Consider the following 56020-nt stretch of genomic DNA (forward strand, 5'->3'; position numbering starts at 1 on the left):
TCGGCCGATCTGCGCCAGGCGCGCCAGACCTCGATCATCGACAACATCGTCCTGTGGACCGACCGCAACGGTGCCAATCCGGCGGTCGACCTGCGCAATCTGCTCAACGAGCTTGACCTGCTCGGCGCCCGCATCGGTGTCGAATACGACACCCACGGCCTGACCGCCTTCAATGGCCGCCGGCTTGACGAACAGTTGCAGACCTTCGGCCAGATCGCCGATGCGTCCGGCATTGTCGGCCGGCTGCGCCTGTTCAAGAGCCCTGCCGAAATCGTCAAGGCCGAGAAGGCCGCCAATCTCTCCGACGATGCGCTCGATGCGGCCCTGCCGCTGATCAAGCAGGGCGGCGACGAAGCGCTGATCCTGGCCGCCATGCAAGGTGCGGTCTTTGCCGGCGGCGGCGACTATCCGGCCAACGAGTTCATCATCGGCTCCGGCGTTGACGCGCTGCTATGCCGCTACAAGGCCGGCCGCCGCAAGCTCACCAAGAACGACCAGCTGACGCTCGAATGGGCAGGCGTCTTCAACCACTACCACGCACCGATGATGCGCACGGTGCTGACCGGCAAGGTGTCGAAGCGCCATCAGGAGCTGTTCGACGCGGCGCGCGCAGCGCTTCTGGCCGTCGAAAAGGCAATGGCGCCGGGCAACAGCTTCGGCGACGTATTCGATGCGCATGCCCGCACCATGGAGGCGCACGGCCTGACCAAGCACCGGCTGAACGCCTGCGGCTACTCGGTCGGCGCCCGCTTCACACCGTCCTGGATGGACATGCCGATGTTCTACCAGGGCAACCCCGAACCGATCGCGCCCAACATGACGCTGTTCGCCCACATGATCATCATGGATTCCGACACCGAGACGGCGATGACGCTTGGCCGCACCTACCTGACCACCGAATCCCAGCCCAAGCCGCTGTCCCGCCATGATCTCGACTTGATCGTACAGTGAATCCATAATGGGAGGCGTTCTTCGCCAAGGAGTTAGAAGGCAAATGAGACGATCGCATGTGACGACCGTGTCATTGCTTGTGGCATTGGCTCTTGCCGCCTGCACCAACGCAAAGGACGTTCTCGAACCTTCCGCCATCACCCCGCCGGCGACGTCGGCACCGACGCAGCCCGCCACGTCAGGCAACACGGCAGCCACGGTTCCGGCGCCGGCCGGCACCACTGCGGGCGCTCTTGCAACCGCCGCCACACCGCTCACATCTGCCCAAAGCGCTGCGATCCTGTCGAAGACCCGCCTGCAGATCGCGCCGATCGTCGGCGCTTCGGTGGAAGCCGCGACACCGCTGACAGCGGAGCTGCAGACGCGCGCCAGGCAGCGCGGCATCACGCTCGCCGGCAGCGCCGATCAGACCGCGACCCATGTGCTGAAGGGCTATTTCTCGACGATGTCGGAAGGCACGGACACCACCGTCATCTATGTCTGGGACGTCTACGACCCCGCCGGCAACCGCCTGCACCGCATCAACGGCCAGCAGAAGGCGCCATCGGTCAAATCCGGCGACAGCGGGGGCGGCGACAGCTGGAAGGGGGTCTCGCCGGCAACCATGCAGGCGATCGCCGACCAGACCATCGACCAATTCGCGGCCTGGCTTGGCGGCAAGGCGGGCTGAAATGTTGCCTGCCGGTGATGGCGCGGAGCTTTCTTGAGTTTAGCCGGCGGATTCCCGATCTCGGCGCTTGCAATACCGGCGCGGGCCGCTAAAAGCCCGGTTAAAGGGCGCAGGCGAGTCCGTCAGGTCTTTCCATCCTCCACCAGGAACCGTGCATGAAACTCTTCGCGGGCAATTCCAACAGGGTGCTGGCCGAAGCGGTCGCCCGGTACCTCAACGTCCCGCTGGGCAAGGCCAGTGTCAGGCGCTTCGCCGATCAGGAAATCTTCGTCGAAATCCAGGAAAACGTGCGCGGCGAGGATGTCTTCATCCTGCAGTCGACCTCGTTCCCGACCAACGATCACCTGATGGAACTGCTCATCATGATCGATGCCTTCATGCGCTCGTCGGCCAAGCGCATCACGGCGGTGATTCCCTATTTCGGCTACGCCAGGCAGGACCGCCGCGCCTCCGGCCGCACACCGATCTCGGCCAAGCTGGTCGCCAACATGATCACCCGCGCCGGCGTCGACCGCGTTCTGACGCTCGACCTGCATGCCGGCCAGATCCAGGGCTTTTTCGACATCCCGACCGACAATCTGTTCTCGGTGCCGGTCATGGCCCGCGACGTGAAGGCCAAATACAAACAGCTCGGCAATGTCGTGGTGGTGTCGCCCGACATCGGCGGCGTGGTCCGCGCCCGTGCGCTGGCCAAACGCTTCGACGCGCAACTCGCCATTGTCGACAAGCGCCGTGAGCGTCCCGGTGAATCGGAAGTCATGAACATCATCGGCGCGGTCGCCGGCAAGGATTGCCTGCTGATCGACGACATCGTCGATTCCGGCGGCACGCTATGCAATGCCGCCGATGCGCTGCTGGCCAACGGCGCCACCAGCGTCACCGCCTACATCACCCACGGCGTGCTATCGGGCGGTGCGGTTGCCCGCATCAGCGGCTCGAAGTTGCAGGAGCTGGTGATCACCGATTCCATCCAGCCGACCCAGGGCGTGCTCGACGCGCCGAACATCCGCGTCATCTCGATCGCCGACCTGATGGGCGAAGCCATCTCACGCACGGCGACCGAAGAATCGGTGTCCAGTCTCTTCGACTAATGCATGTCGCCCAAAAGTGACCTCGGTTTTGGGAGAACGACATGCATCAAAACAAAGACCTAAAGCGGGTCGTCCGAATCCATTCAGACGCGACACGCTTTAGACTGGCCTGCCGTTACGGCGCAGGGCTTTCCAACCGAATCGGACCGATCAGGCGACGGGCGACTTCGACGCTTTCGCGTGCGCCGCGCATATAGCCACGCGGCGACGCGCCCAGCATGCGCTTGAACATGGTGATGAAGGCCGGCACGCTGTCATAGCCGAGATCGAGCGCCACCCTGGTGATCGGCTCGCCGTCGGCGAGCCTGGGCAGCGCCGCGAACAGGCAGGCCTGCTGGCGCCATGTCGACAGCGACAGGCCGGTCTGGCGCTGGAAGGCGCGGGTGAAGGAGCGGCGGCTCATGCCGGCGGCATCGGCCCACTCGTCGATCGTCGCGTGCGGCGACGGTGCGGCGACAAAACGCCGGCACAGCGCCGACAGCCTGGGATCGGACGGGAACGGCAGCCCGAGCGGCCGTTCCGGCAGGGTCGGGATTTCATGCAGCAGCAGGTTCATGATCAGCCCGCCGCGCCCTTCCAGTTCGCCGCCTTGCGGCAGCTTCTCCGATTCCACGATCAGGCTGTGCATCAGGTCGGTGACGCCGACGACGCGCAAGCCTTCGGGCAGCCCGGGGATCGCCTGCGGCATGACATAGACCGAGCGCATCGACACATCGCCCAGCATTTCGACTGAATGCTCGGTGCCGGCTGGAATCCACATCGCATGGTCGGGCGGCACCATCCAGCGGCCGTAGCGCGTCGTCACCAGCACAACCCCGACCAGCGCATGCAGCAACTGGCTGCGGCTGTGGCGGTGTTGCGGTACACGGTAGCCATCTGGATATTCCGTCGGCAGCGCCACCGCCGGCCCGGCCACTTGCTCCAGCCACTGCCAGCGGCGCTCGTGCAACTGCTCGAAATCGGCATTGCCGGCGTGAAAGACTTCTCTGCCGTGCGGCATCTTGTATGGCCCACTTGCGAAACTATTGGACCAAACCACGAAAGAAGTCACCCCGCAAGCAGCTTATAAGGCAACCGTCCCTTAGGCGGCCTTCAGCAGCGCCCGCCAGTTAGTCCTGCGGGCCTGCCCGCCAAAAAGACCACGGAGCGTTACCTTGACCGATACGACAGCCGCCAGCGTCGCCCCACCGGCGAGCGCCAGTCACGCTTCAGCCCAGGCGACGGCCTTCACCGTCATCCTGGCGGTGAGCTTCTGCCACGGCATCAACGACATCATGCAGTCGCTGCTATCGGCCATCTATCCCTTGCTGAAAGAGAATTACGGCCTCGATTTCTGGCAGATCGGCCTTCTGACCTTCACCTTCCAGGTGACCGCATCGCTGCTGCAGCCGGTGATCGGCATGATCACCGACAAGCGGCCGATGCCTTACTCGCTGCCCTACGGCATGGCGTCGTCGCTGATAGGCCTGGTCGTGCTCGCCTATGCCGGGCATTATTCGCTGCTCTTGATCGGCGCCTCGCTGATCGGCATCGGCTCGGCGATCTTCCACCCGGAATCCTCGCGCATCGCCCGCTTCGCCTCTGGCGGCCGCTTCGGCCTGGCGCAATCGCTGTTCCAGGTCGGCGGCAATTTCGGCCAGTCCATGGGGCCGCTGCTGGCGGCCTTCATCGTCGTGCCTTTCGGCCAGACCAGCATCTCATGGTTCGCCATCGGCTCGCTGATCGGCATCATCGTTTTGTGGCAGGTCGGCGGCTGGTACAGCCGGCTGCGCGCCGCACAGGGCAACCGCAAGACGGTAAGCTTCGTCTCGCCCTTCCCGCGCCGCAAGGTGATGTGGGCATTGGCGGTGCTGACGCTGCTGGTGTTGACCAAGAACGCCTATATCGCCAGCCTTGCCAGCTACTACACCTTCTACTCCATGCATAAGTTCGGGGTTTCGGTTCAGATGAGCCAAGTCATGCTGTTCCTGTTCCTCGGCGCCTCGGCGCTGGGCATCCTGCTCGGCGGCCCGTTCGGCGACCGCTATGGACAGAAGGCGATGATCTGGTTCTCCATCGTCGGCGTGCTTCCCTTCACGCTGGCCCTGCCCTACGCCAATATGGAATGGACGATGATCCTGACGGTGCTGATCGGCCTGATCCTGTCGTCGGCCTTCTCCAACATCGTCGTCTTCGCGCAGGAATTGGTGCCGGGACGCGTCGGCATGATCGCCGGGATCTTCTTCGGCTTCGCCTTCGGCGTGGGCGGCATCGCCGCCGCCGTGCTCGGCGTCGTCGCCGACATCAAGGGCATCGACTATGTCTTCCAGATCTGCTCGTATCTGCCGCTGCTCGGCCTGCTCACCGTGTTTCTGCCGAACATGAAGGAAGCCAGGAAGGCACAGGCCGCGACCGGTTAAAAATCAGCCGATCTTCGCGATTTGACATGAGGGCGTGGCGGCCGCCACGCCCTCAGTGATTCTTCACCACACGCCGGGTGAAAAGCTTTTTAGTGTTTGAAACACGCGCGAGAAATGGCTCAGACCGCAGAGCCGGATCAGCGAACGCCCTCAAGTTGAACATAAGCTACCGGGCTCAGTGCGACCGATTGATACGCAGAGTTCCGACTGAGAAAGGCAATCCGTCATGTCCAGACTTAAAGGTAAGGTCGCGTTGATCACCGGCGGCACCAGCGGCATCGGCTTGGTGACTGCGCGTCGTTTCATCGAGGAAGGCGCCCGCGTCGCCATCACCGGCACCAATGCGAGCCGTCTCGAGGAGGCGCGCACCATGCTCGGCAGCGACGTGCTCGTCATCGCCGCTGATGCCGGAGATGCAGCAGCCCAGACCGGCATCGCACGGCGGATCGGGGAAACTTTCGGCAAGCTCGACGCTCTCTTCCTCAATGCCGGCATCGCCGATCTGCGTCCGCTTGGCGACTGGACCGAGGCGGCGTTCGACAGGAGCATCGATGTCGACCTCAAAGGTCCGTACTTCCTGGTCAAGGCGCTCGTTCCACTGTTTTCGAACCCGTCGTCGATCATCCTCAGCGGCTCGGTCAACGCGCATATGGGAATGGCAGGAACGCACGTCTATTCGCTGGCCAAGGCCGGCATGATTTCCCTGGCGCGAACGCTCTCGGGCGAGCTTATAGGGCGCGGCATCCGCGCCAATGTGATCAGCCCAGGCCCGATCGACACGCCACTCAACGACAAACTTGGGCTGGATCCGGCAGCGGCGAAGGCCCGCGCGAAAGCGGTGGTCGGCCTGGTGCCTGCAGGCCGTTTCGGAACCGCCGAGGAAATTGCCAATGCGGTGGTGTTTCTGGCCTCGGACGAATGCCCTTTCATGGTCGGTGCGGAAATGCTGATCGACGGCGGCATGAGCATCGCCTGAAATCGGCACAGCATGACACAAAAACACCCGCCAGATGGCGGGTGCTTTGTGTATCTGACTGACAGCCTTACGCCTTGAAGAAGGCCAGCAGGTCGACATTGATGACGTTGGCATGGGTCGTCGCCATGCCATGCGGGAAACCCTTGTAGACCTTGAGTTCGCCCTTCTTGAGCAGCTTGACCGACAGTAGCGCCGAGTCGGCGATCGGAACGATCTGGTCGTCGTCGCCATGCATGACCAGCACCGGCACGTCGATCGCCTTCAGATCCTCGGTGAAGTCGGTTTCCGAGAAGGCCTTGATACAGTCATAATGCGCCTTGGTGCCGCCCATCATGCCCTGGCGCCACCAATTGTCGATGACGCCTTCCGACACTGCAGCGCCGGGACGATTGAACCCGTAGAACGGGCCGGCAGGGACATCCCTGTAAAGCTGGGCACGGTTGGCCGCCACGCCAGAGCGGAAGCCATCGAAAACCTCGATCGGCAAGCCGCCGGGATTGGCCGCGGTCCTGAGCATGATCGGCGGCACCGCGCCGATCAGCACCGCCTTGGCAACACGGCCACCTGAGCCGTATTGGGCGACATAGCGCGCCACCTCACCGCCGCCGGTCGAATGACCGACATGGATGGCGTTCCTGAGGTCCAGATGGGCGGCGAGTTCCGCGACATCGGCGGCGTAGGTGTCCATCTCGTTGCCGATATCGGTCTGGGTCGAGCGGCCGTGTCCGCGCCGATCATGGGCAATGACGCGGTAGCCTTGTGACAGGAAAAACAGCATCTGCGCGTCCCAGTCGTCGCTGCTCAATGGCCAGCCATGATGGAAGACAACAGGCTGCCCGGTCCCCCAGTCCTTGTAGAAAATCTCGGTGCCGTCCTTGGTGGTGATCGTGCTGCTTCCGAGCTTGGTCATCTCAAATCTCCATTATTGTTCTCGCGACAATCAATATCGCGATAACAATAAACTTAGCGCAGTTCAAACCCTCTGTCTACAAAAAATATATATCGCGATATCATTTTTCGTGGTACATAATCCGCTATTAATCGGCAAAGGAATGCGTCGTGCCTCTCCCGTTGGACAATCAGCTCTGTTTCACGCTCTACGCCACCAGCATGGCGATCAACCGCACCTACAAGCCGATGCTGGACGAGATGGGGATTACCTATCCGCAGTATCTCGTGCTGAACGCGCTTGCAGAGGCCGACGGCATGTCGGTCGGCACCATCGCCCACAGGCTCGCGCTGGAATCGAGCACCGTCACGCCGCTGGTGAAGCGCATGGAGCAGGCTGGGCTGGTGACCCGCCGGCGCAGCCAGACCGACGAACGCCAGGTGCAGGTCGACCTGACCCCCGCCGGGCGCGCGCTGCTTGTCCAGTGCAACTGTCTGAACGAGACCCTGATCGAGCGCTCAGGCATGACGCTGGCTGAGCTTGATGCCTTGAACAGGCAGATCCAGGCGCTACGCGACGCGTTGACCCGCGACCGGTAGCCGCACAGCCCCTGCGTAGCCGCTCGGCCCTCTCATGGGTTGATTGCCATCAGCATGGCTTCTGACGGCGCTGAGCCAAAACGTCGAAAAGAGGCCGCTATCATGCCGACTTAAGCACGGCAAATGACCGTTTGCGCATGGTCCGCTTTGCCTGGAAACTAGCGGCGGGAGCGGGACGGCCGACATGAAAGCCCTGGACCTTGTCTATGCCGAATTCGCGCATGAGGGCCATCTGTTCGTCGGTTTCCACTCCTTCGACCAGGATTTTGTGGCCGCGATTTCGAACCAGCGTAATGATGTCCTGGAGCATTGCCTTGCCATTCGGGGCGCTGCAGTCGTGCAGGAACGATCGGTCGATCTTCACCGTATCGAAATCGATCAGACGAAGCCACGAAAGGCCAGCGAAGCCCGTCCCGAAGTCATCAAGCCATATCTTGATCCCCAGCAGCTTCAGGTCGCTGATGCAGCGAAGGATGTCCGAATGCATCTCCATCTCCAGCCCTTCGGTGATTTCGAAGGCCAGCCTGTTGCCGGCGACGCCGGTCTCGCCCAGAATGGTCGCGACGGACGTTGCAAAGCCAGGTGTCTTGAGCTGGATTGGAGAGACGTTGACACTGACGACACGGACGTGATCGTCCGCCAGAAGCTCGGCGCACACTGTTCTTATGGCCCAGCGCCCGAGTTCCAGGATAGCGCCGGTCCGTTCCGCGACGGGAATGAACAGGCTCGGCGGAACCGATGTGCCGTCCAGCATTTTGAGGCGCATCAGAGCCTCTACGGCTTCAACCCGGTCCGATGCGACATCCTGGATAGGTTGATAAACGAGTGAAACGAGATTCTGGCCGATCGCGATCTTCAGCAAAGCCGCGATGTTCTCGCTCTCATCGCTGCTTTGCGGATCGGTTGGATCGAACAGCCGGGCACAGTTTCGACCACCGGCTTTTGCCAGATAGAGCGCGCGATCGGCCTCGTGGATGATCTTCTCCAGCTTGGCGCCGGTTTGCGTCCTGGTGAATGCAGCGCCAACGCTCACCGTCACGATCGAGACCCCGTCGCGCCGCAGCTCATGGGTAAGCGCAAGGTTCTCCACCGCGCTGCAAATGGCTTCCGCGATCTCCAGGATCTGCTCTTTTTTCTCCATGCGGGCCAGGACAATGAACTCTTCACCGCCGTAGCGACCGATGGAGCCATTGTACTGCTTGATCATGTCGCTAAGGGCATTGGCGACATGAATCAGGCAACGGTCGCCTTCCTGATGGCCGTAGCAGTCGTTGAACTTTTTGAAGAAGTCCACGTCGATGAGGATCGCGCCGAAACTGGTGCCAACCTTTTGCCAGTCACTCCAGTAATCCCGCAGCTTCTCGTCGATCGCCCGCCGGTTCTCCAGACCGGTTAGCGGATCGGTCCGCGACAGTCTCAGCAGGGCCTTGCCCCGTTCGGTCGCCTCACTGTGCTGAATCCTGGCTTCCAAGGCGTTCAGGAAGACATTGTAGCGCTCCTCATTCAGTTTCCAGTTCACATATGACGTGAATGTGAAACAAGAAACGTAGAAAGTTCCAAAAACCATTTTGTACGTTAGCGTAGAAGGTACAAAGTAGTTTACAATGTATAGTATAAACAAGATTATTGCGGAGGTTATGATAGAAACTTTAAAATTGAACGTGAAGAAGAGATTGGCACTCATCATGAAGATGGTGCCGAAAACCATATAGTAAGAGACACTTTCCTTGTCCGCCCCCATAACCGCAGGGCACAACCAACCAACATAACCAAAGATGATGGCCCCGGCGCAAGTCATGTCAAGCCATTCCGTTGCAACCCCTCGGCGAAGCTGTACTTCCAGGGTCAAAAGCGCGGTCAGTCCGACCGCAAAGCGCGCCGTGATCGTATAGACGGCCACATCTGGAATCAGCAGCAGATCCGTTACCGAAAACAACAGATAGATGAGAACGGCGATCCAAAGCCCTGGCCTGGCTTCCCCTCTTCGCGTCGCCTGGGCTTCCGTCCGGTAAAGGGTGCGAAGCTCGTCGGTCCCTGGTTCGTCGCGCGGTTCATACGGTTCCGCATGAGCCGTATCAGCCAATGCGGATGACAGGTGTTCGTTCATCACAGACCCCGTTTGAAAGGGATTTTGTATTCTGAACCCATTTCCAGCTTCTGCCCCCACGCGGGCCGGCTCCTTGAGACGCGACGGCGATTGCGACGCCGGGCACACAAATGCAATCGCGCAAGACAAGTTTCCGTTAACTCGAACCCGGAATCGGGCTCGGAAGCTGTCTGACGAACGAACATGGTTTGCGGGAAATTAATCATACCGATAAAATGCCACCGGATCGACATTGGCAAAGGGAGCATTCTACGCAATAAGTTAACTCACTGTTAACTATGGAGTGATGGCGTGCAAACCGTTCTTGATGGCAAAAGCTTGATTACTGCCGAGATGCTCGCCAGCGGTCTCCCTCGAGGAAAGCTCGAGCATCATGGCGAAGCGTTCGAAACTGCTCGCGCGGAGCTGGCGCTCATTCTCCACGCGACACATCAGCAGGTCGAACAAAGCAAGGACCCCGCCGAAATCGTTCGTCGCCTTCTGTCGTACCTCAACGCTCTGCGTTCCAAGGTTCACCCCGACGTTTGGCATGCATTGATACCGGTGGCGCAGAACCACCCGATCCTGAAGTATTTTCTCGAAGATCCACTGACGCACTGGTCCTTCACCAAGCCCAGGGGCTATTCCGGCGACGCGCAATTGCTCGACTACATCTATTGCGATCCGCATGTGGCAGAAAGCGTGGCAAACGCCTCGGAGGTCGGCAAGGCACTCTATAGCCATACCCAGAACGTCCCGTCGTGCGTCGCGGCACGGGAACGACGCGATCTCTTGACCCGATATGTCGATGAGATTGCGGCCAGGAACGGACCACAAACCGAGGTCCTGGCGATCGCGGCCGGCCATTTGCGGGAGGCCAACCGTTCAGTCGCCTTGGCGGAAGGTCGCCTCAAGCGTTGGGTTGCACTCGATCAGGATCCCCAGAGCGTTGGATTGATTGCGCGCGACTTCCAGGGCACGGCGATCGAGGCCATCGACGGCTCGGTGCGAACCGTGCTCACGAGAGGCCACAAACTGGGCAAGTTCGACTTCATCTACGCCTCCGGCCTTTACGACTACCTCCAGCACAACGTCGCCGTGAAACTTACCAAAACCTGCCTGCAGATGTTGAAGCCGAACGGAACATTCCTGTTTGCGAACTACGCCGAGGGCACCCCCGACGCCGGGTACCGGGAGACGTTCATGGACTGGGTGTTGCTGCTGCGATCGGAGGTCGACATGTGGAACATCGTCAATGCCAGCGTCGACCGCAACACCGTCGAGGCGCAGGTGTTCTTTGGCGAGAACCGCAACGTGCTCTATGCCGTCATCGAAAAGCGCGGATAACACCCGCCTGGGCTGCGCGCCGGCGGACATGCCTTTGGCTTGCACCTCCGGCCGCCTTCCGCTATAGAGCCGCCACCCGCGTAGACACCCTTGGAGGCAACGCGGCGGAAGGCCGCCTCACCCGGCGGCTTTCGACGTTTACGGTCCAGGCACGTTGCCAGCCGCGAACGCTCCAGAACAAACCGAAAGGAAATGCCATGAGCCACGACACTTACGAGCTCAAGGCCGAAGCACGCGAACAGGTCGGTAAGGGGTCCGCCCGTGCAGTTCGCCGCAACGGTAAAGTGCCTGCAGTAATCTATGGTGACAAGCAGCCTCCCCTGGCTATCGCGCTCACCTACAAGGACATCTACTACAAGATCCACGGCGGCGGGTTTCTGACCACGATCGCCACGATCGATGTCGACGGCAAGAAGATCCAGGTCCTGCCGAAGGACTTCCAGCTCGACCCGGTCAAGGATTTCCCTGTCCATGTCGACTTCCTGCGCATCGGCAAGGACACCCAGGTCAATGTCGACGTGCCTGTCCACTTCATCAACGAGGACAAGTCGCCCGGCATCAAGCGCGGCGGCGTGCTCAACATCGTGCGTCACGAAGTCGAGTTCCACTGCCCGGCCAATGCGATCCCGGAATTCATCACCGTCGATCTCACCGGCGCCAACATTGGCGACTCGATCCACATCTCGGCGGTTACGCTGCCGGCTGGTGTGAAGCCTGTGATCTCCGACCGCGACTTCACCATCGCGACCATTGCCGGTTCGTCGGCGATGAAGCCGGAGACGGAAGAGACGGCTGAAGTGGCTGCACCTGAAGCGGCTCCTGCCGCCGAAGAGAAGTAACTCTTTCCCGCCCGGAGCAGACGATGCTTGTCTTTGCAGGCCTCGGCAATCCGGGCGCGAAATATGCCAATAACAGGCACAATGTCGGTTTCATGGCGGCGGACGCAATTGCCCGCCGCCATTCCTTTTCGCCCTGGTCCAAGAAATTCCAGGGCCTGATTTCAGAAGGCACGCTTGGCGGCGAAAAAATCGTCCTGATCAAGCCGCAGACCTTCATGAACCTGTCCGGCCAATCGGTCGGCGAAGCGCTGCGCTTCTACAAGCTCGAGCTTTCCGCGCTCACCGTCTTCTATGACGAGATCGACCTCGCCGAAGGCAAGCTGCGCATCAAGACCGGCGGCGGCGCTGGCGGCCACAACGGCATCCGCTCGATCGACGGCCATGTCGGCAACGCCTATCGCCGCGTGCGCATCGGCGTCGGCCATCCCGGCGTCAAGGAAATGGTCCAGCATCATGTGCTCGGCGATTTCGACAAGGCCGACCGCGAATGGCTCGAACCGCTGCTCGACGCGATCGCCGACAATGCCGCCATGATCGCCAAGGACGACGAATCCGGCTTCATGAACAAGGCCAGCCTCGCCGTTCAGGGCAAGGCCGGCGCGGAACCGGAAAAGCCGGCGCCAAAGCAGCAGGGCTCAAAGCAGCAGAGCCACATCCGCCAGGCCCGGCCGCAACAGATGCCCGCCAAGCTGCCGGAATCCGGCCCGATGGCCGCCATGCTGAAGAAGCTGTTCGGCGGCAAGGACTGAGCGGGATCGGCGCCACGGGGCTTGACGTTGATCACCCCTATCGCCCATAGCCCTGATCAAATTTCTATTTTCCCGATAGGACCGGACAAAAATGGGTTTCAAATGCGGCATCGTTGGCTTGCCCAACGTCGGCAAGTCGACGCTTTTCAACGCGTTGACCAGGACGGCTGCGGCGCAGGCCGCCAACTATCCGTTCTGCACCATCGAACCGAACACCGGCGAGGTCGCGGTGCCCGATCCGCGCCTGCAGAAGATCGCGGCGATCGGCAAGTCGAAGGAGATCATCCCAACCCGCATCTCCTTCGTCGACATTGCCGGCCTGGTGCGCGGCGCCTCGAAGGGCGAAGGGCTGGGCAACCAGTTCCTCGCCAACATTCGCGAGGTCGACGCCATCGTGCATGTGCTGCGCTGCTTCGAGGATGACGACATCACCCATGTCGAGGGCCGCATCGACCCTGTTGCCGACGCCGAGACGGTCGAAACCGAGCTGATGCTCGCCGACCTCGACAGCCTCGAGCGCCGCATCGTGCAATTCCGCAAGCGCGCCGGCAGCAAGGACAAGGAAGCGACCACCGTGCTGCCGATGATGGAGGCAGCGCTCGAACTGCTGCAAGCCGGCAAGCCGACCCGCGTCCTGCTCAAGGGCATTTCGGCGGAAGACCTGCGCATCCTGCAGGGGCTCAACCTTTTGACCTCGCACCCGGTCCTCTACGTCTGCAACGTCGCCGAAGCCGACGCCGCCACCGGCAACGAGCACACCAAGGCCGTGGAGAAGATGGCTGCGGCGCAAGGCGCCAGCACCGTCGTCATCTCGGCCGCGATCGAGGCCGAAGTCGCCCAGCTCTCGGACGAGGAAGAGATGGAATTCCTGTCCTCGCTCGGCCTCGACGAGCCCGGCCTGAACAAGGTGATCCGCGCCGGCTACGAGCTGTTGCACCTCATCACCTATTTCACCGTCGGGCCGAAGGAGACGCGCGCCTGGACCATCCACAAGGGCGACAAGGCACCGCAGGCGGCCGGCGTCATCCACACCGATTTCGAGCGCGGCTTCATCCGCGCCCAGACCATCGCCTACAACGACTTTGTCACGCTGGGCGGCGAAGTGGCGGCCAAGGAAGCCGGCAAGGCGCGCGACGAGGGCAAGGAATATGTCGTCCAGGACGGCGACATCCTGCTGTTCAAGTTCAACACTTGACGCCTCGGCGGCCGGGTATCCGAAACATCCCGGCGAGCTGTCTGCGAAGCTTTCTCGACGAGTTTTCTGAGCGGCCGGCGGCCATCCGCCGGACCGCCCCTTGTCTTGATTTTGTCACGTCACAGGTCTAAGCGGCAGGCGCACGGTCGGCGCTTTCGGCGAAAGTGCCCGTCTCGCGCAATCCGAAACAGCGCGTCAATCTGAACGCACCCTTTGGCCCCAGCAAGGGAGACCCGGCGATGATCAAGGCCTTCGTCGTGGACAATGACCGCCTGCGCGCCGTCGATGATCTCTTGCAAGACGGCGACAATGTCGTCTGGGCCGACCTGCTCAACCCGACAAAGGAAGAGGAAGCGACGATCGAGACCTGGCTCGGCGTTGCCATTCCGACACGCGAGGAGATGGAGGAGATCGAGATTTCGAGCCGCCTCTATGTCGAGGACGGCGCCTATTTCATGACCGCCACCCTGCCCGCCCAGACCGAGGTCGACGATCCGCTGATGTCGCCGGTCACCTTCGTGCTCGCCGGCACCAGGCTGATCACCGTGCGCTATCACGAACCGAAGGCCTTCAAGACCTTTCCGCAGCGCGCCGAGAAGGTGGCGACCGGCTGCACCAGCGGCGACACCATCCTGATCGGGCTGCTGGAGGCAATCGTCGACCGTCTCGCCGACATCCTTGAGCGCGCTGGCCGCGACATCGAGGCGATCTCGCGCGATATCTTCGAGGCGAGATCGACCAAGGTTTCCAAGCGCAACCGCGACTTCCAGGAACTCCTGAAGGCGATCGGCCGCAAGGAGGACATCGCCTCCTCGATCCGCGACAGCCTGATCTCGCTGCAACGCCTGGCCGGCTTTTTCGCTCATGCCTCGACCCGCACCAAGATGAGCAAGGACACCAAGGCGCGCATCAAGACGCTGTCGCGTGACGTGCTGTCGCTCGCCGACCACGCCACCTTCCTGTCGCAGAAGATTTCCTTCCTGCTCGACGCTACGCTTGGCATGATCTCGATCGAGCAGAACGCCATCATCAAGATCTTCTCGGTTGCCGCCGTTATCTTCCTGCCGCCGACGCTGGTCGCCTCGATCTACGGCATGAATTTCGACGTCATCCCCGAGCTCAAATGGGAGTGGGGCTATCCCTTCGCCATCGCCATGATGGTGCTGTCGGCGATCCTGCCCTTCTGGTACTTCCGCCGCCGCGGCTGGCTCTGATCCGCCCGCCAGAGGCCATGCAGCCACGACGTGGCGCTATAGAAATCTCTTGACCAAATGCGCTGCGGCCTGCATCCGGAAACCCAGATCCACAGGGATCGCGGGTTCGTGAGCCGGATTTCAGACCATGACTGCAAAGATGAAAACATGGGCTTATGAGGATTTCGTCGAGGGCGCGTCGCTCGACCTCGGCTCGAAGCTGGTCAGCGCCGCCGAGATCGTCGAATTCGCCACGGAATTCGACCCGCAGCCGATGCATCTCGACGAAGAAGCCGGCAGGGCCAGCATCCTTGGCGGGCTGGCGGCGTCGGGCTGGCACACCTGCTCCATGTTCATGCGCATGCTGTGCGATGCGTTCCTGCTGGACTCGACCTGCCAGGGCGCGCCCGGCGTCGATCAGGTCAAATGGAAGAAGCCGGTCCTGGCCGGCGACAAGCTCACCGGCACCCTGCTGGTTGTTGCCAAGCGCCTGTCGAAATCGAAGCCGCAGCTCGGCTTGGTGACCATGCGCAGCGAGCTGTTCAACCAGCGTGGCGAAAGCGTCTTCGAGCTTGAGAACTCGGTCATGTTCCTCACGCGGGATGCCGCGGGGAGGTCCGCATGACACTGGACGAGTTCTTCCGCATCGGCGCCACCGTCACGCTCGGTTCGCACACATTCGAGCCCGAAGCGATCAAGGCATTCGCTCGCAAATACGATCCGCAAATCTTCCATATCGACGAGGAGGCCGCGAAGAAAAGCGTGCTCGGCGGCCTCTGCGCGTCTGGCTGGCACACGGCAGCGACCTGGATGAAACTCAATCTGGAAAACCGCATGGATGCCGAGGTCGCGGCCTGGAGCGGCCCCGGCCCGGTGCCGGAATTCGGCCCCTCGCCCGGCTTCAAGAACCTGAAATGGCTGAAGCCGGTCTATGCCGGGCAAACCATCACTTTCACGCGCACTGCACTGTCGCACCGCCCGATCGCCTCACGCCCCGGATGGCGGCTGCTGGCGCTGCGATGCGAGGCTTCCGATTCGATCGGCGACAAGGTGCTGGAGTTCGAGAGCGCTGTGCTGGTGAAGGCCGAGTAATTTCTTCCTTCGCCCCGTTTGCGGGGAGAAGGTGCCCGAAGGGCGGACGAGGGGCGGCGCCAGCGTTGGTGGTTTGCGTTGCCTCCCGGCCCTCTGCTATCGCTCCGGGCGTTCGAGCTCTTTGAAAGGTCCGGTGGGCCTTTCAATTTGCCTTTGGCAAACCGGTCTCAATGCCCTTCGAACCCAATCAGCGTCCGCACCGGTACGCCGAGCGCTTCGAGTTTGGCGCGGCCGCCGAGGTCCGGCAGGTCGATGACGAAGCAGGCGGCGAGGATGTCGGCGCCGATCTGGCGCAGCAGCTTGACGGCCGCCTCCGCGGTGCCGCCGGTGGCAATCAAATCGTCGACCAGGATCACCTTTTCGCCCGGAGCAACGCCGTCCTTGTGCATCTCCATCTCATCCAGCCCGTATTCCAGGCTGTAGGCGACGCGCACCGTCTCGAAGGGCAGCTTGCCCTTCTTGCGGATCGGCACGAAGCCGGCCGAGAGCTGGTGGGCAACAGCGCCGCCGAGGATGAAACCGCGGGCCTCGATGCCGGCGATCTTGTCGATCTTCTGGCCGGCATAGGGATGCACGAGCTCGTCAATGGCGCGGCGAAACGCGCGCGCATTGCCGAGCAATGTGGTGATGTCGCGAAACAGGATGCCGGGCCTGGGATAGTCCGGAATGGTGCGGATCGCGGCAAGCAGCGTGTCTTCAAGGGAGGATTTCATGGGTCGTGATTACCTGAAACGGAGATTCTTGCGCGACAATTGTTCGATCGAACTGCAGCCCATCAGCTTCAAGCCGCGTTCGATCTCGACCCGCATCTGCTCAAGCGCCCGTTCGACGCCGGGCTGGCCGGCCGCCGCGAGCGGGAACAAATAGTAGCGGCCGACGCCGACGGCCTTGGCGCCGAGCGACAGTGCCTTCAGCACATGCGTGCCACGCTGCACGCCGCCATCCATGATGACGTCGATCCTGTCACCGACCGCATCGACGACCTCGGCAAGCTGGTCGAAGGCCGCGCGCGAGCCATCCAGCTGCCGGCCGCCATGGTTCGACAGCACGATGCCGCTGCAGCCAATGTCGACGGCACGTCTGGCATCCTCCACCGACATGACGCCCTTGAGGCAGAACGGGCCCGACCAAAGCTTGACCATCTCGGCGACGTCGTCCCATGTCATCGACGGGTCGAGCATCTCGGTGAAGTAGCGGCTGATCGACATCGTGCCGCCGCCCATGTCGACATGCTCGTCGAGTTGCGGCAGCTTGAACCCCTCATGGGTGAAATAGTTGACGGCCCAGGCCGGCTTAAGCGCGAACTGCAGCATTCCGGCCAGGTTGAGCTTGAAGGGAATGGCAAAGCCGGTGCGTTTGTCGCGTTCGCGGTTTCCCCCGGTGATGCTGTCGACGGTCAGCATCATCACCTCGACGCCAACCGCCTTTGCCCGCTGCATCATCGCCCGGTTGAGGCCGCGATCCCTGTGGAAATAGAACTGATAGACCTGTGGGCTGCTGCTGATCTTGCGCGCCTCCTCGAGACTGACGGTGCCAAGCGAGGAGACACCGAACATCGTGCCGTATTTGGCAGCGGCTCTGGCGACCGCGCGCTCGCCCTGATGATGGAACAAACGCTGCAAGGCGGTCGGCGAGCAATAGAACGGCATCGCCAGCTTCTGGCCCATGACCGTCACCGACATGTCGACCTCGCTCACCCCGCGCAGGACATTGGGAACCAGGTCACAGGTCTCGAAGCTTGCGGTGTTGCGGCGATAGGTGGCCTCGTCGTCTGCCGCGCCGTCAATGTAGTTGAAGATCGGCCCCGGCAGCCGCCGCTGCGCCATGCGCCGGAAATCGGAAAAGTTGTGACAGTCACTGAGCCGCATCATCGAATTCCAAATGCCATGCCGTCGACGATCCCTTCGTCACGGATCCCGCATGGCATACCAATCACAGGGCGCCATGCCAACGGATCTGTTCGACAAGACCGCACCTGCCCCCCAGGGCGCCGGCCCCGCCGATTCAGCAAAAAGGGCGCCTTCCGGCGCCCTTCGTGATCGTATTTCTCTGGCGCAGCTTAATGCGCCACGCCTTCCCACACCTTGCGCTTGGTGAGGTAGACCAGCGCGCCGAACAGAAGCAGGAACACCAGCACGCGAAAACCGGTCTTCTTGCGGTCTTCCATATGCGGCTCGGCCGCCCACATCAGGAAGGTCGCTACGTCACGGGAATACTGGTCGACTGTCTGAGGCGAGCCGTCATCATAGGTCACCTGGCCGTCGGACAGCGGCTTCGGCATTTTCAGCGACACGCCCGACATGAAGTACGGGTTGTAGTGCGTTCCTTCCGGGATGACCATGCCGGCGGGCGGCGTCTCGTCGTAACCGGTCAACAGCGAGTGGATATAGTCGGGACCGCCCGCATCATACTGGGTGAAGATGTCGAAGACGAATTGCGGAAAGCCGCGCTCGACGCCGCGTGCCTTGGCCAGCAGCGACATGTCGGGCGGAGCGGCACCACCGTTGGAGGCAGCAGCCGCCTCCTCGTTGGCGAAGGGGGCCGGGAAATAGTCGGACGGCTTGCCGGGACGGTCGAACATGTCGCCGGCGTCGTTGGGACCGTCATGGATGGTGTACTCGGCCGACAGCGTCTTGATCTGAGCATCGGAATAGCCGAGGTCCGACAGCGTGCGGAACGCCACCAGGTTCATCGAATGGCAGGCCGAACAGACTTCCTTGTAGACCTTCAGGCCGCGCTGCAGCTGCGCCTTGTCATAGGTGCCGAACGGGCCGGTAAAGCTCCAGCTCATCTCCTTCGGCTCGTTGATCGGGAAGTGCGTCGGCGCGGCCGCATTGTGTGCTTCTTCGGCGGCCATCGCCCAAGTGCCTGCTGCCCCAATGCCGGCGGCCACAAGGCCGACCAGCGCCAGCGAGGTGAGAATCTTTTTCATGCCAAATCCCCTTAGATTCTCTACCGCTCTGTCTTCCTGTTTGAGCATGATCTTGTCCGAAAACCGGTTCCCACTTTTCGGGATCATGCTCAGCCCTTGGTCTCTGGCGCGGCCGTGGCGCCTATCGGATGTCCGCCGCCGCCCTTGTTCTTCTCGAGCACCGCCTCGGTGATCGAGTTCGGCACCCTGCGCGGCGTCTCGATCAGGCCGAGCACCGGCAACGCGATCAGGAAGAAGGCGAAGTAGAACAGTGTCGCCATCTGCGCCATGAAGACATAGCTGCCTTCGGCGGGCTGCGAGCCCAGCCAGCCAAGCAGGATGGCATCGGCCACGAACAGCCAGAAGAACAGCTTGTACCAGGGCCGATAGACCGCCGAGCGCACCTTCGACGTGTCGAGCCACGGCACCAGGAACAGCATGACGATGGCGCCGAACATGCACAGCACGCCGCCGAGCTTGGAGTTGATCGGCCCGACATTGAAGGTGATGGCGCGCAGGATCGCGTAGAACGGCAGGAAGTACCATTCGGGCACGATATGAGCCGGCGTCTTCAGCGGGTTGGCGACGATGTAGTTGTCGGGGTGGCCGAGATAGTTCGGCAGGTAGAAGACGAAATAGGCGAAGAAGAACAGGAATACGATCATGCCGAACGCGTCCTTGATGGTCGCGTAGGGGGTGAAGGCGACGGTGTCGGTCTTCGACTTGATCTCGATGCCGGTCGGGTTGTTCTGTCCGACGACATGCAGCGCCCAGACGTGCAGCACGACGACACCGGCAATCATGAATGGCAGCAGGTAATGCAGCGCAAAGAAGCGGTTCAGCGTCGGATTGTCGACGGCAAAGCCGCCGAGCAGCAGCTGCTGGATCCAGTCGCCGACGAGCGGAATGGCGCTGAAGAAGCCAGTGATAACGGTGGCGCCCCAGAAGCTCATCTGCCCCCATGGCAGCACGTAGCCCATGAAGCCGGTCGCCATCATCAAGAGGTAGATGATGCAGCCGAGGATCCACAGCAGCTCGCGTGGCGCCTTGTAGGAGCCGTAATAGAGGCCGCGGAAGATGTGGATGTAGACGGCGACGAAGAAGAACGAGGCACCGTTCGAATGCAGGTAACGCAGCAGCCAACCCGAATTCACGTCGCGCATGATCTTCTCGACCGAGCCGAAGGCGAGATTGACGTCGGCCGTGTAGTGCATGGCAAGAACGATGCCGGTCAGGATCTGCGACACCAGCATGATCGCCAGGATGCCGCCGAAGGTCCACGCATAGTTGAGGTTGCGCGGCACCGGATAGGCGACGAAGCTGTCATAGACCAGCCGCGGCAGCGGCATGCGGGCGTCGAACCAGCGTTCGATACCGGTCTTGGGCGTGTAGGTCGAGTGTCCCTCGCTCATCGAAATATCCCCTGCCTCAACCGATAAGGATCTTGGTATCGGAAATGAACTTGAATACTGGAACCGCCATGTTCTCGGGCGCCGGCCCTTTGCGGATGCGGCCGGCGGTGTCGTATTGCGAACCGTGGCACGGACAGAACCAGCCGCCGAAATCGCCTTCCTGGCCGAGCGGAATGCAGCCCAGATGCGTGCAGACCTGAACCATCACCATCCAGGCTTCCTTGCCGGGCGTTGTGCGGTTGGCGTCGGTCGCCGGCGCGTCGGCCGGCAGATTGGCGTTGCGGGCGATCGGATCCTTGAGATCGGCCAGCTTGACCGCCTCGCCGTCCTTCATTTCCTGTTCGGTGCGGTTGCGCACCACCACCGGCTTGCCGCGCCACTTGACGATCAGCGACATGCCCGGCGTCAGCGAGGCGACATCGACCTCGACCGAGGCGAGCGCCAGCGTCGAGGCGTCGGGGCGCATCTGGTCGATGAACGGCCATGCGAAGGCACCCGCGCCGACCACTGCGGCCATGCCGGTGGCGACGTAGAGAAAATCACGACGGTTGGGATCCTGGGTGTCGGTTGCGCTCACGGGTGCCTGATCCTTTCGCCTCTTCCGTGCCGGTGGCTGAGCCTTGTTCCCTGCTCAATTACGCCAACCCGACAGCGCATGGCGAACAGGCTTGCGAATTCCTCCGGCATTTGGACTTCGGTTTATGCGTGAAGCCCGTTTTTGTCCAGACGGGTGAAGGCACAAGGGCAGATTGTCGCGGGGACAAAATCCGCAGCCGGGCAACGCGGCGCCGGATAGCCGCCAAACGTCGCTAAACAACCGGGAAACAACCGCAAATCCGACATCCCCCTTCGTCTCGACACAGGGCGTCAGCCGAGTCTATCCTTGCCGCCATGGCACACGTCATAGACCGCGACACCCGGGCCGTTGGCTCCGACCGCTGGAAGGGCGAGCTGCAATGCGGCGCCTACGGCTCCAACTCCTGCCTGATCTTCAACCACCTGCCTGACGTCGGCGGCGGTCCCCGGCTGCACATGCATCCCTACGCAGAGATCTTCATCATCCGCCAGGGCACCGGCCTGTTCACCGTTGGCGACAAGGAAATCGAGGCCTCCACCGGCCAGATCCTGATCGTACCGGCCAACACGCCGCACAAATTCACCAATCTCGGCCCCGGCCCGCTGGAGACGACCGATATCCACGAGAACGGCTGCTTTATTACCGAATGGCTGGAGTGATCCCTATTTCGCGCCGAGCCTGGCCAGCACCGCCTTTGGGATGCTGTATTCGCGAATGACGGCATCGTGCTTGCGCAACCCGCACAGTTCGCGCTGGATGAAATAACCGTGCACCGCCTCGGCAGCGTCCTTCAGAAGCCCCGGCCGCAGCTGTTCGTCGCTATTGTCGCGCAGCCTGGCCAGCGTTTCCTCCACCCGCTGGCCGGCGCGACCGAGCGCCGCCGCCTTCTCCGCCAGGATTTCATGGCCGAGTGCGTCGAAGGCGGCTTCGGCAGCCGAGGCGCCGGCAAGATGAGATGGCGGACGCAAGGACATTTCAGCCCCCTTTCCCGAAAATCACGCGGTGTGTGACGAAGTCTTCGCCTTCCACGCGCTGAAAGCCAAGCCGTTCATAGAAACCGAAGGCTTCTTGCGGCGCGCGCGTGTTCAGCACGGCGAAATGGTGACGTGCCTTGTCGATAACGGTCTCGACCAGCATCCGGCCAAGGCCGGTGCGACGGTGGCGCGCAGTGACGAACAGGTGCCGGACCCGACCGTGGTCCCTGCCCTCGAAATAAGGATCGATGTTCAGCCCGCAAACGCCGGCGAGTTCCCGGCCTTGCCAGGCTCCGTACAGCACCTCGCCGCGCTTCAGGAACTTGTTGCGGCCGCTTGCCCAGCCATCCGCCAGGCGCACCAGCATCCAGAAGCCTTCCAGCCGGCTCTCCTCCTTCAGCGTATCGAAGGCCGGCATGGTTGGCCGGAGCCGCTTGAGCACATAGGTGACCTCTGGGCTGACCTCTGGCGACCCACCCATGGAGTTACTCCGCCGGGCGTGTCTCTTCGAGCACGCTGTCCTCGTGATAGAGAAAACCGCCAGACTGCCGCTTCCACAGCCGCGCATAGAGCCCGTCGAGCGCCACCAACTGGTCATGCGTGCCCTGCTCGACGATGCGGCCGCCGTCCAGCACCACCAGCCGGTCGAGTGCTGCGATCGTCGACAGCCGGTGGGCGATGGCGATGACCGTCTTGTTTTCCATCAGCCGCGTCAGATTCTCCTGGATCGCCGCCTCGATGTCGGAATCGAGTGCCGAGGTCGCTTCGTCGAGAATCAGGATCGGCGCGTCCTTGAGGAAGACACGGGCGATCGCCACGCGCTGACGCTGGCCGCCCGACAGTTTGACGCCGCGCTCGCCAACAAAGGCCTCGTAGCCGGCGCGGTCCCTGTTGTCGCGCAAGGTCGGGATGAACTCGTGCGCCTCGGCCTTCTTCGCCGCCGCGATCACCTCGGCGTCGGTGGCGTCCGGCATGCCGAGCTTGATGTTGTCGCGCAGCGAACGGTGGAACAGGGCCGTATCCTGGCTGACGACGCCGATATTGGCGCGCAGCGAATTCTGCGTGACCTGGGCAACGTTCTGACCGTCGATGGTGATCGACCCGCCTTCCAAATCGTAGAGGCGCAGCATCAGATTGGCGAGCGTCGTCTTGCCGGCGCCGGACGGTCCGACCAGTCCGACCTTTTCGCCCGGCTTCACCACGAGGTTGATGCCGTTCAGCACGCCGAAGCCCTTGCCGTAATGGAACTTGACGTTCCTGACCTCGATGCGACCGCCGGTCACGACAAGCTCCTTCGCATCGGGCGCATCGACAAGCCCGAGCGGTTGCGAGATCAGCGCCTTGGAGTTCTCCAGCACGCCGAGGTTTCGCAATATGCTGTTGAGCTGCATCATCACCCGCCCGAGCAGCATGTTGAGCCGCAGGACCAGCGACAGCGTGAAGGCGACCGCGCCCACGGTGATCGAGCCCTCGACCCAGAGATAGACGGCAAAACAGCCGATCGCCGTGATCATGATGCCCGACAGCGTCGTCAGCGCCATGCGCACGCCGGTCAGCCGGCGGGTGAAGGGCCGTAGTGCGTCGAGATAGATGTCGAAGCCGTTCTTGATGTAGCGGTCGTCGCCATCGGCCGAGAACAGCTTCAGCGTCTGAACGTTGGAATAGGAATCGATGATGCGCCCATTGATCATCGAGCCGGCTTCGGCGGCCTCCTCCGCATGCTTGCGGATTGCCGGCAGATAGAGCTTGGCCAGCCAGCCGAAAGCAAGGATCCAGATCACCACCAGCGCCGCCAGTCTGAGATCCAGCCCGGCGACCAGCGCCAGCGTCGTCACCGTATAGATGAGCATGAACCAGATGACCTCGATGAAGCTCTCCATCAGGTCGCCGGTCGCTTGCCCCGCCTGCCAGACTTTTGTCGCGATGCGGCCGGCAAAATCGTTCTGGAAGAAGGTGTAGGACTGTCGCGAGACATGCCGGTGCGCCTGCCAGCGCACCAGATTGTAGAAGCCCGGCGTGATCGTCTGTTCGTCGACCAGCGTCGACAGCCCGACGACGACGGTGCGGATGACCAGCACCACCGCGATCATGAACACCAGTTCAGAGCCGGCGGCATTCCACAAGGCGTGCCAGCTGCGCTCGGCGGGAAGCTGGTCGAGAATATCGACCAGCCGCCCGACGAAGTAGAACAGGCCGGCCTCGACCAGCGGCGCGATGCCGCCGATGACCAGCATGGCGAAGAAGGCGAACTTCGCCTGGCCGACATAGTGCCAGAGAAAGCCGCCGACACCAGTCGGTGGCCGAAGATTCGCTGGCTCCCTGAACGGATAGACCCAGTTCTCGAACCAGCGATAGACGGCTGTCATCATGCGGCGGCCATCATTCTGCGGCTTGCCCCTTTGCAAGTGCGTCATTGGCGGCGTCGGCGGGACCGTCCTCAAGCAGGAACCCGCCCGACTGGCGCTGCCAGAGCTGCGCGTAGAGCCCGCCCTTGGCGACGAGTTCCTCGTGCGAACCTTCCTCGATGACACGCCCCTTGTCCATCACCACCAGCCTGTCCATCGCCGCGATGGTCGACAGCCGGTGCGCGATGGCGATGACGGTCTTGCCTTGCATGAGCTTGTAGAGATTCTCCTGGATCGCCGCCTCGGCTTCGGAATCAAGCGCCGAGGTCGCTTCGTCAAGGATAAGTATAGGTGCGTCCTTCAACATAACGCGAGCAATGGCGATGCGTTGCCGCTGGCCGCCGGACAATTTGACGCCGCGGTCGCCGACATGGGCATCGAAGCCCTTGCGCTCTTTGGCGTCCGAAAGCCCTGATATGAAGTCCAGCGCCTCGGCGCGGCCCGCCGCCTCGACAAGCAGCTCTTCCGAGGCGTCGGGCCGGCCATAGAGGATGTTCTCGCGCACCGAACGATGCAGCAGCGAGGTGTCCTGGGTGACCATGCCGATCTGGGCGCGCAGCGAATCCTGTGTCACATCGGCGATCTCCTGGCCGTCGATCAGGATCTTTCCGCTCTCCAGGTCGTAGAAACGCAGCAGGAGGTTGACCAGCGTCGATTTGCCGGCGCCGGAGCGGCCGACAATACCGACCTTCTCACCCGGCTTCACCGCCAGCGACAGGTTCTCGATCACCCCTTTCTGCTTGCCATAGTGGAAGCGGATGTCCTCGAAGCGTATCTCACCCCTGGAAACGGCGATGTCCTTCGCGCCAGGCTTGTCCTCGACCAGGCGTGGCAACGAGATCGAGGCGATGCCGTCCTGCACCGTACCGATATTCTCGAACAGGCCCGACATTTCCCACATGATCCATTGCGACATGCCCCATAGCCTGAGCACCAGCCCGATGACCACGGCGACCGCGCCGATCGTCACCGACTGGCCGAGCCACAGCCACAGCGCCATCGCCGTCACCGAAAACAGCAGCAGCGAATTCATGATGTAGAGCAGGCCGAAAAGCACCGTCACCAGCCGCATCGACCGGTAGACCGTCTGCAGGAAACCGGCCATGCCTTCCCGCGCGAACGATGCTTCGCGGCGTGCGTGGCTGAACAGCTTGACCGTCTGGATGTTGGAGTAGCTGTCGACGACGCGGCCGGTCATGGTCGAGCGCGCATTGGCCTGCTCCTCGCCGACCTTGCCCAGCTTCGGGATGAAATAGCGCAGCAACAGGATGTAACCGACCAGCCAGACGCCGAGTGGCGCCGCCAGCCGCCAGTCGGCCGAACCGACGATGACCAGCATGCCGAGGAAATAGACGATGACGTAGTTCAGGACATCGATCAGCTTGATGACGCATTCGCGCACGGCGAGCGCCGTCTGCATCAGCTTGGTGGCGATGCGACCGGCGAACTCGTCCTGATAGAAACTCATCGACTGCTTGAGCAAATAGCGATGCACCTGCCAGCGGATGCGCATGGGATAGTTGCCCATCAGCGTTTGCTGGTTGAGCAGCGAATGCAGCCATACCGTGCCCGGCAGCGCAAACAGCACGATGAAGGCCATGCCGGCGAGCTTCCAGGCTTCCGTCTGCAGGAAGGTTTCGCGATTCTGCCCCGACAGCCAGTCGACGATGCGGCCGAGGAAGCCGAACATCCACACTTCCGCGATCGCGATGGCCGTCACCAGCACCGCGTCGAGAAGGATATAGGGCCACGCGCCGCGCGTATAATGCACGCAGAAGGCAACCAGCGTCCTGGGCGGCTCGACCGGTTCCACCGCGGGGAACGGATCGAGCCGTCTTTCAAACCAGCTAAACAACAACATAGGTCATGCTCATGAAATCTGTTTTCCGCTTATGCGGCACGGGAGCGTACGAAGTCTCCGGAACCCACGGCGTCGAGGGCCGACGGTCCGGAATCATCCGGACCGTCGGCCCTGCTTCGCGCAATATAGGGGCTCGCGGGCCTTTCGCCGACAGGTGCGCCTGATGATCCTGACGGCGCACTGTTCACGATCCGGATTTTCGCGCCGGGTCGGACCAGCCGGATGATCCGGCGCACCAGCGACGGCCGGCTGGGGTCGGGAACCGCGCGCGAGAAATCGACGTCCGGCAGCATGCCGCGATGCGGCCGGCGGCGGACTTCGGCGTGAACCGCCGACGAATAGGTGTCGCCGATCAGCAGTGCCCAGGTCGGCAGTCGGTGGATATGCAGGCTCCTCGAGCCCGGTATTCTGTAGGGATCGAACATCGGTCCGTCCTCCGTGTGAAAATAGAGATAAAAAGGCGAAGCAATTTCGTCCGCCGGCATTCGGCCGGAGGCACGCATTGCGTCGGTCGAGACACGATAAGCATCGGTCCGGACATGCTCAGGTGGGGCGTTCAGCCCTTTTGACTTTTCGAAAACATCGCAGGATTCCTTCGAGAGCCGAAAAATCGTTTCGGCGGGAATCGGTGCGATCAAGTCTTAGAGGGTCAGGAGAATCGTCGTACCGAAACCGCCGGCAGGCAGGTAAGCCCACGAGAGGGGCGCTGGATGTGCATGGTCATCATGAATTACCCCTCCATCGGTTCGGGTTGACAATGGAGCTGACATACCCGACTTCGCAGAAAATGGCCACCCGCAGGTCCAGCAATTTCCAAAACCGCGAGCCCGCTGTGGCCGATCTGCCACTTATTAGAAGGACGCGGAAGTGAACTGTCGTCTCCGCATCGCGCTCTACCAGCCGGATATCGCCGGCAACACAGGGACAATCCTGCGCTTCGCCGCTTGCCTCGGGCTCGGCGTCGACATCATCGAACCGGCCGGCTTTCCGCTCTCCGACAAAGCGCTCAAGCGAGCCGGCATGGATTACCTCGAAATGGCTGCCCTGACCCGGCATGTCGACTGGCACGCCTTCGAGGACTGGCGCAAAGCCCGCGCGAACCGAGTGGTGCTGCTGTCGACCAAAGCCACGACCGCTTACACCAGCTTCACCTTCGCCGATAGCGACATCCTTCTGTTTGGCCGCGAATCCGCAGGCGTTCCGGATCCTGTCCATCAGGCGGCGGATGCGCGGCTGACCATCCCCATGCAGGGCACGGCGCGCAGCATCAACGTCGCGCTTTCCGTCGCTATGGTGGCGGGCGAAGCCATCCGGCAACTCGGCTAAAGCAATTCCAGGAAAAGTGTGAAGCGGTTTTCCGTCCGGAATTGCGTCAAGACCTATCGGCACTCCGTCTCCCGTCATCTTGACCCAGGCGCACATCGCCTTCTGCTTCGTTTGCACATTCAGGGTTTCTTCGCTACAAGCTCAACTTAACTTGAGGTCAAGCGGAAAGTGAGAAATGGCGCCAGTAACGGAATTGACGGTCGGCCAGGTGGCCATGCGCAGCGGGGTGGCGGTGTCGGCGCTGCATTTTTATGAGGCCCGCGGCCTGATCCGCAGCCACCGCACATCAGGCAACCAGCGCCGCTACAGCCGCGACGTGCTGAGGCGCGTGGCGATCATCAAGGTGGCACAAGAGGTCGGCATCTCGCTGGCCGAAATCGGCACGGCCCTGGCATCGCTACCCGAGGGGCGCACGCCAACACGCGATGACTGGAACCTGCTGTCGACCGCCTGGCGCGACAGGCTCGACCACAAGATCGCCCAGTTGAAGAAACTGCGCGACGGGCTGACCGATTGCATTGGCTGCGGCTGCATGTCCATCGACAAATGCCCGCTGCGCAACAAGGGCGACCGGCTGGCGAAGGAAGGCACGGGCGCGAGGCGGTTGTTGGTAGAGTCCTAGTCCGCCACCGGCAACCGCCTGATGGTGAACTCGATCAGGTCGCCCGGCCGCTCGAACCAGCTTTCGATCTCGGTCCAGTAGGCCTGCTTGGGAAAGCGCTCGAACCACTCCTTGGCCTTGAGCCGCGCATCGGAGCGCGGCAGCACGAAGGTCTCGCGCAGGAAACCGTCGCGCGGCATGCGCGCGCGCTCGGCCCGGCTTTGGTCGAGCCTTTTCTTCAGGCCATCCAGCGGCGGTCTTGCCGGGGTGCGCACGAAACAACTCCTTGCACCGTAATGACACTTGACCCTGTCCTCTAAGAGATTAGGGATCGCGCCGGCAAAAGACGAGTCATTTGTGGGACTCGCCGCCCCAACCGGAGACGGCACTTGGAACGACCTGAAATACCGGCAGGCCTGCCCGCCGACATCGAACAGAAGAAGATGAAGGCACGGCTGTGGTTCGAGGCGTTGCGCGAACGCATCTGCACCACCTTCGAGCAGATCGAGCAGGATCTTGGCGGGCCGCTGGCCTCATGGTCGCCGGGCCGTTTCGAAAAGACGCCATGGGAACGCGACGAGGGCCGCGGCGGCGGCGGCACCATGTCGATGATGCACGGCCGCGTCTTCGAGAAGGTTGGCGTCCACACCTCGACCGTCTATGGCGAGTTCTCAGCCGAATTCAGGAAGCAGATGCCCGGCGCCGAGGAAGACCCGCGCTTCTGGGCATCTGGCATTTCGCTGATCGCGCATCCCTGGAACCCAAACGTTCCGGCCGTGCACATGAACACGCGCATGGTGGTCACATCTCGCCAATGGTTCGGCGGCGGCGCCGATTTGACGCCGGTGCTTGACCGCCGTCGCACCCAGGACGACCCCGACACGGTCGCCTTCCACCGCGCCATGCAATTCGCCTGTGAGAAGAACGCCGCCGTTGCCGACTACCCGAAATTTAAGGCCTGGTGCGATGAGTATTTCTATCTGTCGCACCGCAACGAGCCGCGCGGTACTGGCGGCATCTTCTTCGACTGGCTGCATTCGGGCGAGGACAAAGGCGGCTGGAATGCCGATTTCAACTTCGTCCAGGATGTCGGCCGCTCTTTTCTCGTCGTCTACGGCCACCTCGTGCGCGCCAACTTCAACGAGAACTGGACCGACGGCGACCGCGACGAACAGCTCATCCGCCGTGGCCGCTATGTCGAATTCAACCTGCTTCACGATCGCGGCACCATCTTCGGACTGAAGACTGGCGGCAACGTCGCAGCCATCCTCTCCAGCCTGCCGCCCGAGGTTCGCTGGCCGTAACAAGATGGTGAGCGCGGCGTGAGCCGCATTGATGTCCCATTCGCTCGAAATGGGCATGGAATGTGGCACGCGGTGCGGCGAAAAAATTTCTTTTTCGTCTAATAGGCTCTTGAAAAGACTGGTCTATTTGTGGCGCCAGGTCGGGAAGCGCCGGCGGTTCGCCTGAGGGCGAGCCGCGACCCGACGCGACCGGACGGCCCAGACGATGCGGGACATCTTCGTCAAAAAGGATGCCCGCCTCCCCAGGAGTACTCCACAATGCGCAAGATCATTGTTTCGGCAGCCGCCGCTGCCCTTCTCGCTTCCGGTTCGGTGGCATTCGCCGCCGTCAAGCATACCACCGGGACGATCAAGACCTTTGACACGACGGCCATGAGCCTGGTCCTCGATGATGGATCGTCTTTTACGCTTGCCAAGACCTTCAAGGATCCTGGCCTGACGGTCGGTGAAAAGGTCCGCGTCTCATGGGATATGAAAGGAAAGAACAAAGTCGCCGAGGCCGTAAAGATCGCAAAATGACGGCTTGCCTGCCAGAGCAGGATGAGACGATATCCGGTCCTGTTTCGGGGTAGCGTAAGAGGGAGGAGCAGCGCTGCTCCGCCTTTTCACCGTTGACCGCAACCAATGTCACCCCATGTGTGTTATGCTGCTCTCCCGCTCGCGGCCCCAGGATTCGATCTCGGATTGGGCCGTGAGCCAAAAAAAGGTGTCGGAGCCTCAGGCTCCACGGAGGAAAAGGAGAAATCTCATGAAGGAATTTCACTGCGGGTCGCTCGTGCCCGGCTGTGACTGGCACACGCGTGCCGACGAGGAGGCCGAGGTCATGCGCCGTGCCGTCGAGCACATGCGCGAGACGCATGGCGAAACGGTCATCCGCGAGACGATGATCGAGGCGATCCGCTCGCGCATCGAGAAGACCCGCGACGCGGCCTGATCTACCCGGCCTTCAAGGCTTCGGCGGCGCGCATGAGGAGCGCGTCGCGATCAGGGGCAAAACCGGCTTCGACCCATTCCGCCTCCAGATTCTTGAGGACTTCGCCCAGTTTCGGCCCCGGAGTTGCACCGAGCGCGGTCAGATCGGCACCTTTCAGCGGAAACAACGGCTTTTCCCATTTGGTGGCGAAGGCAAGCAGGCGCGAAAAGCCACCGGCTTCGAGCAGCGCCTCATTGTCCTCGACAGCGCGCACCCTGGCTGCCGCAAGCGACAGCCGCAGACGGTCGACAAATCCCTGCCGGTCGCCGCGATAGAGCCTTTTCGCCAGTTCGCCCTCGGTCGTCTTCGGCTCGACGGCGGTGGTCAGCGCCCAGTGGCGCAGGCGATCCGCTTCAGCAGTCGAAAATTTGAGCCGCTCGGCGAGCGTCTTCATGCGCGCCGCATCCGGCGGCACGATCGCTTCCAGCCGCAGCAGCGGGTCAGGTGCCCAGCCTAGATCCTTCTCGGCCTTGGTTAGCCCATGGATCGCGTCGATGCCCCATTTCTCGCTTTCCGGCAGCGCGGCGGTCAACACACTCGCCTGCCGCATCCAGAGCAGCGCCCGCGAGGCATCAGGCGCCGACAAGAGCTTCTTCAGTTCCGACCAGATGCGCTCAGCCGAAAGCTGGGCCAGCCCTTCCTTCAGTCGGGCGCAGGCCTTCAATCCCTCGGCATCCGGCCGGCCGTCGCCATACCAGGCGAAGAAGCGGAAGAAACGCAGGATGCGCAGGTAATCCTCGCGGATACGCGCCTCCGCATCGCCGATGAAGCGCAGCCGGCGTGCCTCGATGTCGGCGATGCCGCCGACCAGGTCGACCACCTTGCCATCAGCCTCGGCATAGAGCGCGTTGATGGTGAAATCGCGCCGCTCGGCGTCGAGCTTCCAGTCGCACCCGAACGACACCTTGGCGCGTCGCCCATCGGTCTCGATGTCGGCGCGCAAGGTGGTGACCTCATAAGGCTTGCCGCCGGCGACCACGGTGATCGTGCCGTGCTCGATGCCAGTCGGCACCGCCTTGAAGCCTTCCGCCTCGGCGCGGCGGATGGTTTCCTGCGGCAAACATGTGGTGGCGATGTCGATGTCGGCGACCGGCTGGCCCATCAGCGTGTTGCGCACCGCACCGCCCGCGACACGCGCCTCCTCACCGCCCTCGGCCAGTGCGGCCAGCAGGCGCTGCAGATGCTTGTCGGTGAGCCAGTCGGCCCTGCTCGCGATCGAGACACTCACACATAGAGCCTTTCATACAGCGTACGGATGATGCCGGCGGTGACGCCCCAGATGCGCCGGTCGCCATAAGGCATGTCGTAGAAGAACCATTCGAGATCGTTCCACATGCGGCTGTCACGCTTGTGGTTGGCCGGGTCCATCAGAAAGCGCAGCGGCACTTCGAAGGCGGCATCGACCTCGTCGGCATTCAAGGCGAGATGGAAACCTGGCCGCACGATGCCCAGCACCGGTGCGATGCGGTAGCCGCTGCCGGCGACATAGTCGGGCATGCGGCCGATGATCTCGATGCGATCGCCGCCAAGGCCGATCTCCTCGAAGGTCTCGCGTAGCGCCGCAGCCTCCGGGCTCGGATCGGTCGGGTCGATGGTGCCGCCGGGAAAGGCGACCTGTCCCGAATGGTTGCGCAGCTTTTCGGCCCGTTTGGTCAAGAGAACCGTCGCATCGCCCTGATGATCGACAACCGGGATCAGCACGGCCGCATCGCGCAACGCCTTGCCCTGGTTGAGGCGCGGATGACCGGGGTTGAAGCGATGATCGCCATAGTCGTCACCGGCATGCGCATCCGGCTGCGCGGCAAAGCGCGCCCGAAAATCCGCTGATGAAAACGGCGCCTGCGACATCTGGTCCATCACGCGCTCAGCCACTTCAACTGGTCCGCCGGCATGATCGGGAACACCGCGCCCTTCGAGCGCACGGCAAACATTGTCTTGCCGCCGATCTCGACCTCCTCGCCATGCCCGACCAACTCATACATCACCGGCCGCGCCACCAGCGCCTCCAGGCGGCCGCGCACCAGCACATAGGGCTTCAACCCGCCGGTCTCGTTCTCGTCGACGAAGCGCAGCGGCCGCTCCGGCCCGGCCTCGACGACGTCGCCGACATTGGTACGGAAGGTGATGATCCGCGCGTCACCGCCGCCAGAAACATCCATCTCGACGGCGATGAAGGGCGCATCGGCGACGCGGATGCCGACTCGCTCCACCGGCGTCACCAGATAGGTCCTCCCGTCCTCGTCCTTGCGCAGCACCGAGGAGAAAAGCTGCACCAGCGGCATGCGGCCGATCGGCGTACCCAGATAGAACCAGGTGCCGTCGGCCTTGATCTCCATGTCGAGATCGCCGCAAAAGTCGGGATTCCAGCGTTCGACGGGTGCCGCGCCCTTGCCGGCGCGGGCCGCGCGCGAGATCAGCGCCTCGAGACCGCGCGCTTCAGTGGCGGTCGTGAGGCTTTCTTCACGATGTTCCAAGGGTCCCGTCATGGTCACGAAATAGTCACTGTTGTTCCGCTTGTCAGCCTAAGTCTGTGATTTAAGTTCAAATGCAGACGCTGGGCGAGGCCGAATCGCGGCAGTCATGGTATGCTGCGAGCTGGTATTTCCAACCACGAGGATCGATGCGGCATGAGCGTAATGGTCAAGGAAAGCCCGATCAGCGAAAAGGACATGATCGCCGAGGCCGAGAAGGCGCTGGCGGATATTTCCAGAATCCGTGACGGGGTCGGTCGGGTCATCTTCGGCCAGGAGAGTGTCGTCGAGCGCACCCTGGTGGCGCTTTTGGCCGGCGGCCATGCGCTGCTGGTCGGCGTGCCGGGCCTCGCCAAGACCAAGCTGGTCGAAACGCTGGGCATCGTGCTCGGCCTCGATTCGCGCCGCATCCAGTTCACGCCGGACCTGATGCCGTCCGATATCCTCGGCTCCGAAGTGATGGAGCAGGACGAGATCGGCAAGCGTTCCTTCCGCTTCATCTCCGGGCCGATCTTCGCCCAGCTTCTGATGGCCGACGAGATCAACCGCGCTTCGCCGCGCACCCAGTCGGCACTGCTGCAGGCGATGCAGGAATACCATGTCACCATTGCCGGCGCCCGCTACGATCTGCCGGCGCCCTTCCACGTGCTGGCAACGCAGAACCCGCTGGAGCAGGAAGGCACCTATCCGCTGCCCGAGGCGCAGCTCGACCGCTTCCTGATGCAGGTCGACATCCTCTATCCCGAAATCGAGGCCGAGCGCCGCATCCTGCTGGAAACCACCGGCATCGAGGACGCGAAAGCCCAGAGCGTGCTGCAGCCGGCGCGGCTGAAGGAAATCCAGACGCTTATCCGCCGCATGCCGGTGCCCGAAAGCGTCGTCGAGGCGATCCTCACCCTGGTGCGCTCGGCGCGTCCCGGCCAGGGCAATGCCGAGACCGACAAGCATGTCGCCTGGGGCCCCGGCCCGCGCGCCAGCCAGGCGTTGATGCTGTGCACAAGGGCGCGCGCGCTCTACGACGGGCGGCTGGCGCCTTCGATCGACGATGTCCGCGCGCTGGCCGAGCCGGTGCTGCAGCATCGCATGGCGCTAACCTTCGCCGCCCGCGCCGAAGGCACCAGCGTGCGCGACGTGGTGGCGAAACTGGCCAAAGGTATCTGATGGCGCATATTGGCGAGCTCCAAGCACCGGCCGCGACGCGCGACGCGCTCGCCCGTGGCCGGTTGCGGGCCTCGCTGGTTCCCGACCTGCTGGTCGAGGCGCGGCGCATTGTCAACACGGTGATCGCCGGCTGGCATGGCCGCCGCAAGCGCGGCATCGGCGAGAATTTCTGGCAGTTCCGGCCCTATGTCGAAGGCGATGCCTCACGCATAGACTGGCGCCGCTCGGCGCGCGATGACCACACCTACGTGCGCGACCGCGAATGGGAAGCCGCCCATACGGTATGGCTGTGGGCCGACCCCTCGCCCTCGATGCTCTACAAGTCGACCGGCGCCAGCGTTTCCAAGCAATCGCGCGCGCTGGTACTGGCGCTGGCCATGGCCGAATTGATGTCGCGCAGCGGCGAGCGCATCGCCTGGCCCGGCCTCACCGATCCGTTCACCGCCCGCAACGGCGCCGAGCGCATCGCCGCCCAGCTGATGCATGCCGGCGACTTGCCGGCAAAACCCGATCTGTCCGATATCAGGCGCTTCTGCGACATCGTCATCGCCAGCGATTTCCTCGATCCCGTCGAGGAGACGATGGCGTGGCTCGACGTGCTCGCCCGCCACGGCGTGCGCGCGCATCTGATCGAGGTTGCCGACCCGGCCGAGGAAACCTTCCCCTATGCCGGCCGCACCGAGTTCACCGATCCCGAGACCGGCGACAAGCTGACCGCCGGCCGCGCCGAAATGCTGGGTGACGAGTATCGCCTGCTCTACACCGCCCGCCGCCACGAACTGGCCGCCTGGTGCAGACGGCTCGGCTGGAGCTTTACCGTCAACCACACCGACCGGCTGGCGTCCGATGCGCTGGTGCGCCTGCACATGGCGATGACCGCCGATGGCCCCTCCATCGGAAAGGCTGTCGCATGAGCTGGCTGCCGCTCTCCTTTGGCGCCCCCATGGTGCTGTGGGGCCTGCTGGCGCTGCCGGTGATCTGGTGGCTGTTGCGGCTGACACCGCCCAAACCGCAGACCGAAATCTTCCCGCCGCTGAAAATCTTGGCCCGTGTGCTGAAGCGCGAGGAGACGCCGCAGCAGAGCCCGTGGTGGCTGACGCTACTCAGGCTCCTGATGGCGGCGCTCATCGTCGCCGCATTGGCCGACCCGGTCTTCAACCCGCGCGAAAAGCTGCCGGCCGAAGGTGCCGCGCTTGCGCTGGTCATCGACAATGACTGGGCAAGTGCCGCCGACTGGGGCAAGCGCGTCGCCACAGCCGAACGGCTGATCAACGATGCCGGCTCGAACGGCGTGCCTGTCGTCATCGCCTTCACCGCCGAAAAAGCCAATGCGGAGATCGGCCCGTTCGATGCCGCCGCAGCCCTTGACCGGCTGCGCGCAGCCAAGCCACGGCCGATCCCGACCGACCGGCCCGCCGTCTATGCCCGCGTCGCCGGCGTGCTGGAGACTTTGCCTGGCGCCAGCGTCGCCGTGCTTGCCGACGGCCTTGCGGCAAAGGGCGACGAGGCCGCCTTCAACACGCTGTTGTCGAAGAACGCCGCCCGCGTCGTCTGGGCAACCGCCGACCGGCTGTCGCTGACCGGCCTGACCACCTCCGATAACCAGGTCGACGGCTTTGCGCTAACCGCCATTCGCGCACCGGGCGACCCGGCCCCGGCGCAGGTGACCGCCGGCGCCTTCGACGACAAGGGCCGCCGCATCGCCGATGCGACGCTGACTTTTTCGCCTGGCGAAACCACCGCCACCGGCACGATGGCGGTGCCGTTCGAGCTGCGCAACGACTTCGCTTCGATCACGCTCGACGGCGAGCGCCAGGCAGGTGCCGTCCGCGTTCTCGACGAAAGCTCCAAGCGCCGCCGCGTCGGGCTGTTGTCGCAGGCCGAGGCCGATCAGGCGCAGCCGCTTTTGTCACCGCTCTATTACATCAGGCGCGCGCTCCAGCCCTTCGCCGATCTGGTCGAACCCTCCAGCGCCGACCTCGCCGATGCCATCCCGCAGATCCTCGACCAAAAGCCGGCGATGATCATCATGGCCGACATCGGCACCATTCCCGCACAGGTCCGGCAGAGGCTGGTCGACTGGGTCGACAATGGCGGCACGCTAGTGCGTTTCGCCGGATCGCGACTGGCCGCCGCCGGCAATGACGAAGATCTGCTGCCGGTCCGCCTGCGCACCGGCGAGCGTTCGCTCGGCGGCGCACTGTCATGGACGTCGCCGCAGCCGGTCACCGAATTCCCCAAGGCCGGCCCGTTCGCCGATCTGGCGCCGCCGACCGAGGTCACCGTCAGCAGGCAGGTGCTGGCCGAGCCGACGCCCGACATCGTCGAGCGCACCTGGGCGGCCCTTGCCGACGGCACGCCTCTGGTCACCGGCCTGAAGAAAGGCAAGGGCACGCTGGTTCTGTTTCACGTCACCCCCGAGGCGACCTGGTCGAACCTGCCGATCTCGGGCAGCTTCGTCGAGATGCTGCGCCGTATCGTGCAGCTGTCACGCAACCAGGGTGCGGCGATCGCCAATGCCGAAGCCGCCGCCACCTCGCTGGCACCCTACCGCATGATCGCGGCTGATGGCTCGCTGGTGCCGCCGACACCGGACGCGCGGCCGCTGGTGCCGGGCGCCGGTGCCCTGCCGGTGACTTTTGAAAACCCGCCCGGCCTCTATGGTTCCGAGACGGGCGTGTTTGCCCACAATCTGCTTGAAGCCGACAGCACGCTGGCCCCGCTGGTACGCCCGCAAATCACTGTTCCCGTCACATCGATCCAGTATGCCTTTGATGAATCGCGCAACCTGAAGGGCGCTCTGGTCGCGGCTGCCCTGGTGCTGATGCTGCTCGATACGCTGGCGGTGTTCTGGATGGGCGGCCTGTTTTCACGCCGGCCGCGCCGCGCCGGCGCCGTGGCTACCACAGCAGCAGTCCTGATTGCGCTTGGCGCGCTGTTCGGCCATGCCGATCTCGCGCGCGCCGACGATGCCAAGCCGGGCGACGAGGTTGCCATAGAGGCGATTTCGAAGACCCGCATCGCTTATGTGCTGACCGGCGTGCCGGGCGACGATTCGATCAGCCGCGCCGGGCTCGAGGGCCTGACCCGCTTCCTGGTCGAGAAGACGGCACTGGAACCAGGCGAGCCGGCCGGTGTCGACATCTCGAAGGACGAGCTGTCGTTCTATCCGCTCATCTACTGGCCGATCGATCCGGCCGCTCCGATGCCGAGCCAGGCCGCGATCGCCCGCATCGACGCCTATATGCAGCAAGGCGGCACGGTGCTGTTCGACACCCGCGACCAGTTCGCCAACGGCATCGGCGCCGATTCGACCAGCCCGGCGACGGAGCGGCTGCGCGACATCCTCGGCAACCTCAACGTGCCGCCGCTGGAGCCGGTGCCGTCCGATCATGTGCTGACCAAATCCTTCTTCATCCTGCCCGAATTTCCCGGCCGCTTCGCCGGCAGCCCACTGTGGGTCGAGGCGTCACTCGAGGCCAGCAACGCCGAGAACCGGCCGGTGCGCACCGGCGACGGCGTCTCGCCGATCATGATCACCGCCAATGATTTCGCCGGCGCGTGGGCGGTAGACGAGAATGGCGATCCGCTGCTGCCGACCGTGCCGGCGGACCCGATGCAGCGCATCTACGCGCTGCGCGCCGGCGTCAACATCATGATGTACATGCTGACCGGCAACTACAAATCCGACCAGGTGCACGTGCCCATACTGCTCGAACGGCTGGGCCAGTAAGATGACGTTCTTTGCTGTGCTGCCTACGCGGATCGACCCTCCCCACAAAGGGGAGAGTAAGGGATGAACTGGTCGATCTCTTTCGAACCGCTGATCTCCTGGCCCTTGCTGGCCTTGGCGCTCGTGCCGCTGGCGCTGCTTGCGATGGTCGGCCTGTGGTTTCGCCAGCGCGGCTCGGTCTTCCGCTTCATCGCCCTTCTGGCGCTCGCCGCCGCGCTGTTCAACCCGGTGTTCCTCAATGAGGAACGCGAGCCGCTGAAGAGCGTCGTCGCGCTGATCGTCGACCGCAGCCAGAGTCAGAATATCGGCGACCGCACCAACCAGACCGTCGAGGCGCTGGCCGGGCTGCAACAGCGCCTTGGCCGGTTCAAGCAGTTCGACGTGCGCGTCGTCGAGGCCGGCAAATCCGAGGCCGCCGAGGAGCGCACCGAGACACGGCTGTTCGGCGCGCTCGAAGGCGCTTTCCGCGACGTGCCGCCGTCACGCATCGGCGGCGCCATCATGATCACCGATGGCGAGGTGCATGATGCGCCCCCGGGCGCGCCCGATTTCAACGCCCCGCTGCATGCCCTGATCACCGGCAACGATCACGAAAAAGACCGCCGCATCCGCTTCGAGAATGCGCCACGCTTCGGCCTTGTCGGCAAGCCGCTCGACATGACGTACCGCGTCATCTCGACCGAAAACGAGACTGGCCTGGTCGATGTGCGCGTCTCGGTCAATGGCGAGCAGGTCGCGGTCGAGCATGCCACCGTCGGCCAGGCCATGCCGCTGCAGGTGACCATTCCGGGCGCCGGCCGCAACATCGTCGAGCTCGCCATAGATCGCGAACCAGGCGAACTGACCGACACCAACAACCGCGCCATCGCGCTCATCGACGGCATTCGCGAGAACCTGCGCGTGCTGCTCGTCTCGGGCGAGCCGCACGCCGGCGAGCGCACCTGGCGCAACCTGTTGAAATCCGATGCCTCGGTCGATCTCGTCCACTTCACCATCCTGCGGCCGCCGGAAAAGCAGGACGGCACGCCGATCAACGAATTGTCGCTGATCGCCTTCCCGACCCGCGAGTTGTTCGTCGAGAAGATCAAGGATTTCGACCTCATCATATTCGACCGCTACCAGCATCGCGACGTGCTGCCGATCCTCTATTACGACTACATCTCCGAATATGTCGACAAGGGTGGCGCGCTGCTGATTGCGGCCGGCCCCGAATATGCCGGCGAAAGCTCTATCGCACGCACACCGCTGATGTCGGCCCTGCCTGCGATGCCGACCGGCGAGGTGGTCGACAAGGCCTTTTATCCGCGCCTCACCGAACTCGGCCAGCGCCATCCGGTGACGCGCGGGCTCGATGGTTCGGCCACCGAGCCGCCGCACTGGAGCCGCTGGTTCCGCACCATCGGCGTGCAGAATCCCGAAGGCGAAGTGGTGATGAAGGGCGCTGACAACCGGCCCCTGCTGTTGCTCGATCGCAAGGGCGAAGGTCGCGTCGGCATGCTTCTGTCCGACCAGGGCTGGCTGTGGGCGCGCGGCTTCGAGGGCGGCGGCCCGCATGTCCAGCTCTACCGGCGCATTGCGCACTGGCTGATGAAGGAGCCCGAGCTCGAGGAGGAGCGGCTGACCGCCGATGGCCGCGGCATGGTGCTGGAGATCCGCCGCCAGACGATGGCCGACGATCCCGGTCCCGCCCAGATCATCACCCCGTCCGGCAAGACCTTGACCGTCAAGCTCGAGAAATCCGAACCCGGCGTCTTTCTCGGCAGCGTCGAGACCAACGAGATCGGCCTCTACCAGGTCGCCAACAGCGACCTGACGGCGCTCGCCCATGTCGGCCCGGTCAACGCACCGGAGTTCGCCGATGTCATCTCCACCGAAAACCGGCTGAAGGCGCCGGCGGAAGCCACCGGCGGTAGCGTGCGCCGGCTGGCGTCGTCCACGGCCCTTGGCAGCAATGTGACGCTGCCCTCCATCGTGCCCGTGCGCTCGGCTGGTGCTGCGTCCGGCAGCGACTGGATCGGCTTGCGCACCACAGACGACAGCGTGCTCAAGGCCGTCTCGCGCGTGCCGCTGTTCGGCGGCTTCCTCGGCCTCGGGCTATTGCTGCTGGCAATGGGTTCGATGTGGTACCGCGAGGGACGCTAGGACTACTCCTCCGGCTCCGTCGTGAACATCAGCGGATAGCCCTTGGCTTTGCCGGCATCGGTGGCGCGCGTCGCCTTGGTCTCGGCGACATCCTTGGTGAAGACGGCGACGACGCAGACGCCGCGCCGGTGCGCGGTGATCATCACCCGGTGCGCCTGGTCCTCGCTGAGCTTGAACTCGCCCTTCAGCACCGTCACCACGAATTCGCGCGGCGTGAAATCGTCATTGATGAGGATGACTTTGTAGAGCTTCGGCCGTTCGACCTGCGGCTTGACCTGAGTACGCGGTTTTGTGGTGATTTCAGGCATCGGAACCGACAGTTAGCATAGTGACCTTGCCGCCATTCTGGCATCAGCGACAGCAGCCGTCCATTTTGATTGACGCGCCAAGCCGATGTCCGGCGGGCGCGGCCATTCACAATCATGTGGGAAAGTGTCGGTTGCCGTTCAACGACCCTGACGGCCGAACATGCGACGGCCCTGGATCGCCCTCAGCGTCGTGGTGGACGGCATGTCGTGCCGAAGGCGGGTTCCACCGGCATCGGCCCGGCGTTCCAGCCATGCCGCGATCGGCCACGCGGCAGCGCTGATCAGCGTTGCGCCGGTCAGCACGATCAGCAGCCAGGTCTGTGCGGGCGTGATGTAGTCCCAGTTGGTGGAAATCGCCGGTGCAAACAGCGAAGGCTCGGTGCGTCCGCTGGCCGGATCGGGCACCGGGCTGGCGGTGAACAGGATCAGCACCTTGGCGACGCCGGTGACAACCAGGCCGCCGATCACCATCGAGCGCAAAATGGACGAAAGCCGCTTCTTCATGCGGATTGTCCTACATGGCCGGTGTTGCAAACGGGTTAAGCGTCGGTCGAGTTGCCTGGCTGGAAAGCCGCCGGTATTCAGCTCATCGACCATGCACTTGGCAGAAGGCCGCCCCAGCCGATTTACGGTTGGAACGGCCTTGCTAGAACTGACCTCGAAGCTGATCAGGGCTTCTTCGGAGCAGCCTTCGGGGCCGCCTTCGCGGGCGCCTTCTTGACCGGGCACTTGTGCTTCTTGGTCACCTTGCAGACGGTCTTCTTGGTGACCTTCTTCGGAGCAGCCTTGGCCGGAGCGGTGGTCGTCGCGGCAGCAGCCGGAGCGGTGGTCGTGGTGGCAATAGCCGGGGCAGTGGTCGTGGTGGCGGCTGCATTGCCAAGAACTGGCATCGAGAAGGCGAGAGCAACGGAGAGGCCGAGGGCGGACAGGATGGACTTTTTCATGGCTTCATTTCCTTTTTATGCGGGTCGAGTTTCTGATGTCACTGAACCGGGTCGTTCGGTGTCACTCCAAGCAGCTTCAAAGCATTTGCGAGCATCCGGATGCCCTGTGCCTGTTTCTTGGCGGCGCAGTACCGGTTGCCCTTCCTCTGAAGTGCCTTTGCCGCGGTGACCTGCGTTGCCGTGGCATGGGTTTCGAGGGCTTCGTCGAATTGGCGGCTGAGATTGGCGCACCGTTCGCTCCGGGTTGTGAGTGTCATCTTTGCGTCCGATTGTCCGACAGCGGCGGTAACCAGGCCAAGGCCCAGCAACGCACCCAACAAACTGATCGACAACCTTGGCATCGGTTTATCCGTAAACCCGGAGACTAGCGTCGCAGCCGATGACCTGACCGCCACGAGACCCGTTATGCCTTTGAAATTTTTCAGGAGTTTTTCTGAACTGTAGAATTTTGTTTCTGGATTGTGTCTGAGAAAGCCGGTGTGAACCGATCATCACCACTGGCCAACATATGGCCTGAATTCTATCGTGTGGGTTGCGACAGAAGGGCTTGGCAATCAACAATGACAGGGCTGCTGTGAAATCCGATGCACACATACTGATTGTCGACGACGACAAGGGCATCCGCGACCTGCTGCAGGAATTCTTCCAGAAGCGGGGCCTGCACACCTCGGTTGCCGCCGACGGCGTCGAGATGGAAACCCTCCTGCGCCGCACGCAGGTGGATCTCATCGTCCTCGACGTGATGCTGCCAGGCAAGAGCGGGCTGGAGCTGTGCCGCGACCTGCGCGCCCAGTATTCGACGCCGATCATCATGCTGACCGCCGTCACCGAGACGACCGACCGCGTCGTCGGCCTGGAGATGGGCGCCGACGATTATGTGCCGAAACCCTTCGACCCGCGCGAGCTGCTGGCGCGTATCCGCGCCGTGCTGCGGCGCAATGGCGCCGCCGAGCCCAAGCGAGCCACCACCAAGCAAATCTACCGCTTCGCCGGCTGGACGATGGACTGTTCGCGCCGCCGGCTGATCGCGCCCGACGATGTCAGGGTCGAGCTGACCATGGCGGAATTCAACCTGCTGCAGACCTTCGTCAAGAGCGCGCAGCGCGTGCTGACCCGCGACCAGCTCATCGAACTGTCCGGCGGCGACAGCGACTATTCCTTCGACCGCAGCATCGACATCCTGGTCAGCCGGTTGCGGCGCAAGATGGAGGACGACCCGAAAACGCCCAAACTGATCCTGACCGTGCGCAGCGGCGGCTACCAGTTCCTGCCCGAGACGACCTCCGAATGAGACGTTTCCTGCCGCAGACCTTGCCTGTCTGGGTACTGCTGATCGTCATCGCCGGCCTGCTGATCAGCCAGGTCGCGACCCTCTACATCGTGTCGCGCGACCGTGCTGCCGCCAACGACGTCGTCGACCTCTACCGCCTCAACGATCGTGCCTTCTCGCTGGTGCAGCTCATGCATGACGCCACGCCGGAGGAACGCAAAGCGACGGCGACCGGCCTGTTCAATTCAACCTATGCGCTCACCGTCTCGGACACGCCGGCGGTCACCTCGTCGATTGCAGGCGACGACGAACTGGCTGAACTCGAAGACATCCTCGTCGGCCGGCTGTCGAAATTCGGCATCACCGATGCGCGCGTGCGGCGTGACCCGGCGACGCGCGAGGCCGACGACGCCACCGGCACCGCGCCGGGACCCGATATCGGCCAGGTGGAACGCGACCTGCTGGTGCTGGCCGCCGACTTCGCCCAGAGCGACAAGCTGACGGCCTCGCTGCGTTTCGCCGACGGCCAATGGCTGAACTTCACCGAGCCGATCACGCCCGTCGGCCCGATCCTGAGCTTCGACAGCCTGCCGCTTTATTCGCTGATCGCCGGTCTGGTGGTGATCATGTCGATCTGGTCGCTGCGCCGGCTGACAGCGCCCTACCGGATGATGGAAACCGCGGTGAACCGGATCGGCAAGGACCTGAAGAGTCCGCCAATCGCTGAAGGCGGCAGCCGCGAGGTCCGTGCCGCCGCCCAGGCGATCAACGCCATGCAGGCCCGGTTGCGCGAATATGTCGAGGACCGCGAACATCTTGCGGCGGCACTGGCGCATGATCTGCGCACGCCGATGACCAGGATGCGCCTGCGCCTGGAGCTATTGCGCAAATCGGCGGTTCGCGAGGCGCTGGCGCATGATCTCGCCGATGTCGAGAGCATCGCCAGCTCGGTGATCGACTTCGCCACCTTCGAGGTGACCGAGGAAAAGAACGAACGCATCGATTTCTGGTCGCTCGTGGAATCGATCGCCGACAGCTATGACGACGTCTCGTTCGACGACGATACAAGATCACGCGGCCTCATCTGCATGGCGCGACCGGTCGCGCTCAAGCGCTGCGTCACCAATCTGGTGCAGAACGCGGTCACCTACGGCAAGAAGGCGCATCTCAGCCTGCGCCGGTCGGAAAACATGATCCTGCTCACCATCCGCGATGAAGGACCTGGGATACCGCAGGCACAGATCGACGCCGTGTTCGGCTCTTTCGTGCGCCTCGAACAATCGCGCAACCGCCAGACCGGTGGTCTCGGGCTCGGCCTGACCATCGCCCGCAACATCGCCCGTGCCGCGGGCGGCGAGATCCGCCTGTCAAACAACCCGGGCGGCGGTCTGCTGACGCAACTGCGCCTGCCGCTGGCGGCTTAGAGCAATTCCAGAAAAAATGTGAAACGGTTTTCCGTCCGGAATTGCGTCAAAACAAAGGGTTAGAGCGGTTCGCCGTTTCCTTGAAACGGTGAACGGCTCTAGAGGCAAGTCGCCCAAGTGCCGGCCTCGCAAGACAGAGCTTTAGCGGCGTTCCCCTAAAACCGAGGAACGCCGGCAACAAGATATCAAGGCCGGCACGAACCAGGGACGTTTTGCCGTTTTCAACGGATGACGGCGATCTTCCATGCCAACAGGGCAATTATTGCAGCCAAGCTGAAGAGGGTCGCCCAACCGTGCCGCCCGAATGCATGCAGGACAAGAACGGCCAACGAGGCAGCGATCGCTGCCAGCGTCCCTTCAATTTAAAAGAGCTGATGTGCACTCAGCTGCGTGCCGATCGCACCGCCAATCCTGAAAAACTCCAGGATCGATCGCATCGCAACCACCAGCAGTATTCCGGGTGCCTTTTTGGGCAGTCCCCAGTTTACACAGCCAACCCCAAATCCTCTCCAAAGCGCCTTCCCTGATCGCCGATGGTCCTGGAGTTCTCGCGGCTCCTACCGCCGCAGCACCGCACTCAGCACGTCGCGGATGCCGATCGCGCCGACAAATCGCGACTGGTCGTCGAACAGCGCCACCGGCGCGGTCTGCGAACGGTGCATGGCTAGCATCACGGTCTTCAGCGACGTGCCGGGATTGGCCCAGAACACCTGCGCGACTTCCTCCGGCTGGGCCTCGACATCGGCGCACGACACCCACACCGCCGGCTTGCCGTCGCGTTCGGCCGCCGCCACCAGCCCATGATCATCGATCTTGAAACGCGTAGTCTTGCGCCGGTCGAGCCACACCCAGCCATCCTTGCCGTGATCGAGGTCGCGGCGGTCGCGCATCACGTTCCAGGCGGTCAGCACCGACAGCGGATTCACATTGGCGATGAAGTCGCGGACATAGTCATTGGCCGGGCGCAGCACGATGTCTTCCGGCGCCCCGGTCTGCACGATGCGCCCGCCTTCCATGATGGTGATGTGGCTGCCTATCTTCAGCGCCTCCTCGAGGTCGTGGCTGACGAAGATGATGGTCTTCTTCAGCTCAGCCTGAAGCTGCAGCAATTCGTCCTGCAGCTTGGTGCGGATCAGCGGGTCGAGCGCCGAGAACGGCTCGTCCATCAACAGGATCGGCGCCTCGGTGGCGAAGGCGCGGGCGAGGCCGACGCGCTGCTGCATGCCGCCCGACAGCTCATGCGCGTATTTCTTCGACCACTGGTCGAGATTGACCAGCTTGAGCTGGCGTTGCACGCGCTCCTTGCGCTCGGCTTCAGGCACGCCGGCGAGTTCGAGGCCAAGGCCGACATTCTCCTCCACCGTGCGCCAAGGCAGCAGGCCGAACTGCTGGAACACCATCGCCACCTGTTTCTGCCGCAGTCGCCGCAAGGTCGCCTGGTCGCAAGTCACAACATCGACGGTCTTGTCGCCGTCCTTGACCAGCACCTGGCCGCGCGACACCACGTTGAGCCGGTTGACCGCCCGCAGCAATGTCGACTTGCCGGAGCCGGAGAGGCCCATCAGCACCGAAATCTCGCCCTCGTTCACGGTCAGGCTGGCACCGGCGCAGCCGAGCACATTGCCGGTCTTTTCGAGGATCTCGGCACGGCTGGCGCCGGCGTCGATCATCTTCAGCGATCCGGCCTGGTCGGCGCCGAAGACGATGTCGACATTCCGGAAATCGACGGCGACGGTCATTTCTTGCCTCCAACGGCGATGCGGGTCATCCGGTCGAGCACGATGGCCAGCACGACGATTGCCAGGCCGGCCTCGAGCCCGAGGTCGATACGGCGCGAGCCAAGCGCCCGGTTGATCTCGGTGCCCAGGCCGCCGGCGCCGATCAGTGCGGCGAACACCACCATCGACAGCGACAGCATGATCGACTGCGTCAGACCGGCCATGATGGTGGGCAGCGCCGAAGGCAGCTCGACCTTCCACAAAAGCTGGCTCTTGGTGGCTCCGAAAGCCTCGCCGGCCTCGACGATCGACTTCGGCACCGAAACGACGCCGAGATGGGTGAGCCGGACCGCGGTCGGGATGACGAAGATGATGGTGACGATGAGGCCGGGCGCATTGCCGAGACCGAACAGCGTCAGCACCGGGATCAGGTAGACGAAGGTCGGCAGTGTCTGCATCAGGTCGAGCACCGGTAGCATGACGCGATAGACCTTCGGCTTGTGCGCCGCCCAGATGCCGAGCGGCACGCCGATGGCCATGGCCATGGCAGCGGCCGCGACGACCAGCACCAGCGTCTGCACCGTCTGCTTCCACAAATTCTGGTTGATGATGAAGATCAGGCCGAGAAAGACGCCGATGGCGAGCGGCCTCGAGCGCTGCAGCAGCCAGGCGATGACAGCGATGATCAGCGCCAGCAGCACCGGCGGCACCATCAGCAGGATGCCGACCAGCCCGTCGAGCAGGAAATTGAGGCCATTTGAAAAGGCCCTGAACACAGTATCGAAATTGTCGGTGAGGAAACCGAAGAACGCCTTTCCCCAGGCGCCGATCGGAATCTTGTGATCGACCATGAATTTCGAAATCGGATCCATATCGCCCCTCTCATGCAGGAGACCGCCCTGCCCTCGGCCTCACCTATCGTCATCTTGTCACAGGATGTGAAAAAGGGCAGCCTTTTCTAAATGGCTGCCCTTATTTCGGTCATGCCGAAATCACAGTCGGCTCAGCTTCCGAGAGCGGTCTTGATGGCAGCCGCAGCGTCACCACCGTCGAAGGTTGTCACGCCGGCGATCCATGGCGTGATCGCATCGGGGTTTTTCTTCAGCCAGTCGGTCGCCACCGTGTTGGCATCGCCACCCTTGAGGATCGCGTCCATCATCTGGCCTTCCATATCCAGATTGAACTTGAGGTTGGCGATGAACTTGCCGGCATTCGGGCACTCGGTGGTGTAGCCCTTGCGCACAATGGTAAAGACGGTGGCGGCGCCGAAGCCGCTGTCGCCCATGCCGTCGAGATAGGTGATCTTCATGGCGCCCATCACCGGATGCGGCGTCCAGCCGAGGAAGGCGATCCACTCATTGTTCTTCATCGACTGCTCAGCCTGCGTCAGCATGCCGGCTTCCGAAGATTCGACCAGCTCGAAGCCTTCGAGATTGTCCTTGGGGTTCTTGATCATGTCGAGGATGATACGGTTGCCGTCGTTGCCGGCCTCGATGCCATAGATCTTGCCGTTGAATTTGTCCTTGAACTTGCCGATATCGGTCAGCGACTTGACGCCGGCATCCGCGACATAGGTCGGCACGACAATGCCGTAGCCGGCGCCGGTCAGGTTGGTGCTGATCGTCTCGACCGAGCCGTCGGCGGTGTAGTCCTTGATGTCGTTGGTCATCGACGGCATCCAGTTGCCGAGGAAGACGTCGAGATCCTTGTTCTTCAGCGACGCCATGGTCACCGGCACCGACAGCTGGATCGTCTGCGGCTCGTAGCCGAGCGCGGTCAGCAGCACCGAAGCGATGCCGGTCGTCGCCTGGATGTCGGTCCAGCCGACATCGGAAAGGCGCACCGCCTTGCAGCTTGCCGGATCACCGGCAAAGGCAGCGCTCGTGGACAAAAAAGCCGCCAGGCCGAGGCCTGCGACGAAAGAGTTCATGCGCGACATAGATATTCTCCCATTGTGATTCTTTGGCGAAGCGTAGTTACGGTTTCTTTGCCCGCCTTGTTTCGTCAGCCAAACACCATTCTGGTGTGGATTCAAGCGTTAAGGCAATCACGATCAACGGCGCGGGCTGGCCAATGAGCGACACGGCTGACGCTTTTGTCTTGCGATACGGCTTTTTCAGGGGAATGCGGGCGGTCGCCCCTCCACGTGCCCAGCCAAGTCGGCATAAGGTTTGTTTAGATTCAGGTCAGGCCGAGACGAAAATGGTGGGCTCCGAGAACCGGAGCGGAGCGTACCTTTGGGTACGTGAGCACCGGAAGCGCAGGAACCGCCATTTGCAGGCCGGCATCACCTGAATATCAACAGACCGTAGGACGGCATGGCCAAGCTCTATTTCCACTATGCAACGATGAATGCCGGCAAGACGACGATGCTGTTGCAGGCGTCGTACAATTATCGCGAGCGCGGCATGGGCACGATGCTGTTCGTCGCCGGCCACTACCGCAAGGGCGATACCGGCCTGATCTCGTCGCGCATCGGCCTGGAGACGGAAGCCGAGATGTTCCGCGACGGTGACGATTTGTTCGCCCGCGTCGCCGATCATCACGCGCACACATCAGTGCATTGCGTCTTCGTCGACGAGGCGCAGTTCCTCGAGGAGGAGCAGGTCTGGCAGCTCGCCCGTATCGCCGACCGCCTGAACATTCCGGTCATGTGCTACGGCCTGCGCACCGACTTCCAGGGCAACCTGTTTTCCGGCTCCCGCGCGTTGCTGGCCATCGCCGACGATTTGCGCGAAGTGCGCACCATCTGCCGCTGCGGCCGCAAGGCGACGATGGTCGTGCGCCTCGGCCTGGATGGCAAGGTGGCGCGCCACGGCGAGCAGGTGGCGATCGGCAAGGACGTCTATGTCTCGCTCTGCCGCCGCCACTGGGAAGAAGAGATGGGCCGCGCCGCGCCCGACGATTTCATCGGCTTCATCAAGGGCTGACCAGCTCACACAGTCGAGACACGCCACTTCGGAAACCGCCAACCGAGCCGCACGCCAAGCGTTGCCAGTGCGATAAGCGCCATGCCTGCAGCCTGCGCCGGTCCGAGCGGATGCCCATAGATCGCCCAGTCGACGATGATGGCGACGACCGGGTAGATAAAAGTGATCACGCCGATCACCGGTGTCGTCAGGCGTGGGAAGGCCGAATTCATCAACGCATAGGCAATGCCGGTGTGCAGCACGCCGATGCCGAGCAGCCAGCCCCATGACGCAGGCGCAATATGTTGGCCGATGTCCGCGAACGGGGCGAGCATGACGATACCCACCACCGTCTGGCAAAGCACGGTGATCTCGGCGCGCTGCTGGCCAAGGCCTTTGGCGAGGATCGTTGCAACGGCATAGAGCAAGGCTGCGCCCAGCGTCAGCGCAATGCCCAGCGCCCAGCTGGCATCGGGATGGCCGTGCGCGACCACGAGGCCGCTGGCCAGCACGACGCCGAGAAACGCCCCGATCATCCACAGCAGTTGGTCGAGTGAGATGCGCTCCTTGAGAAAGATGACGCCGATCATAACCACGAAGAACGGCTGGACATGGTAGACGATCGTCGTCGTCGCGATCGACGTCATGGCGAAGCCGGCGAAGAAGGCCGTCCAGCTCAGCACCATGCAGACGCCGGCAAGTGCTGCAAGGGCAAGCCGGGACGGCGACAGCGTCCGGTCCGGCAGATAGCCGCGCAACAGACACCATGCGAAAAGGAAGATCGCTCCGAACACGCACCGCCAGAAGACGACGGTGACGGGATGCAGCCCCGACTCCGTGACGAAGGCGCCGACCGTGCCAGCGATCACCATCGCCAAAGCGAGGTTCGCGGCCGGAAAGCGGGCTGTCGATGCGTCTGCCATGGGGTGTTCGTCCAGCTGTACTCCAGCCATCTGGTCACCGGCACGGCCTTCAAACAAGCGAATAGATTTGGAATGATCTATTCGATATGCTGATAGCACCATGGCCGCGCCACTCGACCTCAATCTGCTGAAAACCTTCGTCGCCGTCGTCGAGAGCGGCAGCCTTTCCAATGCAGCGCCTCGCGTCGGCCGCAGCCAGTCGGCCGTCAGCATGCAGATGCAGCGGCTGGAGGAGATGGTTGGCAACCAGCTTCTGGTGCGTGGTCCCAGAACGGTCACTCCCAATGCCATCGGCGAGGATTTCCTGATCTATGCGCGCCGGTTGCTGAAGCTTTCCGATGAGGCATGGGCGAGCGTCACCCGGCCGAAGGAGACCGGCAGCGTCCGTCTGGGTGTCCCGGACGACTATGCGGCCTTCCTCTTGCCACCCGTGCTGTCGCGCTTTGCGGAGGAGCATCCCCTGGTGACGGTGGAATTGATCTGCGAACAGTCGACCGCGCTAGTGAAGACGCTGGCGGAGGGGCGGCTGGATCTGGCCATCGTCACCCGCTTGCCGGAGCAGTCGCTCGACGTGATCCGGCTGGAGCGCTTCGTCTGGGTCGCCTCGCCTAACCATGTCGCCTGGCAGACCGACCCGCTTCCGGTCGCCTTGTTCGAACCAGGCTGCGCCGCAAGGATGAATGTCCTGCAAGCGCTTGGCGATACCGACCGCTCCTACCGCTGCACCTATTCGAGCGCATCTCTGCTGGGCCTGATCGCGGTCGTCCAGGCTGGGCTCGCGGTGGCTGGGCTCGCCCTGCGCAGCGTGCCGCCGTCGCTGCGCATCGTCGGCGGCAATGAAGGGCTTCCGGTGCTGCCGGACCTCGAAATCGGCATTCTGCGCAACCCGCTGTCGACGACGCCGGCGGTCGAACGGCTGAATGATTTCCTGCGCCGCGACCTGGCCCAGCAGGCCTGACTTGCAATACCATTGTCGTGGCCTGTCTTCTGCAATGCCGCAACGATGCAGCGTTTGTTAAGGCCTCGGTCCTATAAGGCCGCCAGCCAGAGCTCTCCGGGGTCAGCCATGTTTCGAGCCGCTTCATCCGCCAGCATTCTTCTCCTTGTCACCTCGCTTGCCGCCCATGCCGGCGGTGACCCGGCCCTGGGCAAGAAGGTCTTCAACCGGTGCATGGCCTGTCACGAAGCGGCCACCGACCGCGACAAGGTCGGCCCGCATTTGATGGGCGTCGTCGGCCGCACCGCCGGTAGCGCCGAGAGCTTCCTAGGTCGCTACTCCGAGGCGATGAAGAGTGCCGGTGCAGCCGGCCTGGTCTGGGATGAAGCCAATCTCGCCGAGTATCTCAAGGCCCCCAAGCTGAAAGTGCCCGGCAACAAGATGGCTTTTGCCGGCCTGACCAAAGACGACGACATCGCCAATGTCATCGCCTATCTGAAGGCCGATCCCAAGCCCTGATCCGCTGTTCGTCAGCTCTGTAAAGCTGGCTTTCGCGTCGCATATCGCGGCCGCGATTGCTGCAGTGGTTTGCCGAATACAAAGGCATTCGCGCGCCGTCGCTTTGCAGCATGAAAGTTCAATGACAGCTGAACTATGCCTGGCCGGCAAGCTAATCACGCCATGACCTCGCCTTCATTGACTTTCAAGACCGCGACGGATTCTTTTGTTTTCAGGGTGGGTGTTGTCTTGCGTCTTTCAATCCCCGAATGCCCCACATATATTCGCCGCTGTTCGCGACCAGCGACCTGATGCCGAAGCGGGAGGCCCCAATGGCGACATTGCAGAATTTCGATGCCGAAATTGCCAAGACCAAGCAGGTCGTGCAGGACATGCGCACCAAGATCGAGCAGTCCGGCACCGTGCTTGATACGCTCGCCACCGCCGACAAGAAGATCGGCGACGCCAATTTCGACATCGAGAACGCCCGCATCGAGGACGTGCTGAAACAGCAGAAGGTGATGGAAGGCAACATCGCCGACCTGATCATCGGGCTGGAGGACGCCACCAACGTCTTCGGCGCCGAGTTCGAGAGCATGAAGAACTACACCGGCTGGGAAAAATTCGTCGGCGTCTTCTCCAGCCAGAGCAAGCAGCGCATGCGCACCGATCGCGTCCGCAACATGTCGCTGGCCGGAAATCTGCAGGAACTGCTGGTCAAATCCGACACCATCGTCGGCATCCTGAAGGCGCAGAAAGAAGTCCTCGATCAGCGTTACAAGACCTCCGAGACCAGCCTGTCGCAGGTCATCGAGCGCCGCAAGACCACAATGACCAACCTTGAGGCCGTGCAGAAGCGGATCGAGGAACTCAATCCGATGCTTCTCGACATCGAAAACAAGATCGCCGCTTCGACCAGCCAGAAGGAGCGCACGCAGCTCGAAGGCGACCGCTCCAAGCTGGCGACGGAATACAACGAAAAGCAGGCGAAGGAGCAGGAACTGCTGGCCGAGAGCCAGACGCTCGAGCGCTACACCTCGATGTTCCAGACCTTCGTCGATTCGCTCAACAACCAGATCGCCGCGCAGTCGACGCTGATCAACAAGCTGACCATCGATACCGAGCAGCGCATCGTACTCTACAAGGCCCTGGAAGATTCGCTGAAGACCGCCGCCCAGCAGGACGTCGCCCACAAGATCAACACGCTGGGCAGCCAGGTCGACAACACCGCCGAGGAAACCATGGCCGGCATCGGTGCTGCTTCGCAAAAGCACATCGGCGACCTGCTTGAGATGCACGAGAAGAACATGGTCGCCACCGCCGACATCCAGCGCCGCAAGAAGCTGGCCGACGATGCCTTCGCCCGCCGCTTCGACGAGGTGCTGAAAAAGCACAATTCGGCAAATTACGTGCAGTCTTAGGGGTGACAGGACTGCCCGCGAGCGCACAGGCATGACCCCCGAAAACGAAGCCGCGGCACGGTATTTCTCCGCCATCACGGCCGCGCTCAGCGGCCTTGAAGTTTTCATGCGCGACGATCGCTCGCCGCTCTACCGGCATGGCATTGTCGCCAAGATCGTCGCCGATTACATCGCCCGGCTCGACAAGTCGTTTTCCTGCTGGCGCAATCGGCTTGGCTTCATAGACACGTTCCGCATTTCACGCGCCGAGAGCGGCTTCCCGGTCTTCCAGAACCTGCTCGAACTGGAAAACGACCGCCGCCAGGCCGACGCGCGGCTTGCCAACATTCCGTTGGCCGGCGAGTTGCGCGAGGAAATGGCCGACTTCATCCTGCGCCACAAGGAGTTCCCCGAGGCGCTGCAGAAGTCGATGGCCGAGCGGCTCTATCTCGAGGACGTGAAAAGCGAGAACACCTTCGGCCCGTTCACCCTGGCGCAGACGGCCAAGGTCTCGGTCAACCCGAAGACGGGGCGGCCCTATTATCTCGTCCACTGGGCGACGTTCGACGGCAGCGCCAACCTGCCTCTGGTCTACATGGTGACGGTGGAGGATTCCTCCGACGCCATGATCCGCCAGCTTGTCGACAGAAACGGCAAGCTGAACGAGACGATCGACATTCCGCTGCCGGTCGACGGCCTGCTCAATCCCGAGCTTGCCCATCGTTTCGACGACTTCACCGAGAAGAACTCTGCCTATACGCTGTCGCCGGCGACCATCGCGGTCAACCTCGACAAGGATTTCGAGCCGCTGCACCCCAAGCAGCTGCGCCGCGTTGTGCTCGGCCCGTTCTATTCGGCGGGCATTACCGACAACAATTCGACGGTGACCGAAGTTCTGGCCAAGGTGCGCAAGCCGGAAAATGCCTGGCTCCTGACCTGGACCATCCAGGAGGTCTATTCAAAGAGCGAGAAGCCCGGCCGCAAAGGCCTGTTTTCGAGCGAGAAGACCACGCAGGAATTCTACATCAACACCGACGATCTGGAAGCCGCGCGCCAGGGCGTGTCGAGCTACGAAAACCATGCGCTGATCCCGCACGAGGCGTATCAGGCGCTCTACGCCGCCGGCGAGGCGCAGAAGATTTTTGCCGGCTACAAGGTTCACATCCTGTCCAATGGACAGGTCATCTCAGACGTCTGACCGTCACACCACGGAGCACTCTTCATGGATACCGGCCTGACCACCATACCGGAAGCCGCCATCGAGAAGCACCGCGCAACCGCGCAGAGCTTCATCACCCGCATTGTCGTGCTGGAGGATCCGTCACGCGAGTCCGGCACCGCACTTGCCGGCACCAACCGCCGCTTCGTTTCGACCGTCTCGGTCGGTTCAGTGCGCCGCACGCGCGAGGTCGAGCTGTCGAAAACCGTCGGCGCCGTCCATCCCGACGACCAGTTGCTGACCATCCCGCAGCACACGCTCCTGTTCCGCGCCCGGCGCGGCACGGCGATCGCGCTGGCAATATCGGACGTCTTTGCCGAAGGCTCCGACCTCGAAAGCCTGCAGGCCAAGAACACGCGCGCCCCGCTCGAAGGCGACGAGGCATCCACCTTCAAGAAGCTTCTGTCGGCCTCCGCTTACATCTCCGCCTTCAGCCTAGCCTCCTATCTGTTCCAGCTGATCGACAGCGACGGCGAGGCGCCCAACGACATTCCCGAGCCCGATTTTCTGTTCGACACACCGCAGGATGCGGTGAAGTCGATCCTCGCCGGTCTCGACAAGACGATCTCAGGCTCGTCCGACGACGCCGACCTGCTGACAAGGGCGCGTGCCTTTGCCCGCGTCGCCATCGACGGGCTTCTGGCGCGCAAGGGTCGCTTCGACGGCATCGGTCCGTTCGAGAACGCCCATATCCGCATCGATGCCGACGATTTCACCCTCGATGGTTTCGACGTCGCACCGGGCAAGCGCTCCAAGCCGCTGGTCATGACCTTCAAGAAGCCGGAAGAGGTCGTCGGCAACCACATCGCCAAATACCAGTCGGTCAAGCTTGCCAAGATGCTGATGGCCTACGATTTCGAGCGCGAACTGAACCCGTTCGTGGAGCTTGGCGGCTTCCTGTTCACCTTCATCGGCGACGGCGCGCCCGGCACCGGCAAGACGACGCTGATCCAGATGATCGCCGGCCTCGTCAACGGCTACTGCCAGGTCGCTGGCTATCCCTTCGCCTACGAGAATTTCGGCGTCGACCAGATCTCGTCCTACCAGGGCAAGTCGGGCCAGAACTGCCGCCAGTTCATCAACAATGTGCTCAATCCGCGCGTCATCGGCTTCGGCACCATCGACGACATCGACCAGGTGGCGGCGCGCCGTTCCGACGACCGCGCCTCGGCCGGCCAGCAGGAAATAACCGGCGTTCTGATGGATGCCTTCGCCGGTGCCGCCACCGTGGTGCGCGGCAACTGCTCGTTCGGCATGTTCTCCAATTATCCCGAAAATGTCGACGACGCGCTGCGCCAGCGCGCCGGTGCCCGCTGGTTGGTCGACGGACCGCAGTCGCGAGACGATTACATCGACATCTTCGTGCTGCTCGCCGGCAAGAACCACAAGATCCCGCTCGGCGACCACGATCTGTACGCCGCGCAGGAAATCCAGCGCGCCGTGACGGAGGCCTATGAGGAGCACGAGAAGCCGCAAGAAGACGGGCTGATCAAGGTCTACGAGCGCTACATGAAGGAGAACGGCGCGCCGAAATCGATGGCCGACATCGGCACCTATCTGCACCTGATCAAGGATGCCGAGCCCCGCTTCACCGGCCGCGCCATCAAGAACGTTACCGACGCCATCAAGATGCGCGCCATGGACATCGAGCTTCCCGACGACTGGTTCGAGAAGCCGGAAGTCTTCATGCATAGGGCCTACGACGAGAAGAAAGCGATGATCGAAGAACTGCGCGGGCCGTTCTCGATGGACATGGTCATGCAGGAGATCAACCGCTACGCCGACTCGGAGTTCCGCTACTCCGACAAGTCCGACGACTCCGCGGTGCAAAAACTGCTGCGCGACGCACGCCTGCGCGAACGGGCCGCGCGCGAGATGGAGGAGATGAAGAAGAAGGGGCTATGGAATGCCTAGAGGTAGGCAATGACCCACGCCAAGAAACCCGATCTTCTGCGCGACAATGAGCTGATCTATGGGCGGCTGCTGACGGTCGACGAGCCGCATCTGATCCAGCGCTACAACAAGGCGCTCGCCGCATTCGGCTTGAAGCCGACCAAGCTGAAAAGCTTCCAGATCGACCGCACCGGCTTCTCGCCCGAAGTGGCCGAGGAATGCGACGACTACGACTATCTCGATCCCAACGAGGTCAACCGCCGTTTCATCATCCTGACGCCGTCGCAGATCGACCTGCCGGTGGTGCACACAGCCTTCTCCAACACCTCGCAGCTGATGTTTGAGTTCATGTCCAAGAACCAGCGCGCCATCGACGCGCTGACGATCAAGGACGTCATCTACGGCGAGATCGAGGATTCCGTTCCCAAGGTCAACGACATCGAGGACCTGCTGTCGATCAACCAGGTCGAGTTCAAGGTGCTGTCGGCCGAGGATGTGCTGGGCAAGGCCGCCGAACTCGGCAAGCTCGTCGACCGGCTGAAGCAGGAGCCCGACGCATGGCGCGACAGTGCCATGCTGACCCGCATGGTGGACCTCGCCAAGATCTGCGGCGACATCCGCGAGAACGCGCTGGTGCCGGACCAGGTGAT

General features: G+C 62.8%; 57 protein-coding genes (2 of these 57 cut by a window edge). 32 read left to right on the forward strand and 25 right to left on the reverse strand.

What is annotated here, in order from left to right:
* The 3 genes from ASD12_RS30565 to ASD12_RS30575 all read left to right on the forward strand — a co-directional run.
* On the forward strand, positions 1 to 951 hold the 3' portion of the coding sequence (locus ASD12_RS30565) for a Xaa-Pro peptidase family protein (protein WP_056595637.1). The gene continues 201 nt to the left of window position 1, outside the view; only the last 951 of its 1152 coding nucleotides appear in the window; its start codon lies beyond the left edge, outside the window; it ends in the stop codon at positions 949 to 951.
* A 43-nt stretch (positions 952 to 994) separates the two neighbouring features.
* Positions 995 to 1621, forward strand: coding sequence for a hypothetical protein (locus ASD12_RS30570; protein ID WP_056595640.1), 627 nt, complete (start codon positions 995 to 997; stop codon positions 1619 to 1621).
* Positions 1622 to 1776: 155 nt separating this feature from the next.
* The gene (locus tag ASD12_RS30575) at positions 1777 to 2712 is read left to right on the forward strand and encodes a ribose-phosphate pyrophosphokinase (RefSeq protein WP_015316090.1); all 936 of its coding nucleotides are present in this window, start codon (positions 1777 to 1779) and stop codon (positions 2710 to 2712) included.
* A gap of 115 nt (positions 2713 to 2827) precedes the next feature.
* Here the strand turns inward: ASD12_RS30575 and ASD12_RS30580 are convergent, their stop codons facing one another.
* Positions 2828 to 3712 (reverse strand): helix-turn-helix transcriptional regulator, encoded by an 885-nt coding sequence (locus ASD12_RS30580; RefSeq protein WP_056595643.1) that lies wholly within the window; start codon positions 3710 to 3712, stop codon positions 2828 to 2830.
* A 154-nt stretch (positions 3713 to 3866) separates the two neighbouring features.
* On the opposite strand from ASD12_RS30580, the gene ASD12_RS30585 reads away from it, so the two are divergent.
* Together ASD12_RS30585 and ASD12_RS30590 are read left to right on the forward strand one after the other, a co-directional pair.
* Complete coding sequence (locus ASD12_RS30585) at positions 3867 to 5111, forward strand: MFS transporter (RefSeq protein WP_056595646.1); 1245 nt, start codon at positions 3867 to 3869, stop codon at positions 5109 to 5111.
* 226 nt (positions 5112 to 5337) lie between these two features.
* A complete protein-coding gene (locus ASD12_RS30590) occupies positions 5338 to 6087 on the forward strand; it encodes an SDR family oxidoreductase (RefSeq protein ID WP_056595648.1) in 750 nt (249 codons plus the stop codon).
* Between the two features lie 67 nt (positions 6088 to 6154).
* On the opposite strand, the gene ASD12_RS30595 is transcribed toward ASD12_RS30590, so the two are convergent.
* Entirely contained in the window at positions 6155 to 6997 is an 843-nt protein-coding gene (locus tag ASD12_RS30595) for an alpha/beta hydrolase (RefSeq protein WP_056595652.1), read from the reverse strand.
* A 149-nt stretch (positions 6998 to 7146) separates the two neighbouring features.
* On the opposite strand from ASD12_RS30595, the gene ASD12_RS30600 reads away from it, so the two are divergent.
* Complete coding sequence (locus tag ASD12_RS30600) at positions 7147 to 7575, forward strand: MarR family transcriptional regulator (RefSeq protein WP_056595655.1); 429 nt, start codon at positions 7147 to 7149, stop codon at positions 7573 to 7575.
* A 100-nt stretch (positions 7576 to 7675) separates the two neighbouring features.
* Here the strand turns inward: ASD12_RS30600 and ASD12_RS30605 are convergent, their stop codons facing one another.
* A complete protein-coding gene (locus ASD12_RS30605) occupies positions 7676 to 9682 on the reverse strand; it encodes an EAL domain-containing protein (protein WP_056595661.1) in 2007 nt (668 codons plus the stop codon).
* A 291-nt stretch (positions 9683 to 9973) separates the two neighbouring features.
* On the opposite strand from ASD12_RS30605, the gene ASD12_RS30610 reads away from it, so the two are divergent.
* The 7 genes from ASD12_RS30610 to ASD12_RS30640 all read left to right on the forward strand — a co-directional run bounded on the left by ASD12_RS30610 (position 9974) and on the right by ASD12_RS30640 (position 16076).
* Complete coding sequence (locus ASD12_RS30610) at positions 9974 to 11008, forward strand: class I SAM-dependent methyltransferase (RefSeq protein WP_056595664.1); 1035 nt, start codon at positions 9974 to 9976, stop codon at positions 11006 to 11008.
* A gap of 197 nt (positions 11009 to 11205) precedes the next feature.
* The gene (locus ASD12_RS30615; protein WP_056595667.1) at positions 11206 to 11847 is read left to right on the forward strand and encodes a 50S ribosomal protein L25/general stress protein Ctc; all 642 of its coding nucleotides are present in this window, start codon (positions 11206 to 11208) and stop codon (positions 11845 to 11847) included.
* A gap of 23 nt (positions 11848 to 11870) precedes the next feature.
* Entirely contained in the window at positions 11871 to 12596 is a 726-nt protein-coding gene (gene pth, locus ASD12_RS30620; protein ID WP_056595670.1) for an aminoacyl-tRNA hydrolase, read from the forward strand.
* 91 nt (positions 12597 to 12687) lie between these two features.
* Positions 12688 to 13791, forward strand: a complete 1104-nt coding sequence (gene ychF / locus ASD12_RS30625) for a redox-regulated ATPase YchF (protein ID WP_056595672.1) — start codon at positions 12688 to 12690, stop codon at positions 13789 to 13791.
* A gap of 239 nt (positions 13792 to 14030) precedes the next feature.
* Positions 14031 to 15005 (forward strand): magnesium/cobalt transporter CorA, encoded by a 975-nt coding sequence (gene corA, locus ASD12_RS30630; protein WP_056595674.1) that lies wholly within the window; start codon positions 14031 to 14033, stop codon positions 15003 to 15005.
* Between the two features lie 127 nt (positions 15006 to 15132).
* Positions 15133 to 15609, forward strand: coding sequence for a MaoC family dehydratase (locus ASD12_RS30635; RefSeq protein ID WP_056595677.1), 477 nt, complete (start codon positions 15133 to 15135; stop codon positions 15607 to 15609).
* On the forward strand, positions 15606 to 16076 hold the full coding sequence (locus ASD12_RS30640; RefSeq protein WP_056595679.1) for a MaoC family dehydratase: 471 nt from the start codon (positions 15606 to 15608) through the stop codon (positions 16074 to 16076). Before ASD12_RS30635 ends, ASD12_RS30640 begins: the two co-directional genes overlap by 4 nt.
* 167 nt (positions 16077 to 16243) lie before the next feature.
* Here ASD12_RS30640 and ASD12_RS30645 read toward each other — a convergent pair whose 3' ends face one another.
* The 5 genes from ASD12_RS30645 to petA all read right to left on the reverse strand — a co-directional run bounded on the left by ASD12_RS30645 (position 16244) and on the right by petA (position 20976).
* On the reverse strand, positions 16244 to 16789 hold the full coding sequence (locus tag ASD12_RS30645; protein WP_056595682.1) for an adenine phosphoribosyltransferase: 546 nt from the start codon (positions 16787 to 16789) through the stop codon (positions 16244 to 16246).
* Between the two features lie 9 nt (positions 16790 to 16798).
* Positions 16799 to 17944: an alpha-hydroxy acid oxidase gene (locus ASD12_RS30650; protein ID WP_056596007.1), complete on the reverse strand. Its 1146-nt coding sequence runs from the start codon at positions 17942 to 17944 to the stop codon at positions 16799 to 16801.
* Positions 17945 to 18135: 191 nt separating this feature from the next.
* On the reverse strand, positions 18136 to 19008 hold the full coding sequence (locus ASD12_RS30655) for a cytochrome c1 (protein ID WP_056595685.1): 873 nt from the start codon (positions 19006 to 19008) through the stop codon (positions 18136 to 18138).
* An 89-nt stretch (positions 19009 to 19097) separates the two neighbouring features.
* Positions 19098 to 20399 (reverse strand): cytochrome b N-terminal domain-containing protein, encoded by a 1302-nt coding sequence (locus tag ASD12_RS30660; protein ID WP_056595688.1) that lies wholly within the window; start codon positions 20397 to 20399, stop codon positions 19098 to 19100.
* A 16-nt stretch (positions 20400 to 20415) separates the two neighbouring features.
* Positions 20416 to 20976, reverse strand: coding sequence for a ubiquinol-cytochrome c reductase iron-sulfur subunit (gene petA / locus ASD12_RS30665; RefSeq protein ID WP_013529984.1), 561 nt, complete (start codon positions 20974 to 20976; stop codon positions 20416 to 20418).
* Positions 20977 to 21290: 314 nt separating this feature from the next.
* On the opposite strand from petA, the gene ASD12_RS30670 reads away from it, so the two are divergent.
* Positions 21291 to 21635 carry a cupin domain-containing protein gene (locus ASD12_RS30670; RefSeq protein ID WP_056595691.1) on the forward strand — a complete coding sequence of 115 codons (345 nt, stop codon included), beginning with the start codon at positions 21291 to 21293 and terminating at the stop codon, positions 21633 to 21635.
* Positions 21636 to 21638: 3 nt separating this feature from the next.
* On the opposite strand, the gene ASD12_RS30675 is transcribed toward ASD12_RS30670, so the two are convergent.
* Genes ASD12_RS30675 through ASD12_RS30695 form a run of 5 tightly spaced genes read right to left on the reverse strand, consistent with a single transcriptional unit; the run spans position 21639 to position 26641 of the window.
* Positions 21639 to 21950 (reverse strand): DUF6665 family protein, encoded by a 312-nt coding sequence (locus ASD12_RS30675; RefSeq protein ID WP_056595694.1) that lies wholly within the window; start codon positions 21948 to 21950, stop codon positions 21639 to 21641.
* A 1-nt stretch (position 21951) separates the two neighbouring features.
* A complete protein-coding gene (locus tag ASD12_RS30680) occupies positions 21952 to 22431 on the reverse strand; it encodes a GNAT family N-acetyltransferase (RefSeq protein WP_056595697.1) in 480 nt (159 codons plus the stop codon).
* A gap of 4 nt (positions 22432 to 22435) precedes the next feature.
* Positions 22436 to 24319 carry an ABC transporter ATP-binding protein gene (locus ASD12_RS30685; RefSeq protein ID WP_056596010.1) on the reverse strand — a complete coding sequence of 628 codons (1884 nt, stop codon included), beginning with the start codon at positions 24317 to 24319 and terminating at the stop codon, positions 22436 to 22438.
* A 10-nt stretch (positions 24320 to 24329) separates the two neighbouring features.
* Entirely contained in the window at positions 24330 to 26216 is a 1887-nt protein-coding gene (locus ASD12_RS30690) for an ABC transporter ATP-binding protein (RefSeq protein WP_056595700.1), read from the reverse strand.
* A 29-nt stretch (positions 26217 to 26245) separates the two neighbouring features.
* Positions 26246 to 26641, reverse strand: coding sequence for a hypothetical protein (locus tag ASD12_RS30695; RefSeq protein WP_056596013.1), 396 nt, complete (start codon positions 26639 to 26641; stop codon positions 26246 to 26248).
* A 442-nt stretch (positions 26642 to 27083) separates the two neighbouring features.
* Between ASD12_RS30695 and ASD12_RS30700 the strand changes: the two genes are divergently transcribed.
* Entirely contained in the window at positions 27084 to 27542 is a 459-nt protein-coding gene (locus ASD12_RS30700; RefSeq protein ID WP_056595703.1) for a tRNA (cytidine(34)-2'-O)-methyltransferase, read from the forward strand.
* A gap of 175 nt (positions 27543 to 27717) precedes the next feature.
* Complete coding sequence (soxR, locus tag ASD12_RS30705) at positions 27718 to 28164, forward strand: redox-sensitive transcriptional activator SoxR (protein ID WP_056595707.1); 447 nt, start codon at positions 27718 to 27720, stop codon at positions 28162 to 28164.
* Here soxR and ASD12_RS30710 read toward each other — a convergent pair.
* Positions 28161 to 28418 carry a hypothetical protein gene (locus ASD12_RS30710; protein WP_027030665.1) on the reverse strand — a complete coding sequence of 86 codons (258 nt, stop codon included), beginning with the start codon at positions 28416 to 28418 and terminating at the stop codon, positions 28161 to 28163. The two genes, soxR and ASD12_RS30710, sit on opposite strands and share 4 nt — an antisense overlap.
* Before the next feature lie 114 nt (positions 28419 to 28532).
* Here ASD12_RS30710 and hemF point away from each other — a divergent pair, with 114 nt between their 5' ends.
* From hemF to ASD12_RS30725, 3 genes are all read left to right on the forward strand, one after another.
* Positions 28533 to 29447, forward strand: coding sequence for an oxygen-dependent coproporphyrinogen oxidase (gene hemF / locus ASD12_RS30715; protein ID WP_056595715.1), 915 nt, complete (start codon positions 28533 to 28535; stop codon positions 29445 to 29447).
* Positions 29448 to 29705: 258 nt separating this feature from the next.
* Positions 29706 to 29966, forward strand: a complete 261-nt coding sequence (locus ASD12_RS30720) for a DUF1344 domain-containing protein (protein ID WP_056595718.1) — start codon at positions 29706 to 29708, stop codon at positions 29964 to 29966.
* Between the two features lie 229 nt (positions 29967 to 30195).
* Positions 30196 to 30381, forward strand: a complete 186-nt coding sequence (locus ASD12_RS30725) for a DUF1059 domain-containing protein (RefSeq protein ID WP_013529972.1) — start codon at positions 30196 to 30198, stop codon at positions 30379 to 30381.
* 1 nt (position 30382) lies between these two features.
* On the opposite strand, the gene ASD12_RS30730 is transcribed toward ASD12_RS30725, so the two are convergent.
* From ASD12_RS30730 to ASD12_RS30740, 3 genes are read right to left on the reverse strand one after another with little or no spacing between them, the layout of a single operon-like run.
* Positions 30383 to 31648 (reverse strand): CCA tRNA nucleotidyltransferase, encoded by a 1266-nt coding sequence (locus tag ASD12_RS30730; protein ID WP_056595720.1) that lies wholly within the window; start codon positions 31646 to 31648, stop codon positions 30383 to 30385.
* Positions 31645 to 32277, reverse strand: a complete 633-nt coding sequence (locus ASD12_RS30735) for a CoA pyrophosphatase (RefSeq protein WP_056595723.1) — start codon at positions 32275 to 32277, stop codon at positions 31645 to 31647. Before ASD12_RS30735 ends, ASD12_RS30730 begins: the two co-directional genes overlap by 4 nt.
* Positions 32277 to 32906, reverse strand: coding sequence for a DUF1285 domain-containing protein (locus ASD12_RS30740; RefSeq protein ID WP_056595726.1), 630 nt, complete (start codon positions 32904 to 32906; stop codon positions 32277 to 32279). Before ASD12_RS30740 ends, ASD12_RS30735 begins: the two co-directional genes overlap by 1 nt.
* Before the next feature lie 141 nt (positions 32907 to 33047).
* On the opposite strand from ASD12_RS30740, the gene ASD12_RS30745 reads away from it, so the two are divergent.
* The 4 genes from ASD12_RS30745 to ASD12_RS30760 all read left to right on the forward strand — a co-directional run bounded on the left by ASD12_RS30745 (position 33048) and on the right by ASD12_RS30760 (position 39927).
* On the forward strand, positions 33048 to 34052 hold the full coding sequence (locus ASD12_RS30745) for a MoxR family ATPase (protein WP_056595729.1): 1005 nt from the start codon (positions 33048 to 33050) through the stop codon (positions 34050 to 34052).
* Positions 34052 to 34966 carry a DUF58 domain-containing protein gene (locus ASD12_RS30750; protein ID WP_056595732.1) on the forward strand — a complete coding sequence of 305 codons (915 nt, stop codon included), beginning with the start codon at positions 34052 to 34054 and terminating at the stop codon, positions 34964 to 34966. The genes ASD12_RS30745 and ASD12_RS30750 overlap by 1 nt, the downstream gene beginning before the upstream one ends.
* Positions 34963 to 37785 carry a DUF4159 domain-containing protein gene (locus ASD12_RS30755; protein WP_056595735.1) on the forward strand — a complete coding sequence of 941 codons (2823 nt, stop codon included), beginning with the start codon at positions 34963 to 34965 and terminating at the stop codon, positions 37783 to 37785. Before ASD12_RS30750 ends, ASD12_RS30755 begins: the two co-directional genes overlap by 4 nt.
* A gap of 63 nt (positions 37786 to 37848) precedes the next feature.
* The gene (locus ASD12_RS30760) at positions 37849 to 39927 is read left to right on the forward strand and encodes a hypothetical protein (RefSeq protein ID WP_056595739.1); all 2079 of its coding nucleotides are present in this window, start codon (positions 37849 to 37851) and stop codon (positions 39925 to 39927) included.
* A gap of 2 nt (positions 39928 to 39929) precedes the next feature.
* On the opposite strand, the gene clpS is transcribed toward ASD12_RS30760, so the two are convergent.
* From clpS to ASD12_RS30780, 4 genes are all read right to left on the reverse strand, one after another.
* Positions 39930 to 40235: an ATP-dependent Clp protease adapter ClpS gene (gene clpS, locus ASD12_RS30765; RefSeq protein WP_056595743.1), complete on the reverse strand. Its 306-nt coding sequence runs from the start codon at positions 40233 to 40235 to the stop codon at positions 39930 to 39932.
* Between the two features lie 138 nt (positions 40236 to 40373).
* Complete coding sequence (locus tag ASD12_RS30770) at positions 40374 to 40739, reverse strand: hypothetical protein (protein WP_056595746.1); 366 nt, start codon at positions 40737 to 40739, stop codon at positions 40374 to 40376.
* Between the two features lie 164 nt (positions 40740 to 40903).
* Entirely contained in the window at positions 40904 to 41179 is a 276-nt protein-coding gene (locus ASD12_RS30775) for a hypothetical protein (RefSeq protein WP_056595749.1), read from the reverse strand.
* Between the two features lie 38 nt (positions 41180 to 41217).
* The gene (locus ASD12_RS30780) at positions 41218 to 41520 is read right to left on the reverse strand and encodes a hypothetical protein (RefSeq protein ID WP_056595753.1); all 303 of its coding nucleotides are present in this window, start codon (positions 41518 to 41520) and stop codon (positions 41218 to 41220) included.
* A gap of 233 nt (positions 41521 to 41753) precedes the next feature.
* Between ASD12_RS30780 and ASD12_RS30785 the strand changes: the two genes are divergently transcribed.
* Positions 41754 to 42470 carry a response regulator transcription factor gene (locus ASD12_RS30785; RefSeq protein ID WP_056596016.1) on the forward strand — a complete coding sequence of 239 codons (717 nt, stop codon included), beginning with the start codon at positions 41754 to 41756 and terminating at the stop codon, positions 42468 to 42470.
* Positions 42467 to 43873 (forward strand): ATP-binding protein, encoded by a 1407-nt coding sequence (locus tag ASD12_RS30790; RefSeq protein WP_056595756.1) that lies wholly within the window; start codon positions 42467 to 42469, stop codon positions 43871 to 43873. Before ASD12_RS30785 ends, ASD12_RS30790 begins: the two co-directional genes overlap by 4 nt.
* Before the next feature lie 557 nt (positions 43874 to 44430).
* Here ASD12_RS30790 and choV read toward each other — a convergent pair.
* The 3 genes from choV to ASD12_RS30805 all read right to left on the reverse strand — a co-directional run bounded on the left by choV (position 44431) and on the right by ASD12_RS30805 (position 47530).
* A complete protein-coding gene (gene choV / locus ASD12_RS30795; protein WP_056595759.1) occupies positions 44431 to 45612 on the reverse strand; it encodes a choline ABC transporter ATP-binding protein in 1182 nt (393 codons plus the stop codon).
* Positions 45609 to 46463, reverse strand: a complete 855-nt coding sequence (choW, locus tag ASD12_RS30800; protein WP_013529957.1) for a choline ABC transporter permease subunit — start codon at positions 46461 to 46463, stop codon at positions 45609 to 45611. Before choW ends, choV begins: the two co-directional genes overlap by 4 nt.
* 131 nt (positions 46464 to 46594) lie before the next feature.
* Positions 46595 to 47530 (reverse strand): choline ABC transporter substrate-binding protein, encoded by a 936-nt coding sequence (locus tag ASD12_RS30805; protein WP_056595762.1) that lies wholly within the window; start codon positions 47528 to 47530, stop codon positions 46595 to 46597.
* Between the two features lie 379 nt (positions 47531 to 47909).
* Here ASD12_RS30805 and ASD12_RS30810 point away from each other — a divergent pair, with 379 nt between their 5' ends.
* Entirely contained in the window at positions 47910 to 48521 is a 612-nt protein-coding gene (locus ASD12_RS30810) for a thymidine kinase (RefSeq protein ID WP_056595766.1), read from the forward strand.
* Between the two features lie 5 nt (positions 48522 to 48526).
* Here ASD12_RS30810 and ASD12_RS30815 read toward each other — a convergent pair whose 3' ends face one another.
* Positions 48527 to 49423 carry a DMT family transporter gene (locus ASD12_RS30815; RefSeq protein ID WP_056595768.1) on the reverse strand — a complete coding sequence of 299 codons (897 nt, stop codon included), beginning with the start codon at positions 49421 to 49423 and terminating at the stop codon, positions 48527 to 48529.
* Between the two features lie 100 nt (positions 49424 to 49523).
* On the opposite strand from ASD12_RS30815, the gene ASD12_RS30820 reads away from it, so the two are divergent.
* The 6 genes from ASD12_RS30820 to ASD12_RS30845 all read left to right on the forward strand — a co-directional run.
* The gene (locus tag ASD12_RS30820) at positions 49524 to 50381 is read left to right on the forward strand and encodes a LysR substrate-binding domain-containing protein (RefSeq protein WP_056595771.1); all 858 of its coding nucleotides are present in this window, start codon (positions 49524 to 49526) and stop codon (positions 50379 to 50381) included.
* A gap of 108 nt (positions 50382 to 50489) precedes the next feature.
* A complete protein-coding gene (locus tag ASD12_RS30825; RefSeq protein WP_056595774.1) occupies positions 50490 to 50879 on the forward strand; it encodes a cytochrome c family protein in 390 nt (129 codons plus the stop codon).
* Positions 50880 to 51190: 311 nt separating this feature from the next.
* Positions 51191 to 52279, forward strand: coding sequence for a hypothetical protein (locus tag ASD12_RS30830; protein WP_056595777.1), 1089 nt, complete (start codon positions 51191 to 51193; stop codon positions 52277 to 52279).
* A gap of 31 nt (positions 52280 to 52310) precedes the next feature.
* Positions 52311 to 53456, forward strand: a complete 1146-nt coding sequence (locus tag ASD12_RS30835; RefSeq protein WP_056595780.1) for a hypothetical protein — start codon at positions 52311 to 52313, stop codon at positions 53454 to 53456.
* A gap of 24 nt (positions 53457 to 53480) precedes the next feature.
* Positions 53481 to 55391 carry an ATP-binding protein gene (locus ASD12_RS30840; protein ID WP_056595782.1) on the forward strand — a complete coding sequence of 637 codons (1911 nt, stop codon included), beginning with the start codon at positions 53481 to 53483 and terminating at the stop codon, positions 55389 to 55391.
* 9 nt (positions 55392 to 55400) lie between these two features.
* Positions 55401 to 56020, forward strand: the beginning of a protein-coding gene (locus ASD12_RS30845) for a DUF6638 family protein (protein WP_056595786.1). 685 nt of this gene lie beyond the right edge of the window; the window shows 620 of its 1305 coding nt (coding positions 1–620); the start codon lies at positions 55401 to 55403; its stop codon lies beyond the right edge, outside the window.

It is taken from the genome of Mesorhizobium sp. Root102 (genome assembly GCF_001425625.1).
Taxonomy (GTDB): Bacteria; Pseudomonadota; Alphaproteobacteria; order Rhizobiales; family Rhizobiaceae; genus Mesorhizobium.

Bases quoted from the DNA above. Each gene is read 5' to 3' on its own strand.
- ASD12_RS30570 (WP_056595640.1), top strand. From the start codon at position 995: ATGAGACGATCGCATGTGACGACCGTGTCATTGCTTGTGGCATTGGCT.
- ASD12_RS30575 (WP_015316090.1), top strand. From the start codon at position 1,777: ATGAAACTCTTCGCGGGCAATTCCAACAGGGTGCTGGCCGAAGCGGTC.
- ASD12_RS30580 (WP_056595643.1), bottom strand. From the start codon at position 3,712: ATGCCGCACGGCAGAGAAGTCTTTCACGCCGGCAATGCCGATTTCGAG.
- ASD12_RS30590 (WP_056595648.1), top strand. From the start codon at position 5,338: ATGTCCAGACTTAAAGGTAAGGTCGCGTTGATCACCGGCGGCACCAGC.
- ASD12_RS30595 (WP_056595652.1), bottom strand. From the start codon at position 6,997: ATGACCAAGCTCGGAAGCAGCACGATCACCACCAAGGACGGCACCGAG.
- ASD12_RS30605 (WP_056595661.1), bottom strand. From the start codon at position 9,682: ATGAACGAACACCTGTCATCCGCATTGGCTGATACGGCTCATGCGGAA.
- ASD12_RS30615 (WP_056595667.1), top strand. From the start codon at position 11,206: ATGAGCCACGACACTTACGAGCTCAAGGCCGAAGCACGCGAACAGGTC.
- pth (WP_056595670.1), top strand. From the start codon at position 11,871: ATGCTTGTCTTTGCAGGCCTCGGCAATCCGGGCGCGAAATATGCCAAT.
- ychF (WP_056595672.1), top strand. From the start codon at position 12,688: ATGGGTTTCAAATGCGGCATCGTTGGCTTGCCCAACGTCGGCAAGTCG.
- corA (WP_056595674.1), top strand. From the start codon at position 14,031: ATGATCAAGGCCTTCGTCGTGGACAATGACCGCCTGCGCGCCGTCGAT.
- ASD12_RS30635 (WP_056595677.1), top strand. From the start codon at position 15,133: ATGACTGCAAAGATGAAAACATGGGCTTATGAGGATTTCGTCGAGGGC.
- ASD12_RS30640 (WP_056595679.1), top strand. From the start codon at position 15,606: ATGACACTGGACGAGTTCTTCCGCATCGGCGCCACCGTCACGCTCGGT.
- ASD12_RS30645 (WP_056595682.1), bottom strand. From the start codon at position 16,789: ATGAAATCCTCCCTTGAAGACACGCTGCTTGCCGCGATCCGCACCATT.
- ASD12_RS30650 (WP_056596007.1), bottom strand. From the start codon at position 17,944: ATGCGGCTCAGTGACTGTCACAACTTTTCCGATTTCCGGCGCATGGCG.
- ASD12_RS30655 (WP_056595685.1), bottom strand. From the start codon at position 19,008: ATGAAAAAGATTCTCACCTCGCTGGCGCTGGTCGGCCTTGTGGCCGCC.
- ASD12_RS30660 (WP_056595688.1), bottom strand. From the start codon at position 20,399: ATGAGCGAGGGACACTCGACCTACACGCCCAAGACCGGTATCGAACGC.
- ASD12_RS30670 (WP_056595691.1), top strand. From the start codon at position 21,291: ATGGCACACGTCATAGACCGCGACACCCGGGCCGTTGGCTCCGACCGC.
- ASD12_RS30675 (WP_056595694.1), bottom strand. From the start codon at position 21,950: ATGTCCTTGCGTCCGCCATCTCATCTTGCCGGCGCCTCGGCTGCCGAA.
- ASD12_RS30680 (WP_056595697.1), bottom strand. From the start codon at position 22,431: ATGGGTGGGTCGCCAGAGGTCAGCCCAGAGGTCACCTATGTGCTCAAG.
- ASD12_RS30685 (WP_056596010.1), bottom strand. From the start codon at position 24,319: ATGATGACAGCCGTCTATCGCTGGTTCGAGAACTGGGTCTATCCGTTC.
- ASD12_RS30690 (WP_056595700.1), bottom strand. From the start codon at position 26,216: ATGTTGTTGTTTAGCTGGTTTGAAAGACGGCTCGATCCGTTCCCCGCG.
- ASD12_RS30695 (WP_056596013.1), bottom strand. From the start codon at position 26,641: ATGTTCGATCCCTACAGAATACCGGGCTCGAGGAGCCTGCATATCCAC.
- soxR (WP_056595707.1), top strand. From the start codon at position 27,718: ATGGCGCCAGTAACGGAATTGACGGTCGGCCAGGTGGCCATGCGCAGC.
- ASD12_RS30720 (WP_056595718.1), top strand. From the start codon at position 29,706: ATGCGCAAGATCATTGTTTCGGCAGCCGCCGCTGCCCTTCTCGCTTCC.
- ASD12_RS30725 (WP_013529972.1), top strand. From the start codon at position 30,196: ATGAAGGAATTTCACTGCGGGTCGCTCGTGCCCGGCTGTGACTGGCAC.
- ASD12_RS30735 (WP_056595723.1), bottom strand. From the start codon at position 32,277: ATGGACCAGATGTCGCAGGCGCCGTTTTCATCAGCGGATTTTCGGGCG.
- ASD12_RS30740 (WP_056595726.1), bottom strand. From the start codon at position 32,906: ATGACGGGACCCTTGGAACATCGTGAAGAAAGCCTCACGACCGCCACT.
- ASD12_RS30745 (WP_056595729.1), top strand. From the start codon at position 33,048: ATGAGCGTAATGGTCAAGGAAAGCCCGATCAGCGAAAAGGACATGATC.
- ASD12_RS30750 (WP_056595732.1), top strand. From the start codon at position 34,052: ATGGCGCATATTGGCGAGCTCCAAGCACCGGCCGCGACGCGCGACGCG.
- ASD12_RS30755 (WP_056595735.1), top strand. From the start codon at position 34,963: ATGAGCTGGCTGCCGCTCTCCTTTGGCGCCCCCATGGTGCTGTGGGGC.
- ASD12_RS30760 (WP_056595739.1), top strand. From the start codon at position 37,849: ATGAACTGGTCGATCTCTTTCGAACCGCTGATCTCCTGGCCCTTGCTG.
- clpS (WP_056595743.1), bottom strand. From the start codon at position 40,235: ATGCCTGAAATCACCACAAAACCGCGTACTCAGGTCAAGCCGCAGGTC.
- ASD12_RS30770 (WP_056595746.1), bottom strand. From the start codon at position 40,739: ATGAAGAAGCGGCTTTCGTCCATTTTGCGCTCGATGGTGATCGGCGGC.
- ASD12_RS30775 (WP_056595749.1), bottom strand. From the start codon at position 41,179: ATGAAAAAGTCCATCCTGTCCGCCCTCGGCCTCTCCGTTGCTCTCGCC.
- ASD12_RS30780 (WP_056595753.1), bottom strand. From the start codon at position 41,520: ATGCCAAGGTTGTCGATCAGTTTGTTGGGTGCGTTGCTGGGCCTTGGC.
- ASD12_RS30790 (WP_056595756.1), top strand. From the start codon at position 42,467: ATGAGACGTTTCCTGCCGCAGACCTTGCCTGTCTGGGTACTGCTGATC.
- choV (WP_056595759.1), bottom strand. From the start codon at position 45,612: ATGACCGTCGCCGTCGATTTCCGGAATGTCGACATCGTCTTCGGCGCC.
- choW (WP_013529957.1), bottom strand. From the start codon at position 46,463: ATGGATCCGATTTCGAAATTCATGGTCGATCACAAGATTCCGATCGGC.
- ASD12_RS30805 (WP_056595762.1), bottom strand. From the start codon at position 47,530: ATGTCGCGCATGAACTCTTTCGTCGCAGGCCTCGGCCTGGCGGCTTTT.
- ASD12_RS30810 (WP_056595766.1), top strand. From the start codon at position 47,910: ATGGCCAAGCTCTATTTCCACTATGCAACGATGAATGCCGGCAAGACG.
- ASD12_RS30815 (WP_056595768.1), bottom strand. From the start codon at position 49,423: ATGGCAGACGCATCGACAGCCCGCTTTCCGGCCGCGAACCTCGCTTTG.
- ASD12_RS30820 (WP_056595771.1), top strand. From the start codon at position 49,524: ATGGCCGCGCCACTCGACCTCAATCTGCTGAAAACCTTCGTCGCCGTC.
- ASD12_RS30825 (WP_056595774.1), top strand. From the start codon at position 50,490: ATGTTTCGAGCCGCTTCATCCGCCAGCATTCTTCTCCTTGTCACCTCG.
- ASD12_RS30830 (WP_056595777.1), top strand. From the start codon at position 51,191: ATGGCGACATTGCAGAATTTCGATGCCGAAATTGCCAAGACCAAGCAG.
- ASD12_RS30835 (WP_056595780.1), top strand. From the start codon at position 52,311: ATGACCCCCGAAAACGAAGCCGCGGCACGGTATTTCTCCGCCATCACG.
- ASD12_RS30840 (WP_056595782.1), top strand. From the start codon at position 53,481: ATGGATACCGGCCTGACCACCATACCGGAAGCCGCCATCGAGAAGCAC.